The organism is Microcella sp. (genome assembly GCF_046293215.1).
Taxonomy (GTDB): domain Bacteria; phylum Actinomycetota; class Actinomycetes; order Actinomycetales; family Microbacteriaceae; genus Microcella.
In genome coordinates this window covers 1-57,386 of sequence record NZ_JBKBPI010000005.1, presented here as the reverse complement: position 1 = coordinate 57,386, position 57,386 = coordinate 1, and the positions used below count along the sequence as shown (strand labels likewise).

At 67.0% G+C, this 57,386-nt stretch carries 53 protein-coding genes (1 of these 53 running past the window's edge); 23 read left to right on the top strand and 30 right to left on the bottom strand.

The genetic code is table 11. The annotated features are described in order from the left end of the window. A protein-coding gene (locus tag ACK4SC_RS06175; RefSeq protein WP_409616060.1) for a hypothetical protein crosses the window boundary here: on the top strand, positions 1–340 show its end. 725 nt of this gene lie to the left of the window's left edge; only the last 340 of its 1,065 coding nucleotides appear in the window; its start codon lies beyond the left edge, outside the window; the stop codon is at positions 338–340. 1 nt (position 341) lies between these two features. On the opposite strand, the gene ACK4SC_RS06170 is transcribed toward ACK4SC_RS06175, so the two are convergent. Together ACK4SC_RS06170 and ACK4SC_RS06165 are read right to left on the bottom strand one after the other, a co-directional pair. Further along, on the bottom strand, positions 342–1,073 hold the full coding sequence (locus ACK4SC_RS06170; RefSeq protein ID WP_409616059.1) for an ABC transporter ATP-binding protein: 732 nt from the start codon (positions 1,071–1,073) through the stop codon (positions 342–344). 5 nt (positions 1,074–1,078) lie between these two features. Beyond that, positions 1,079–1,897, bottom strand: coding sequence for an ABC transporter permease (locus ACK4SC_RS06165; RefSeq protein ID WP_409616055.1), 819 nt, complete (start codon positions 1,895–1,897; stop codon positions 1,079–1,081). A gap of 94 nt (positions 1,898–1,991) precedes the next feature. Between ACK4SC_RS06165 and ACK4SC_RS06160 the strand changes: the two genes are divergently transcribed. Further along, positions 1,992–3,362, top strand: coding sequence for a glycosyltransferase family 4 protein (locus ACK4SC_RS06160; protein WP_409616052.1), 1,371 nt, complete (start codon positions 1,992–1,994; stop codon positions 3,360–3,362). Beyond that, entirely contained in the window at positions 3,355–4,671 is a 1,317-nt protein-coding gene (locus ACK4SC_RS06155; RefSeq protein WP_409616049.1) for a glycosyltransferase family 2 protein, read from the top strand. The genes ACK4SC_RS06160 and ACK4SC_RS06155 overlap by 8 nt, the downstream gene beginning before the upstream one ends. On the opposite strand, the gene rfbA is transcribed toward ACK4SC_RS06155, so the two are convergent. The 4 genes from rfbA to ACK4SC_RS06135 all read right to left on the bottom strand — a co-directional run bounded on the left by rfbA (position 4,644) and on the right by ACK4SC_RS06135 (position 10,706). Beyond that, the gene (gene rfbA / locus ACK4SC_RS06150; protein WP_409616047.1) at positions 4,644–5,507 is read right to left on the bottom strand and encodes a glucose-1-phosphate thymidylyltransferase RfbA; all 864 of its coding nucleotides are present in this window, start codon (positions 5,505–5,507) and stop codon (positions 4,644–4,646) included. The genes ACK4SC_RS06155 and rfbA overlap by 28 nt on opposite strands. A gap of 177 nt (positions 5,508–5,684) precedes the next feature. Then, positions 5,685–8,726 (bottom strand): glycosyltransferase, encoded by a 3,042-nt coding sequence (locus tag ACK4SC_RS06145; protein WP_409616334.1) that lies wholly within the window; start codon positions 8,724–8,726, stop codon positions 5,685–5,687. A gap of 62 nt (positions 8,727–8,788) precedes the next feature. Further along, a complete protein-coding gene (locus ACK4SC_RS06140; RefSeq protein ID WP_409616044.1) occupies positions 8,789–9,097 on the bottom strand; it encodes a hypothetical protein in 309 nt (102 codons plus the stop codon). 118 nt (positions 9,098–9,215) lie between these two features. Then, entirely contained in the window at positions 9,216–10,706 is a 1,491-nt protein-coding gene (locus ACK4SC_RS06135; RefSeq protein ID WP_409616041.1) for a hypothetical protein, read from the bottom strand. Positions 10,707–10,783: 77 nt separating this feature from the next. On the opposite strand from ACK4SC_RS06135, the gene rfbB reads away from it, so the two are divergent. Continuing rightward, a complete protein-coding gene (gene rfbB / locus ACK4SC_RS06130) occupies positions 10,784–11,779 on the top strand; it encodes a dTDP-glucose 4,6-dehydratase (RefSeq protein ID WP_409616038.1) in 996 nt (331 codons plus the stop codon). Next, a complete protein-coding gene (gene rfbD, locus ACK4SC_RS06125) occupies positions 11,776–12,636 on the top strand; it encodes a dTDP-4-dehydrorhamnose reductase (RefSeq protein ID WP_409616035.1) in 861 nt (286 codons plus the stop codon). Before rfbB ends, rfbD begins: the two co-directional genes overlap by 4 nt. Here the strand turns inward: rfbD and ACK4SC_RS06120 are convergent. Further along, positions 12,622–13,248 carry a dTDP-4-dehydrorhamnose 3,5-epimerase family protein gene (locus ACK4SC_RS06120; RefSeq protein WP_409616032.1) on the bottom strand — a complete coding sequence of 209 codons (627 nt, stop codon included), beginning with the start codon at positions 13,246–13,248 and terminating at the stop codon, positions 12,622–12,624. The genes rfbD and ACK4SC_RS06120 overlap by 15 nt on opposite strands. Positions 13,249–13,322: 74 nt before the next feature. On the opposite strand from ACK4SC_RS06120, the gene ACK4SC_RS06115 reads away from it, so the two are divergent. Next, the gene (locus ACK4SC_RS06115) at positions 13,323–14,459 is read left to right on the top strand and encodes a glycosyltransferase (protein ID WP_409616029.1); all 1,137 of its coding nucleotides are present in this window, start codon (positions 13,323–13,325) and stop codon (positions 14,457–14,459) included. A gap of 24 nt (positions 14,460–14,483) precedes the next feature. Here ACK4SC_RS06115 and ACK4SC_RS06110 read toward each other — a convergent pair whose 3' ends face one another. Genes ACK4SC_RS06110 through ACK4SC_RS06080 form a run of 7 tightly spaced genes read right to left on the bottom strand, consistent with a single transcriptional unit; the run spans position 14,484 to position 20,831 of the window. After that, a complete protein-coding gene (locus tag ACK4SC_RS06110) occupies positions 14,484–15,749 on the bottom strand; it encodes an LCP family protein (protein WP_409616027.1) in 1,266 nt (421 codons plus the stop codon). 47 nt (positions 15,750–15,796) lie between these two features. Beyond that, positions 15,797–16,315 carry a 5-(carboxyamino)imidazole ribonucleotide mutase gene (gene purE / locus ACK4SC_RS06105; protein WP_409616331.1) on the bottom strand — a complete coding sequence of 173 codons (519 nt, stop codon included), beginning with the start codon at positions 16,313–16,315 and terminating at the stop codon, positions 15,797–15,799. Positions 16,316–16,323: 8 nt separating this feature from the next. Then, the gene (locus tag ACK4SC_RS06100; RefSeq protein WP_409616024.1) at positions 16,324–17,424 is read right to left on the bottom strand and encodes a 5-(carboxyamino)imidazole ribonucleotide synthase; all 1,101 of its coding nucleotides are present in this window, start codon (positions 17,422–17,424) and stop codon (positions 16,324–16,326) included. A 34-nt stretch (positions 17,425–17,458) separates the two neighbouring features. Continuing rightward, positions 17,459–18,754: a UDP-glucose dehydrogenase family protein gene (locus ACK4SC_RS06095; RefSeq protein WP_409616021.1), complete on the bottom strand. Its 1,296-nt coding sequence runs from the start codon at positions 18,752–18,754 to the stop codon at positions 17,459–17,461. 31 nt (positions 18,755–18,785) lie between these two features. Then, positions 18,786–19,430 (bottom strand): hypothetical protein, encoded by a 645-nt coding sequence (locus ACK4SC_RS06090; RefSeq protein ID WP_409616019.1) that lies wholly within the window; start codon positions 19,428–19,430, stop codon positions 18,786–18,788. A gap of 59 nt (positions 19,431–19,489) precedes the next feature. Then, on the bottom strand, positions 19,490–20,047 hold the full coding sequence (locus ACK4SC_RS06085; protein WP_409616016.1) for a PH domain-containing protein: 558 nt from the start codon (positions 20,045–20,047) through the stop codon (positions 19,490–19,492). Between the two features lie 4 nt (positions 20,048–20,051). Next, positions 20,052–20,831 carry a biotin--[acetyl-CoA-carboxylase] ligase gene (locus tag ACK4SC_RS06080; RefSeq protein ID WP_409616013.1) on the bottom strand — a complete coding sequence of 260 codons (780 nt, stop codon included), beginning with the start codon at positions 20,829–20,831 and terminating at the stop codon, positions 20,052–20,054. A gap of 28 nt (positions 20,832–20,859) precedes the next feature. On the opposite strand from ACK4SC_RS06080, the gene ACK4SC_RS06075 reads away from it, so the two are divergent. From ACK4SC_RS06075 to ACK4SC_RS06065, 3 genes are all read left to right on the top strand, one after another. Further along, positions 20,860–21,816 carry a hypothetical protein gene (locus ACK4SC_RS06075; RefSeq protein ID WP_409616010.1) on the top strand — a complete coding sequence of 319 codons (957 nt, stop codon included), beginning with the start codon at positions 20,860–20,862 and terminating at the stop codon, positions 21,814–21,816. A 98-nt stretch (positions 21,817–21,914) separates the two neighbouring features. Beyond that, complete coding sequence (locus ACK4SC_RS06070; RefSeq protein ID WP_409616007.1) at positions 21,915–23,513, top strand: acyl-CoA carboxylase subunit beta; 1,599 nt, start codon at positions 21,915–21,917, stop codon at positions 23,511–23,513. Beyond that, positions 23,510–23,788: an acyl-CoA carboxylase epsilon subunit gene (locus ACK4SC_RS06065; RefSeq protein WP_409616004.1), complete on the top strand. Its 279-nt coding sequence runs from the start codon at positions 23,510–23,512 to the stop codon at positions 23,786–23,788. Before ACK4SC_RS06070 ends, ACK4SC_RS06065 begins: the two co-directional genes overlap by 4 nt. A gap of 496 nt (positions 23,789–24,284) precedes the next feature. Here the strand turns inward: ACK4SC_RS06065 and ACK4SC_RS06060 are convergent, their stop codons facing one another. From ACK4SC_RS06060 to ACK4SC_RS06045, 4 genes are all read right to left on the bottom strand, one after another. Then, positions 24,285–25,322, bottom strand: a complete 1,038-nt coding sequence (locus ACK4SC_RS06060) for a hypothetical protein (RefSeq protein WP_409616001.1) — start codon at positions 25,320–25,322, stop codon at positions 24,285–24,287. After that, positions 25,319–26,608 (bottom strand): sensor histidine kinase, encoded by a 1,290-nt coding sequence (locus ACK4SC_RS06055; protein ID WP_409615998.1) that lies wholly within the window; start codon positions 26,606–26,608, stop codon positions 25,319–25,321. The genes ACK4SC_RS06060 and ACK4SC_RS06055 overlap by 4 nt, the downstream gene beginning before the upstream one ends. Further along, positions 26,589–27,266 (bottom strand): response regulator, encoded by a 678-nt coding sequence (locus ACK4SC_RS06050; protein ID WP_409615995.1) that lies wholly within the window; start codon positions 27,264–27,266, stop codon positions 26,589–26,591. The genes ACK4SC_RS06055 and ACK4SC_RS06050 overlap by 20 nt, the downstream gene beginning before the upstream one ends. A 113-nt stretch (positions 27,267–27,379) precedes the next feature. Beyond that, on the bottom strand, positions 27,380–28,636 hold the full coding sequence (locus ACK4SC_RS06045) for a class I SAM-dependent RNA methyltransferase (RefSeq protein WP_409615992.1): 1,257 nt from the start codon (positions 28,634–28,636) through the stop codon (positions 27,380–27,382). A gap of 59 nt (positions 28,637–28,695) precedes the next feature. Here ACK4SC_RS06045 and ACK4SC_RS06040 point away from each other — a divergent pair, with 59 nt between their 5' ends. Continuing rightward, on the top strand, positions 28,696–29,337 hold the full coding sequence (locus ACK4SC_RS06040; protein WP_409615990.1) for a Maf family protein: 642 nt from the start codon (positions 28,696–28,698) through the stop codon (positions 29,335–29,337). A gap of 168 nt (positions 29,338–29,505) precedes the next feature. Then, complete coding sequence (locus tag ACK4SC_RS06035) at positions 29,506–31,308, top strand: acetyl/propionyl/methylcrotonyl-CoA carboxylase subunit alpha (protein ID WP_409615987.1); 1,803 nt, start codon at positions 29,506–29,508, stop codon at positions 31,306–31,308. A gap of 122 nt (positions 31,309–31,430) precedes the next feature. Here ACK4SC_RS06035 and ACK4SC_RS06030 read toward each other — a convergent pair whose 3' ends face one another. Together ACK4SC_RS06030 and ACK4SC_RS06025 are read right to left on the bottom strand one after the other, a co-directional pair. Further along, positions 31,431–32,426, bottom strand: coding sequence for a hypothetical protein (locus ACK4SC_RS06030; protein ID WP_409615985.1), 996 nt, complete (start codon positions 32,424–32,426; stop codon positions 31,431–31,433). Between the two features lie 222 nt (positions 32,427–32,648). Beyond that, positions 32,649–34,088, bottom strand: a complete 1,440-nt coding sequence (locus tag ACK4SC_RS06025) for an NAD(P)H-quinone dehydrogenase (protein ID WP_409615982.1) — start codon at positions 34,086–34,088, stop codon at positions 32,649–32,651. A gap of 144 nt (positions 34,089–34,232) precedes the next feature. Here ACK4SC_RS06025 and ACK4SC_RS06020 point away from each other — a divergent pair, with 144 nt between their 5' ends. The 4 genes from ACK4SC_RS06020 (at position 34,233) to ACK4SC_RS06005 (ending at position 38,787) form a co-directional block, all read left to right on the top strand. Next, positions 34,233–35,063, top strand: coding sequence for a purine-nucleoside phosphorylase (locus tag ACK4SC_RS06020; protein ID WP_409615979.1), 831 nt, complete (start codon positions 34,233–34,235; stop codon positions 35,061–35,063). Positions 35,064–35,132: 69 nt separating this feature from the next. After that, positions 35,133–36,821 (top strand): phospho-sugar mutase, encoded by a 1,689-nt coding sequence (locus tag ACK4SC_RS06015; protein WP_409615976.1) that lies wholly within the window; start codon positions 35,133–35,135, stop codon positions 36,819–36,821. Between the two features lie 126 nt (positions 36,822–36,947). Then, positions 36,948–38,198 (top strand): hypothetical protein, encoded by a 1,251-nt coding sequence (locus tag ACK4SC_RS06010; protein ID WP_409615973.1) that lies wholly within the window; start codon positions 36,948–36,950, stop codon positions 38,196–38,198. A 10-nt stretch (positions 38,199–38,208) separates the two neighbouring features. Further along, entirely contained in the window at positions 38,209–38,787 is a 579-nt protein-coding gene (locus tag ACK4SC_RS06005; protein WP_409615970.1) for a hypothetical protein, read from the top strand. 66 nt (positions 38,788–38,853) lie between these two features. Here the strand turns inward: ACK4SC_RS06005 and ACK4SC_RS06000 are convergent, their stop codons facing one another. Genes ACK4SC_RS06000 through ACK4SC_RS05990 form a run of 3 tightly spaced genes read right to left on the bottom strand, consistent with a single transcriptional unit; the run spans position 38,854 to position 40,720 of the window. Continuing rightward, positions 38,854–39,126, bottom strand: coding sequence for a PTS sugar transporter subunit IIB (locus ACK4SC_RS06000; protein WP_409615968.1), 273 nt, complete (start codon positions 39,124–39,126; stop codon positions 38,854–38,856). Then, entirely contained in the window at positions 39,123–39,605 is a 483-nt protein-coding gene (locus tag ACK4SC_RS05995; RefSeq protein WP_409615965.1) for a PTS sugar transporter subunit IIA, read from the bottom strand. Before ACK4SC_RS05995 ends, ACK4SC_RS06000 begins: the two co-directional genes overlap by 4 nt. Beyond that, positions 39,602–40,720, bottom strand: a complete 1,119-nt coding sequence (locus tag ACK4SC_RS05990) for an adenosine deaminase (RefSeq protein ID WP_409615962.1) — start codon at positions 40,718–40,720, stop codon at positions 39,602–39,604. The genes ACK4SC_RS05995 and ACK4SC_RS05990 overlap by 4 nt, the downstream gene beginning before the upstream one ends. Positions 40,721–40,761: 41 nt before the next feature. Here ACK4SC_RS05990 and ACK4SC_RS05985 point away from each other — a divergent pair, with 41 nt between their 5' ends. Next, entirely contained in the window at positions 40,762–41,709 is a 948-nt protein-coding gene (locus tag ACK4SC_RS05985) for a nucleoside hydrolase (RefSeq protein ID WP_409615958.1), read from the top strand. Between the two features lie 29 nt (positions 41,710–41,738). On the opposite strand, the gene ACK4SC_RS05980 is transcribed toward ACK4SC_RS05985, so the two are convergent. The 7 genes from ACK4SC_RS05980 to ACK4SC_RS05950 form a co-directional block, all read right to left on the bottom strand. Continuing rightward, on the bottom strand, positions 41,739–43,037 hold the full coding sequence (locus ACK4SC_RS05980) for a thymidine phosphorylase (protein WP_409615955.1): 1,299 nt from the start codon (positions 43,035–43,037) through the stop codon (positions 41,739–41,741). Next, positions 43,034–43,441: a cytidine deaminase gene (locus tag ACK4SC_RS05975; RefSeq protein WP_409615952.1), complete on the bottom strand. Its 408-nt coding sequence runs from the start codon at positions 43,439–43,441 to the stop codon at positions 43,034–43,036. Before ACK4SC_RS05975 ends, ACK4SC_RS05980 begins: the two co-directional genes overlap by 4 nt. 25 nt (positions 43,442–43,466) lie before the next feature. Further along, complete coding sequence (locus ACK4SC_RS05970; protein ID WP_409615949.1) at positions 43,467–44,753, bottom strand: ABC transporter permease; 1,287 nt, start codon at positions 44,751–44,753, stop codon at positions 43,467–43,469. Beyond that, positions 44,750–46,099, bottom strand: coding sequence for an ABC transporter permease (locus ACK4SC_RS05965; RefSeq protein ID WP_409615947.1), 1,350 nt, complete (start codon positions 46,097–46,099; stop codon positions 44,750–44,752). The genes ACK4SC_RS05970 and ACK4SC_RS05965 overlap by 4 nt, the downstream gene beginning before the upstream one ends. Further along, a complete protein-coding gene (locus tag ACK4SC_RS05960; protein WP_409615944.1) occupies positions 46,096–47,610 on the bottom strand; it encodes an ABC transporter ATP-binding protein in 1,515 nt (504 codons plus the stop codon). Before ACK4SC_RS05960 ends, ACK4SC_RS05965 begins: the two co-directional genes overlap by 4 nt. 230 nt (positions 47,611–47,840) lie before the next feature. Then, positions 47,841–48,944 carry a BMP family protein gene (locus tag ACK4SC_RS05955; protein ID WP_409616329.1) on the bottom strand — a complete coding sequence of 368 codons (1,104 nt, stop codon included), beginning with the start codon at positions 48,942–48,944 and terminating at the stop codon, positions 47,841–47,843. Positions 48,945–49,184: 240 nt separating this feature from the next. Beyond that, the gene (locus ACK4SC_RS05950) at positions 49,185–50,306 is read right to left on the bottom strand and encodes a mannose-1-phosphate guanylyltransferase (protein WP_409615941.1); all 1,122 of its coding nucleotides are present in this window, start codon (positions 50,304–50,306) and stop codon (positions 49,185–49,187) included. A 99-nt stretch (positions 50,307–50,405) separates the two neighbouring features. Here ACK4SC_RS05950 and ACK4SC_RS05945 point away from each other — a divergent pair, with 99 nt between their 5' ends. The 7 genes from ACK4SC_RS05945 (at position 50,406) to ACK4SC_RS05915 (ending at position 57,219) form a co-directional block, all read left to right on the top strand. Then, on the top strand, positions 50,406–51,557 hold the full coding sequence (locus ACK4SC_RS05945) for a glycosyltransferase family 4 protein (RefSeq protein ID WP_409615938.1): 1,152 nt from the start codon (positions 50,406–50,408) through the stop codon (positions 51,555–51,557). 198 nt (positions 51,558–51,755) lie between these two features. Then, positions 51,756–52,148 carry a succinate dehydrogenase, cytochrome b556 subunit gene (sdhC, locus tag ACK4SC_RS05940; RefSeq protein WP_409616328.1) on the top strand — a complete coding sequence of 131 codons (393 nt, stop codon included), beginning with the start codon at positions 51,756–51,758 and terminating at the stop codon, positions 52,146–52,148. Between the two features lie 2 nt (positions 52,149–52,150). Continuing rightward, entirely contained in the window at positions 52,151–52,597 is a 447-nt protein-coding gene (locus ACK4SC_RS05935) for a succinate dehydrogenase hydrophobic membrane anchor subunit (protein ID WP_409615935.1), read from the top strand. Between the two features lie 3 nt (positions 52,598–52,600). Then, positions 52,601–54,406: a succinate dehydrogenase flavoprotein subunit gene (sdhA, locus tag ACK4SC_RS05930; RefSeq protein WP_409615933.1), complete on the top strand. Its 1,806-nt coding sequence runs from the start codon at positions 52,601–52,603 to the stop codon at positions 54,404–54,406. Next, positions 54,406–55,161: a succinate dehydrogenase iron-sulfur subunit gene (locus tag ACK4SC_RS05925; RefSeq protein ID WP_409615929.1), complete on the top strand. Its 756-nt coding sequence runs from the start codon at positions 54,406–54,408 to the stop codon at positions 55,159–55,161. Before sdhA ends, ACK4SC_RS05925 begins: the two co-directional genes overlap by 1 nt. Positions 55,162–55,229: 68 nt before the next feature. After that, a complete protein-coding gene (locus tag ACK4SC_RS05920; protein WP_409615926.1) occupies positions 55,230–56,306 on the top strand; it encodes a YihY/virulence factor BrkB family protein in 1,077 nt (358 codons plus the stop codon). A gap of 64 nt (positions 56,307–56,370) precedes the next feature. Then, positions 56,371–57,219, top strand: coding sequence for an exodeoxyribonuclease III (locus ACK4SC_RS05915; protein WP_409615923.1), 849 nt, complete (start codon positions 56,371–56,373; stop codon positions 57,217–57,219). Positions 57,220–57,386: the final 167 nt, after the last annotated feature.

Sequence of the window (57,386 nt, the reverse complement as noted above, 5' to 3'; positions counted from 1 at the left end):
TCGCAGCGCGGGAACGCTGAATTGGGACGATTACTTCGACCTCCTCGCCGGAAGTAGCGTTGCGGTTAGCCTGCAGGCGAGCCCTCACCCCAGTCACCCCCCACTCGAGGCGGCCGCGCGTGGAGTGTTTACCGTCACAAACGAGATCGACGATACGCGGAACGGGCTCCACCCCATGCTGATCGCTGTGCCAGCGGACCCGGAGGCTATCGGCGCAGCGATTCTCGATGGTTTGGAACGTACGGCTGACGGCTCCAGCGGTCAACGCTCCCCGTCCGGGCTCGGAAGACCGCTCACCGAATGCATTCAGGAATTAGCTGACAGTTTGGCATCTGCCTGAGCTACCCCGCCGATTCGAGGTGTTTCTGGTACTTGCTCGTCACATCGGAGGCTGGGCCCACGGCCCGCAATGCACCCTGGTGTAGCCAAGCAACCTGATCGCACATCTCCCGCACCTGAGACAGGCTGTGAGACACCAAGATGACCGTGCGCCCGGACTTGGTGAATTCCTTAAACTTTTCTGACGACTTCTTTCGGAAGGCGCCGTCACCCACGGAAAGCACTTCGTCGACGACCAGGATGTCCGGCTGCACGTGAATGGCTACGGAAAAACCGAGCCTGACATACATGCCTGATGAGTAGTTCTTCACTGGTTGATCGATGAACTTCTCGACACCAGAGAAGTCAACAATCTCGTCGAAGCGCGCGGCGACCTCCTTGCGCGACAGTCCCAAAATGGAGCCGTTTAGGAAGATGTTCTCGCGACCACTCAGTTCAGGGTGGAACCCCGAGCCGACTTCGAGCAGCGACGCTGCGCGCCCGTGCATGGTGATGGCTCCAGTGTCGGGGTGCAAGATGCGGGCGAGACACTTCAGGAGCGTCGACTTGCCTGAGCCGTTCTGGCCGATAAGCCCGAAGGTTGCACCCGCGGGCACGTCAAACGAAACGTTGCGCACTGCCCAGAACTCTTCGGCGACGGTTTTTCGTCGACGCATCACCGCCGACTTGAGGGTCTGATTCCGCTCCTTGAATAGCCGAAATCGCTTCGAGACGTCATCGACGACGACGGCCACTTCACTCACAACAGTTCCGCCAATCGCTTCTCGTTACGGGAAAAGATGAGGTACCCAAGGGTGAAGAAGCTCAGGGCAAAGCCGAGGCAGAACAGAGTGTCCGCAAGATCGGGTAGGCGGTTGTCGTACAGCAGGTTGCGAAATACGGCAATGAACCTCTCCATCGGGTTCAACCGATACAGGAACAGCACCCACTCACCCACCGCCTCGGCCCGGTTCTCAACAAAGCTAATCGGGTAGATGATCGGGGTGAGGAACATCCACATTTGAAGCACGATGCCGACGAAGTGCTGCGTGTCTCGGAAGTGCACGTTCACAATGGCAAGCATCATCGCCATACCAACCGCGAACAGTGCGAGGAGAACCATGAAGAAGAAGATCACGGGGATGAACGGCAAGGGCATCGCGCCGAAGAACATAAGCACCACCGCCAAGACGGTCATCTCGAGCGACCACGTGATGCCAACCGAACACATCACCGCCAGTGGCAGGTGCATTCGAGGGAAATAGACCTTCTTAATCAGCCCCGCGTTGGAAACGACGCTCGACAGCCCACCGTTGACCACGCGCATGAAGTACGACCACGGCAAGAGAGCACACATGAGCCACAATGGGTAGCCCTCGACCCCACTCGGATCACCCGGCGGCGGCTCGAATCGAAGAAGAAAGAGGAAGACGACCGTGTAGACGAGCATGGTCGCCAGAGGGTTGATGAGCGACCAGAGTTGGCCGAGGAAAGTTCGTCGGTACTGGCCCTTCACCTCACGCATCGTGAGGTTGATGAGCAGCTCACGTGTGGTGAGGAGCTCCTTGAAATAGGTCATGCTCTGCTTCCCGCGGATGGTCGGTCGATTTAGTGTAGGGCTCCGCCACCTATGCGCGCGCCGGGTTCGGGCATGCCGAGTAAAGTCGTGCCTCGTGCGCGTGCTCTTCGTCAACCACAGTTCCGCGCCCGATCACCTGGGCGGGTCAGAACGATCGCTGTTCCGCCTGATTGACGAGTGGCTCGAGCGCAACCCCGCACTGGAACCCCAATTTGTCACGAAGGCGCCGAAAGGCCTGGTTGTCGCCGAATTAGAACAGCGCGGCTGGCCTTACCGCATGGTGCCCTTCACGGGGTGGGCAGTTCCCCCGCACGACGCGCATCCTGATCAGGTGGCGTACTTCGCCCAACGCAACAACGCGGCAACACTCGAGATCGCCGAATTGATTGACGACTTTCAGCCGGACCTCGTGGTGACAAACACCGTGGTGGCGCCGTGGGGAGCGTTTGCCGCGGCGATCTGCGGCGTGCCCCATGCGTGGATGGTTCGAGAGTATGGCGACCTCGATCACGGCCTCGTCTACACCCAGGGCCGCGAAGCGACGCTGACCGATATCGGAGTGCTGTCGGTCGCCGTGTTCGCGAATTCGGAAGCCGTACGTGATCACCTCGCCCCGTTCATCCCAACCGAGAAGCTCTCGATCGTCTATCCAGTGGTCGACCGCGATGCTCTGGATCGCGCGAGCACCGAGTTCGCACCCGACATTCCGGCAGCGCCTCCCAGGACCTTGCTCGTGACCGTCGTAGGGCGGCTCGCCCCATCCAAGGGCCAATGGCGCGTGATCGATGCACTCGGCGTGCTCGCCGATCGCGACATTCGGCCGATGGTCATCTTCGTCGGGGCGCTCATGCAGCCCGAATATGACGCCGAGTTAGTGGCACGCGCGAAAGCCCTCGGTGTAGACCGCCAGGTGAGGTTCGTGGGTGAACAGGCGAATCCGTTCCCGTACGTCGCCGCGGCCGACGTGTGCATCACGCCGTCGGGCATGGAGGCGTTCGGCCGCACCACCCTCGAATACCTCACGCTGGGTAAGCCCGTGATCGCAATGAACGCCGGCGGCAGCGCCGAACTCATCGTCGACGACGAGACTGGGTTCCTCGTCGATACCGACGACATCGATGCCCTGGCCGACCGCCTCGCTCACTACAGCGCCCACCGCGACGACATTGCCCGGCACGGTGAGAGGGCCCGCCAGCGAGCGCACGATCTGGTCAGCGGCCCCTACTCCAACCGCGCAGCGATCGAACGGCTCGAGTCGCTAGTCGGTATGACCATCCCCCGCCTGCCGAACGCTGCTCGCGGCTGGCTCAGTGCGCCCATCGCGGTCGGCAAGCGACGCCGCCCCATCGGCGTGACGGTCAAGTATCTCGGCCGGGTGGTCGTGATCCGCGCGCGCAACTTCGCGAAAGATCCAGTCGGATCTGCCCGGCGCAATATCGCAGCACTGAGGACTCGCCATGAGTGAGCCGCATCCGATCACGATCGTCGTTCCCGTTTACGGTGATCTATCCAGCCTGCTTCGGTGCGTGGATTCTCTCATCGCGACCGTGGATACGTCGCGTGATCGCGTCCTCCTCGTCAATGACAGCGGCCCCGAAGCCGACCTTATTGAACGAGAACTGCAGTCTCGCATCTCGGGTCGCGACGGCTTCCGGTACGCGCGAAATGAACACAATCTCGGCTTTGTGGGCACCTGCAATCGCGCAGCGCTCGAACTCGACGACTCAGGCAACGACATTTTGCTCCTGAACAGCGACACCGAACCGCTCGACGGGTGGATTGATGAGCTAAGGGCCGTCTTGCACGATGACGATCGCCACGGAATCGTGTGCGCACGGAGCACGAATGCCACGATTGCGAGTCTGCCGTTTCGACTGAGGGATCCGGGCGGCGAACGCACTCGCAAACGAAGCGAGGAGGTCTCGATTGCGTTGCGAGAGCACCTCCCCCGCTATTCGTACCCGCCCGTCGCGATGGGTTTCTGCTTCCTCGTACGACGGGCACTCATCGACCGCTTCGGACTCTTCGATGAAATCTTCGCTCCCGGTTATGGGGAAGAGAATGACTTCTGCCTGCGCATGGCGGACGAAGGATTCCGGTCGGTCATGGCCCACCGCGCTCTGGTCGTGCACGAGGGTGCGCGAAGCTTCCTGTCGGCGCGTCGGGCACGCCTGCGTCATGAGCACGAGCGCATCTTGACGAAGCGCCATCCCGACTACAGCGCTCGGGTACGGCGATACCTGTGGTGCGACATCGACGCTGCCGATGCCTTCTCCGATGTGCTGGTGGGCGAGCCAATGCGGCCAGCCACGCTATTCGTGGTTGATGACACGCAGCAACTCGACCACATCGCGCTCGAGTCGGCCGCCGTGTGGTCTGACGTCACACTGCTGGCGCCCGCAGGACTGCGGAAAGACCTTGTGCGCCGGGCTCTTGCCGCGGGGGTCTTGGCCTTCGGGGAGGAAGAGGGGCGCGTCTGGGATCTGGCGGTGACCGCGCCTGCAGCCGGCCGCGAGTCGCGGCTTCGCGCGCAACACGCCGCGCCACGGGTTCGCACGTGCACGGCTGGCACCGAACTTTCGCCGAGCGCTGTTGCGCCGGTTGACATCGGGGCGCTGCAGCGTTCGTGGGTGCTGGCCGCCGATGACATGCGTGCAAATGGTGTTCCGTCGCCGCTTACGCCGTTTCTTCGGCAGCGCGTACGCGGCTGGGCGGAGCGGCGGGCGCCGCGACTTTTACGGTTGCGTCAGCTGCTAATGAGTCGCATCAGGTAGTCGCCGTATCCGCTCTTTTGGAGCGGCTGCGCCAACTGCCGCAGCTGTTCCGCCGTGATCCAGCCGGCGCGCCAGGCGATCTCTTCGATGCAGCCGATCTTCAGACCTTGCCGGTGCTCGATGACACGCACATACTCTGAGGCCTCCATCATCGAGTCGATAGTGCCCGTGTCGAGCCAGGCCGTGCCACGATCGAGTGGTCGTACCTGTAGCGCACCCGCCCGCAAGTAGTGCTCGTTGATCGATGAGATTTCCAGTTCTCCGCGCTCACTCGGAGTGATTCTCCTCGCGACGTCGACGACAGAGTTGTCGTAAAAGTAGAGACCGGGAACCGCGTACGAACTCTTTGGGGTGGCAGGCTTTTCTTCGATGGACAGCGCCCGCATCTCGTCGTCGAACTCGACGACGCCGTAGGCGGTGGGGTCGGCGACCTGGTACGCGAAGATCAGCCCACCATTGATGCCGTCGAGCGCCCGGAGGGAAGACCCCAACCCGGTGCCGTGGAAAATGTTGTCGCCAAGGACAAGCGCGATATTGTCCGATCCGATGAAGTTTTCGCCGATGATGAACGCCTGAGCCAGTCCGTCTGGACTCGGCTGGACGGCGTACTCGATCGACATGCCTAGGTGTGATCCATCACCGAAGAGGGCCCGGAACTGTTCGTTGTGTTCGGGGGTCGTGATGATCAATACATCACGAATGTCGGCCATCATGAGCGTCGACAAGGGGTAGTAGATCATCGGCTTGTCGTAAATGGGCATCAGCTGTTTCGAAATACCCTTGGTGATCGGCCACAAACGTGTTCCGGAACCACCAGCCAAGATAATTCCTCGCATAGAAACCTCCTCTAGTTTACTTGCGACCCTTGCAAGGGGAAATCAGTAGGTCTTGTGCCTCCAGCTTCTCGACGGGAAGAAAGCTTGGCCACGGAAGGGACCGGCCGCGCCGCCCACCTCCTCGTCGTCATTGGTCACTCATTCGAGTCACGTTGCGTTGGACGCGACCCCGGTAGTTCACTGCCCAAGCACGAGACTGAGCCAACGCCGCGTCTCGGACTCGTCAGTCACAAGCCTTCCGTCAAGCGCTTCGTCGACACGCTGAATCGCTGGACTGCCAATACGCAAAATAGCTCTAGCCCAATCGGCCTCATTATTGTCAACAACCTGAACTACATCGTCGTATTTTCCAGACCATGCCGCATACGGGCCGACGTTGCTCGCTACAATTGGGATACCTAGGGCTAGTGACTCAAGGACCTTGATATCACTCTTGCTGCGGTTAAAGACCGACGATTCCAATGGTGCAATCGCACCGTTCCAACCGCGCTCGACCTTCATCTGAGCCATCCAACGAGCGAACAGTTCGTAGCGATGGAACTCTTCCGGCACAATCAGCCTGTTGAACCAGGTGCCATCGGCATCAGCAACTCCAACCACATCCAACTCGATCTTGGTTTCAGGCGCGGAGCGGCGCGCCCACTCAAGGGAATCCCGAAACATCTCAAGGTCTGGTAGGTGGGAGCGGGTACCCCAATACACGAGACGAGTCGCCTGGCCCGTCGGCTGCGCCGCAGGAGTTCCCGTAGAAGCCCGCCACGCGTGATGATCGACTAAGTTTGGCACCACGCTTGCGGCAATGCCGTACCGACCCAGTCGAGCTGCAAGAGCCTCAGTGCTGACAACCACTGCATCGGCGACGCGTGCAATCTTCAACAAGGGATGGCGAACGGCCTGATCCCGTAGTTCTCTGCTGTCGGCTTCACTTGGCAGAAGGTCATCATCGAGTTCGAAAACAAGCCGCGTATTGCTTTTTTGGACTCGATCCAAAAATGCGTCGGTCAATGCGGGATCAAGAGCATCACGCTGCACCAGGATGCAATCAAGTTCTGAATTTTCAGATCCGGACACGTAGTCGGCGGGAACGATTTCCTTGAATTGACAGGTGCCAGCATCGACACGTGCCATCCGCGACGACAATCGGACGTACCTGGCACCTCGCCCGGCCGACGGCACATATCCGACGACGGGTGCCCGGTGTGGAATGTGCACCGCCTCGTACATAAGACGATAGCCCTCGGCCATCGTCTTGGCACTGCGACGGAAGGATGGCTTCGGCACTGGCCGGTCCAGTGGAGAGCGGCGCAGCGGCTTACGAGCCTCCTCGATCAGGAACCGCACCAACTCATCCGGCTTTGCGTGATCAAAGTACCGGCCCCCGCCGTGCATACGAATTCGATCCGCAATCGCTCCGAGGTCAGTAGCGAGCACCGGCACTCCCAGCGACCATGCCTCGGTCAATGTATGTGAATAGGTTTCGGGCCAGATCGAGAAAAGGCCCACGTAGTCCGGGTCAATGGCTCGGACGAGCTCTCCGAACATTTCCCGCTTGTATGGGCCGTGCTGAACAGCCCGATCGTCGATTAAGTCGGACCGCCCACCCAGAATGTGCCATTCAACGAGAGGATGTGTCTCGGCGATCAAGGCGTTGACAAGTCCCACTCCCTTGTGCGGGGCCCAGTTCGCCGGACACACTACTCGAATAGGGCCGTCGCCCCGCGATTCTGCCGGGCGTCGCGCAGTCCCACCGGGACTTGCAATGTCCCTTCCATGCTCGATCTTTACGACTTTGCTCGTATAGCTCGGGTAGTTTCGGGCATAAACACCCTCAGCCGAATCAGTAGTGACGACCACCTTGGCCGCTATATCAAGAACTTCGGATGCCCTCTCCCTCCACACATTGATCCATTGGTGCTTGAGGTTCACCGCACCCGCCACAAAAGCATTAGGGAGAAAGCATCTCGTCGACCCCGGTGTGCAGACGCCGCCACAATACTGCAGATCGCCGTCTAGAAGATTGACGGTGGGGCAGATATAATAAAAATCGTGTGTAGATAATATTACCGGCACCCCAAGTCGCTTGCAAACGATCGGCAAGGTTGTTAGAGGTTGATTAATCAGATGTCGGATGTGAACAAGTTCGATTCCATATTGCCAAATCACCCTAAAGACAAATTCAGCATAATCTGAACGCCACGCATCCTGAATAGCAAAAATTGGGTCTGGCGCCCAAGTCAGTAACCTTCGCATCCCGGACGAATCAAACTGGTAAAGCGCGACTTCACTCTCTTTGGCCAGCAGGACGTAGCTGTCTTGCCTCGCGGCGAGCTGCGTCATCAGATCTCGATTTGTCTCCGGAGTTCCGCCGCCTGCAAAGTGCAAAACGTACATGACGCGGGGTTTCGCGAGGCGCTGCCGGCTCTGGTCCAATAGCTCAGCCGCCCTGTCGCGCAAATCACTCATCATCGATGAATTCATCCAACTCCGAACAGATTCCGAGTACCCAGGGTGAAGCTCGTTGACCGTCGCTCGCGCACTTGCAATTAACTCTGCGCGCCCCTCGCCAAAACTGGCCCCTTGGGCATGATGAACCATCACCCTCGTCGCCAACCTGCATTCCCACCCCGCATGAATAGCGCGCATAGACCAGTCGTTTTCTTCGCCATATCCACGAGGAAAACTCACCTCATCGAAAAGACCAACTTCTTCTATGGCCTCCCTGCGCAAGTACATGCAGAAGCCATGTGCGGTCGGAATTCGACCCCAGAAAGGAAGGGGGCTATGAAGGAATTCTCGAGCGACTCGATCCCAGTCACTAGGATCGCCCCAATCATTGAAGACCCCCTTCTCGGGGATGGACATCGCACCCGCATTGTCTGAGATCGCCGATACCGCCGCTACTTTTTCACCGGAATACGCAACGGCACGCAAGTCTCCCAGCCATCTGGGCCCAACTACCGTATCGGAGTTCAGCAAGACGACATCGCTGTGAACATCAATCCCTAAACCCTGATTCACGTTTTTTGTATAGCCGACGTTGTGCTCGTTATGAATCACGTGCACTCTTCCTTGTGCAGCCAACTCATCGAGAACTTTGATTGTGAGAGAATCCGTGGAACAGTCATCCAATACGTAAATCTTCACCGATGGATCCGTGTGACGTATGACTGATCGAATACATTTTTCTACGACCGTTCCGCCATTAAATACTGGAATCACCACGACGGTTGGTCGAGCGCTCTCGAGTCGCCTGATTGTCGCCGCATAATCGATATTTTCAGTCAACGATCGACGCCTTTTGCGATTCGCATTCTTGTTTTTATTGAGCGCAGTTGTGGCTTTATCTTGCGGTAGGTTTTCTCAAATGGAGAAACGGCGCGTAGAGTGAACTTGACGATTCTTCTATTGGCGATCGCTTCCGCTTCAGTCCGAGGCTGGGTTTGAAGTCGACTCTTCATGAGTTCAGTTATTTGAGAAGCGCGTCGACGCGCGACGGCGTCGTACGCCTTCACAAGAGCGACGAGCTCTTCTCGGGAAAGTTGATCGAGCGGAGTACCATCGCCCGAACGGCCTGCTTCGATTGTCATCACTACTTCCAGTCACTTGCGCCAGGGGACCGAGCACCTCCGACGAGGCTAACATCGCCGTAGCGCTCGAGGTCCCGGTGGTGGAGTCAGCAACTGTATTACCGGGACTCTGTATCGGCATTCACCCGCGCCTAATCCGCCTGATCCTGCGCAGGGGCGCTGTCAGTCGCCAGCTGACGGTGCGCCGCATCGCCTCAAGTTCATCGGACAAGATCACACTCCCCGCGTGAGCTAGCTGCAACTGTTTCTGGAGTTCCTCACGTTCCCGGACGATCGTGACAAGCTGTTGATCTTTGAGTGCGAGTTTCTCTTGCTCATGCTTGAGCTGGGCGAGAGTGTCCTGCCATCGCCTTTTCATGTGGCGGCTCTTTCGCTCAGCGACCACCAACGCGTCATGCTCGCGCGCCGCGGTTCGTGTCGCACTGGCCCAGTCGCTTGACAGCCGAGATGCGAGTTCTTGTAGTCTTATGTGCTGCGTAACCTGGTTTTCATCTAGTTCGTGTTTCGAATTCCGCGTTTCCGTCACTGCTTCGGCAATGGAATTTAAGTGCCAAGTCAGCCGGTAGTCCTTGCGAGCAGTGTTCACGTAATTGGCCGCAAACTCCCGAGCCGGGCGAAAACCGTTGATCAATTGATCGCGGATTTCACTTGGATCCATCTTCGCAAATCCACGGCCAGAGAAATTTCTTTTTGACGCCTGCCTGACGTTATCCTCTCCAAGCCAGCCCGGCCCGCCAAAATGGTCATAGCAGTACACAGGCTTTGCGCGAAGCATGGCATACTGGACGGACTTGCCTATCGTGATTACCGCATCAAATTTATCCAACAGTTCAGCTGTAACGCGCTCACTAATGGAGTCTTTCGATCCCTGCCGCCCGACTCGGGTAATTCGAACATCATCGGGAAGCATGGAAATGGCCTCGTTTAGCTCCGCAGGTGGGTGGTTGGAAATGAGGCAAATATCCCACGTTGCGCCCGGTTCCTTTTCTGACAGAGGAGCATGAAATTGCTCTGGGGCCGGGTTGGGAAAAACGCCAACGATTTTTTCGTCGATCCCTCCTAAGCTTCCCTTCTCACGCATCTTCGTAAAGGCAACAGACGTAGTAAATTGCACCGAGCGCGCGAGCGCGATTTCGATCGAATCGAGGAGAGGGTATTCAAGAGGGTGTATCGCCGATAGATGTGCGAATACCACGGGCGGCGTGGGGTCAAGCTCAAATATCGCAGGGGGAATAACGTGATGCTGGATCCACACCAGGTATATATCTGCTGCTTTAATCAACTCGTCAAGTTCAGGACTTGACCATTCGAAAACACGAATTCGAGGCTTGTCGACTATTTCGCGCATCAATGGTGGGCCCGAGACCCTAGTTGCTACAAGTACTGTCGCGCCAAGAGATTCGAAGTGTTCAGCAATTTCCAAGGCGACTATTTCTGAGCCAGCAAAGCGTTCGAAGTAGGCCTGACCGACGATGACCGTTTTCCCTGCGAGTGAAAATGGCGCGTCCTGTTCGCTTTCAATGTTGCCCTGCCGCTCCACCTTGCGCCTCCACTCCGAGTCGTGCGCGCAGTTCTCCCGCGTTGGCTCCGCGAATGTCTGGCCGTTGCGCATCTCAGAGACTATGGTCAGGCGGTCTAAGAACTCCAGTCTGAAGCGGCCTTCTTCACCCGACGCATAGGCTTGTGCGTATGAAATTCCTCGTCACCGGCGGAGCCGGCTTCATCGGCTCGAACTTCGTGCACCACGTCATCGAGCACACCGATCACCACGTGACCGTGCTCGACAAGCTCACGTATGCCGGCAACCTCTCCTCGCTCGACGGCCTGCCCGACGACCGATTCACGTTTGTGAAGGGCGACATCTGCGACGCGGCGCTTGTTGATGAGCTGGTCGCCGGCGCCGACGCGGTCGTGCACTACGCCGCCGAGAGCCACAACGACAATTCGCTCGACGACCCGCGCCCCTTCCTCGACACGAACATCATCGGCACCTACACACTGCTGGAGTCGGTCCGCCGCCACGACAAGCGGTTCCACCACATCTCGACCGACGAGGTCTACGGCGACCTCGAACTCGACGACCCGAACCGCTTCACCGAAGCCACCCCGTACAACCCGTCGAGCCCCTACTCGTCGACAAAGGCGGGCAGCGATCTCTTGGTGCGCGCCTGGGTGCGATCGTTCGGCGTTCAGGCGACGATCTCGAACTGCTCGAACAACTACGGCCCGTATCAACACGTCGAGAAGTTCATCCCACGTCAGATCACCAACGTGCTGCGCGGCGAGCGCCCCAAGCTCTACGGGGCGGGGCTCAACGTGCGCGACTGGATCCACGCCGACGACCACTCCTCCGCCGTGCTCACGATTCTCGAGAAGGGCGTCATCGGCGAGACGTACCTCATCGGCGCCGACGGCGAGAAGAACAACAAGGAGGTCGTCGAGCTGATTCTCACGCAGCTCGGCCAGCCCGCCGACGCCTACGACCACGTCACCGACCGCCCCGGGCACGACCTGCGCTACGCGATCGACTCGAGCAAGCTGCGCGACGAGCTCGGCTGGCAGCCCCGCTACACCGACTTCACCACCGGGCTCGCCGCAACCATCGACTGGTACCGCGACAACGAGGCCTGGTGGGGCCCGCAAAAAGTCGCGACCGAGGCGCGCTACGCGGCGCAGGGCCAGTGATGCGCATCCTAATTACCGGCGCGGGCGGGATGCTCGGCCGCGACCTGCAGATCGCGCTCGCTGACCGCCCGGTCACCGCCGCGACCCGCTCCGAGCTCGACATCACCGACGCTGAAGCCGCCGCCGACGCCGTCGCGGGCCACGACGTCGTCGTGAACTGCGCCGCGTACACGGCGGTGGACGCCGCCGAAAGCGACGAGGAAGCGGCGCACCTCATCAATGCGTCGGGCGCCGAGAACCTGGCGCGCGCGTCCGCCCGCCACGGCGCGCGCCTGATTCAACTGTCGACCGACTACGTCTTCGCCGGCGACGCGACGACCCCCTACGCCGAAGACGCGCCGCTCGCGCCGGTGTCGGCGTACGGCCGAACGAAGGCCGACGGCGAGCGCCTTACCCGCGCCGCTCACCCCGACGGCACGATCATCGTGCGCACGGCCTGGCTCTACGGCGAGCACGGGCCGAACTTCGCCGCCACCATGCTGAAGCTTGCCGCTGACCGCGAGACGCTGACCGTCGTCGATGACCAGCGCGGGCAGCCCACGTGGACAGCCGACCTCGCCGCGCAGCTCGTCAGATTAATTGACTCTCCCGTCACGTCTGGGGTGTTTCACGGCACGGCGTCGGGCGAGACGACGTGGTTCGGTTTCGCGCGGGCGGTGTTCGAGGAAGCCGGGCTCGAACCGGCGCGTGTTCAACCGACCGATTCGGCAAGCTTCGTGAGGCCCGCGCCACGTCCTGCGTACTCCGTGCTGGCCCACTCGGCATGGGCAGAGAACGAACTCGCGCCACCGCGCGACTGGCGTGCCGCACTCCACGACGCCTGGCGGTGTGGCGCCTTCTCGTCAGTCGCGAGCTGAGGCGGCCCACCGCTTCGACAGCGATCGCGTGAACGCACGCGCCGCGTCGTGCGACGGCAGAAGGCCGTCTCGCTCTGCCTCCCGGAGCGTTGGCGCGTCGGTGTCCTTCGGCGAGAGCAGAATTTCGCCGATGTCGGTCGGGAAAGTGAGCCCGATCGTCGAATCGATGGGGGTAATGCCGTGCTCGCGCGTCGGAGAGTAGGTCTCAGACACCAGATACGTCACGGTGGTGTTGTCCTCTAACGCAACGAATGCGTGCCCGAGACCCTCAGAGATGTAGAGCGCCCGACGATCGACGGTATCAAGGCGAACCGCCTCCCACTCACCAAACGTGGGCGAACCGACCCGGATATCGACCACGTAGTCGATGATCGCGCCGGAGAGAACCTGCACGTACTTCGCCTGGCTCGGCGGAACGTCAGCGAAGTGGATGCCGCGGACGACGCCCTTCCTGGAGACGGAGCCGTTGCCCTGCTTGAGATTGATCGGGTGGCCGACCGCCTCGGCGAGCGCGTCGAACCGGTACCACTCCCAAAAGACTCCGCGGTCGTCGGGGAATTGACGAGGAGTGACCTCAAACGCGCCGGCAATCGAAAGCTCGCGAATGTTCATGTTCACAAGCCTACGGTGGGTGTGGTCAGCGCTGGCTATTCTTGTGCGGTGACCCCGAGCATCCTTGTCGCCGCATGATCGCGCTGCGCGTCGTCCTCGACGGTGTCAGCGCCGAACCGGCAACCGGGGTCGGTCTGCACGCTCTCGAACTCACCCGCGGCCTCATCGAGACTGCGCCGCGCGGGTGCGAGGTGCGCGGCTTCACGCCGTCGCTGCCCGACAGCGAGTACGGCCTGATCGCCGAGCGGCTGCCCGGCCTCAGCAGCCTCGACAAAAGCGCCCTCGACCGGCGTCAGCTCGCGGCAGCCTGGCAGCACGGGTTCAGCCGCCTGCCCGGGTCGGGGCCGATGCATGCGCCGAGTCTGTTGGCTCCGCTCTACCGGCACGATCGGCTTGACGACCCCAACGAACAGATCATCGTCACGATTCACGACACCGCGGCCTGGTCTCACCCGGAAGTGCTCACCAGTCGCGGGGTCGCCTGGCACCGCTCCATGGTGCGCCGCGCCCACAAGTACGCCGACGCAGTGGTCGTGCCGAGCCACTCAGTTGCCGACGAGCTCGCCGACATTCTGAGCTTCGGCGATCGCATCCGCGTCATCCCCGGCGCCGTGGGTCGCGCCTTCCAGGTACCCGACGACGCTGATGCCGTCGCGCGGCGCCTCAACCTGCCGTCGACGTTCATCGCGCTGACGGGAACCCTCGACCGCCGCAGTGGGCTGGGTTCGATCATTGACGCACTCAGCCTCCCCGACGCCCCCGACCTGCCGCTCGTCGTCTTCACCGATTCCGCGTCAGCTGGAGCACTGGATGCGGCGATCGCTGGCTCCCCCGCCCGACGCAATCGCCTCCTCGTTCTCGACGGCCTCGAGGCACATGAGCGCGCCGTCGTGCTCGAGCGCGCCCTCATCGCCATCGCTCCGCTGCTCGCCGACAGCTTCGTGACCGCCGCACTGGAGGCGATGACACTCGCGACACCCCTCGTGCACACTGACCAGCCCGCCCTGCGCGAAACCGTGGGCGATGCCGGTCTGCTGGTCGAGTCGAACACCATTGCCGACCTCGCCGAAGGGTTGGCGGCGCGCCTCAGCGAACTCGCCTCCGACAGCGAAGCGATGACGGTGCTCGGTCTCGCCGGGCAAGACCGCGCCCGGGCGTTCACCTGGCGCGATGCGGCCGAGAAGACCTGGCAGCTGCACGCCGACCTGTAGGGCGCGCTCCGGGCATCCCCGTCGTCAGTCGGGCGGAGGAGCCAGCGTGGCCGCAATCAGCTCGCGAATCGCCGGGTAGTCGGGGTTGACGTTGTCGACGGCCGGGGGCACGAGCTCAATGTCGGTGATCGGCACCTCGCGCGACTTCGCAGCGAGGTCGGCGAGCGTGCCGAGCATCGAGCGCGGGATGTCGGTGCTCACCGTATCTTCGCTCGCATCGGCGATCGCCTCGAAGCGCGTGAACACTGTGAACGGGTCGAACTGCTGCAGCATCGCCTCTTGAATCTGGCGCTGGTGAGCCATGCGGTCAAAGTCGGTGAGGTTGTACCGGTTGCGGGCGTACCAGAGCGCTGTGAAGCCGTTCATGCGCTGCTCGCCCGCCGCGATCTCTCCCACGACCGGGCCACCGTTGATTCCGAGGGTCATCGGCTCGGCGTCAACGACGACTCCCCCCATTGCGTCGATGATCGACTCGAAGCCGTTCAGGTCGATCAGCACGACGAACTGCACCTCGAGGCCGGTGACGCCCTCGACGGCATCGCGCGTCGCTTCGATCCCGGGGGTCGACCCGTTGAGGCGGGCCTGCGGGTACAACTCGGGGCGCTCCTCGGCATAGGGGTAGAGGTAACTGATCAGACAGTTGTCGCCACAGTTGAAGCCATTGGGCCAGTCATCCCACAGAGGCGAGTCATCGGCGAACGGTGCGTTGTAGAGATTGCGAGGGATGCCGATCATCGTGACTTCGCCCGTGTCGGCGTCGACGCTGGCGAGCGTTATCGAGTCGGGACGCAGGCCGAGGCGGTCGGGTCCGGCATCACCGCCGAGCAACAGCACCGTGTAGCGACCGTCGATCGGCTGCACGAAACCGCCGCCGGCAAAGACCGAGCCGAGGGTGTCACGCCCTACCCCAGTGAGATAGGCGGCGTAGCTCGTGCCCCCCACGCTGATGGCGAGCGTAAGCGCGGTGAACACGAGCAGTCCGCCTCGCGTACGCGCTGGGGTCTTCACGAGCCGAACCAACACGAGCGCGTTCAGGGTTGTGACCAACCACAGACCGGCAAAAAACAGCAGGGCGATCTGCAACAGCCACAGCACCCACACGTTCGTGATCAGAGTAAGAGCGGCGGCACGATTGATAAAGTACAACGCCGCTGCCGCCGCCATCGACGCCCAGAGGACGAGTGTCGCACCGAGGGCGAAGCGACCCCATCGGCGATTGCCCGCCAGCAACTGCGCCGAGCCGGGTAGCAACACGTTCAGCCCGACCAGCCACCAGCCGCGACGAGCCATCAGTTCCGGCTGCCGGGTATCCGGGTGCCGAATGGGCGACGTGAGACTCACCGCTCGCGCTTCGCGGCCGTCGCCTTCACAGCCGCGTTCTTGGTGGCGACCATGTCTTCGAGAGAGCGAGCGAACGCATCCAATTTGGCTGCAATATCCGGGTCGCTCGCGCCGATCATGCGCGCGGCGAGGAGCCCTGCATTGCGTGCGCCGCCGATCGACACGGTCGCGACGGGGATGCCCGCGGGCATCTGCACAATGCTGAGCAGCGAGTCCATGCCATCGAGGTACTTCAGTGGCACCGGGACTCCGATAACCGGGAGCGTCGTGACCGAGGCGATCATGCCGGGCAGGTGAGCTGCGCCCCCGGCGCCGGCGATGATTGCGCGGACACCACGGCCGGCGGCCTCGCGACCATAGGCGATCATGCGGTCGGGCGTGCGGTGGGCGCTGAGTACCTCGACCTCGCACGCGATGCCAAACTCGTCGAGGGCCGCGACGGCGTCACCCATCACCGACCAGTCGGAGTCGGAACCCATGACGACGGAGACGAGAGGGGCGGTCACGGCGCCCAGGCTACCCGTCACGCGTCGAAGTGAGCGGCTGCGGCACGCGCGCGGTACACGACATCGTCGAGATCATCACCGATCGCGGTAACGTGGCCGGCTTTGCGGCCCGGGCGCGGCGACTTGCCGTAGGTGTGCACCTTGGCGGCCGGCTGGTGGCCGAGCGCCTGCGCAATCTGGTCGTCGGTGAGCCCACCAAAAACGTTGATCATGACGGCGTGCGGAGCCACGAGCTCAGTGTCGCCGAGCGGCCAGTCGAGCACCGCACGCAGGTGCTGCTCGAACTGGCTCGTCACGGCGGCGTCGATCGAGAAGTGGCCGCTGTTGTGAGGCCGCATCGCGAGCTCGTTCACGAGCACGTGGCCGTCCATCGTCTCGAACAGCTCGACGGCGAGAACGCCGGTCACACCCAGCCCGTGGGCAACGGTCGCGGCGATCTCGGCGGCGCTTCGCTCGACAGCATCGGATGCGCGGGGCGCGGGAGCGAGCACCTCGGCGCACACGCCCCCCTTCTGCACCGTCTCGACAAGAGGCCACGCACGGAGGTCACCCGAAGGACGACGAGCAACCAGCTGTGCCAGCTCGCGGCGGAAGTCGACGAGCTGCTCAGCAAGCACCGGGCCAGCTGCGAGCCAGTCGTCGGCCGCATGAGCGCTGTCGACGACGCGCACGCCCTTGCCGTCGTACCCACCACGCGGGGTCTTCACGACCGCACGGCCGCCGTTGTCGGCCAAGAACTGGGCGAGCTCATCGCCTGTCGTGATGCGCGCCCACGTCGGCACGGGAACTCCCAGCGCGGTGAGCCGCTCCCGCATGTGCAGCTTGTCTTGCGCCGCGGCGAGCGCATCGGGACCCGGTTGCACGCTCACGCCTTCCGCGACGAGCGCGCGCAGCACGTCCTGCGGCACGTGCTCGTGGTCGAAGGTGATGACGTCGCAGCCGGCGGCGAACGCACGCACCGTATCGACATCGCGGTAGTCACCAACCTGGGTTGCCGCTATGCGGGCCGATGAGTCTTCGTGTTCAGCCAACACGCGAATCTCGATGCCGAGCGCCACGGCGGGTGGCACCATCATGCGAGCGAGCTGGCCACCTCCGACCACTCCAACGACGGGCATGGGGAAACCTCCGGGTCAGGCGAACGGGGTCAGTTCAGGGGCGGCCAAGGCCGTGATACGTCCAGCCTGCGGCGCGCCAGGCTCCTGCATCGAGGCAGTTGCGACCGTCGATGATTGTGCGGGCGTCCGTCCAGGTTGAGACCTCGCGGGGGTCGAGTTCGCGGAATTCGCGCCACTCCGTCAGAACGGTGATCACCTCCGCTCCGGCAACAGCGTCGCGGACGGACTCGTGGTAGTCGAGTGACGGCACCTTTGCGCGCGCCGTCTCGATACCCTCCGGGTCGGTGGCTCTGACCGTCACGCCGCGTAGAGCGAGACGGCTCGCGATGTCGAGAGCCGGCGAGTCGCGCACGTCGTCCGAGTCCGGCTTGAACGTCACTCCGAGCACGGCGACCGTGCGTCCGGCAAGTTCGGTGCCGAGCGCGTCAGTGATCAAATCAAGAACGCGCTGGCGGCGGCGCAGGTTTACCTGGTCAACGTCATCGAGGAAGGCGAGGGCGTGCCCGACACCCAGTTCCTCGGCGCGGGCCTGAAAGGCGCGGATGTCTTTCGGCAGGCAACCCCCGCCGAACCCGACGCCCGCGTTCAGGAAGCGGCGACCAATGCGGGCGTCGTGACCGATCGCATCCGCCAGGGTGGTGACGTCTGCGCCCGTGACCTCGGCAATCTCGGCCATCGCGTTGATGAATGAGATCTTGGTCGCGAGGAAGGCGTTCGCGCTGACCTTCACCAGCTCGGCGGTCGCGTAATCGGTGATGATGCGCGGGGTGCCGGTCGACAGCGGTCGACGGTAGACCTCGTCAAGCACATCGGAGGCCCGGTCATCCCCGTGACGCACGCCGTACACCAGGCGGTCGGGGGTGAGCGTGTCACTGACGGCGAAACCTTCACGCAGGAACTCGGGATTCCACGCTAACTCGGCGCCCGTCGCCTCCACCTTGTCGGCAAGGCGCGCGGCCGTGCCCACTGGCACGGTCGACTTGCCGACGACGAGGTGCCCAGGGCCGATGTGCGGCAGCAGGGCGTCGACGGCGGCATCGACAAAACGCAGGTCGGCGGCGTTGCTGCCCTCGAGCTGGGGGGTGCCGACCGCGACGAAGTGCACGCGGGCGTGGCTCACTTCTGCAATGTCGGTCGTAAAGCGGAGACGGCCATGCTCAGCTTTCAGGAGCTCGGGTAGCCCTGGCTCGAAGAATGGTGCGCGACCGTCGCTGAGCGCGTCGATCTTGGCTTGGTCGACATCGACGCCGACAACGTCGTGGCCGAGTTCGGCCATACACGCAGCGTGGACGGCGCCCAAGTATCCGCATCCGATGACAGAAATTCGCACGGACTCGACTCTATCGCTGGCGAGTGAGCCCTCAGCGCTCGATGGGCGCGATGGCACGGTGCACCTGATGGCGAAGCCACCAGGCGGGTCGCCGTGGCCGGAAACGACGAGCGGGCTCGATGGCCACGAGTTCCATGTCGTCCTCTTCCGCAAGGTAGTCGTAGCCGATCGCCTGGTACACCCGGTCGGGGTCCAGACGGTTGTAGAGATCGCGCCGCGCCCGACGCGCTCGAGCGGACATCATCTTCAAGTGAAACAGGTCAACATCCAGCATGATTCGACGAAAGTCAGGGTCAAGCGGGTACGGCTCCCCATGCACCGGCTTGTCGGTCATGGTGACCGGCCCTGTCACGGGAAAAAGCCCCCAACGACGCTTGTGCCCCCACACCCCGTCTACTCGAAAATGCGTGGCAGACCACAGCTCGCGGACGCGAAAACCGCCGATCACGCGCTCACCCTGATGAGCCCGCATAAACGCGCGAATCTGGTCCCCCGCGGTTGGCTCTAGGCGCTCATCCGGATCGATGACCAAGACCCAGTCGGCCCCCTGCGCGCGGGCATCGGCAATCAGGCGTCGGCGCACGTCCCCCTCAGAAAACCACTCAGCCGGGTTCTGACGATCGTCGTTCGCGACGTATCCATCGACGAAATCGATATTGCGCAGAAGGTCAGGCACGAGGTGTGCGTCGAACCGGTAACTGAACACGGCGTACAGGGTGTCGGAACTCATCGACATCAGCTCTCGCGGTCGCGCCGAAGGCTTCCCGTGGGCGGCTCGGCCGCGTCCCGCCGACGCTGCGCCGCGACCGACGACGTCGACGCCTCCATGAGGTCGCTCAGCGCCTGCTGCACGAGCCGCGCGCTCGGCACATCGCGCAGCATGACGGGTCGGTCAAGCCCCGTGTTGACGAGCACGTCGCCGCTACGGAAGAGCAATTGCAGTCCGGCCTGGCGCACCGCAACGTCGTAGCCACGGCTGTGCAGCATCTCGTGTCGGTGGCGCGCGAGAATGCCGCGCTGAATGATGAGCCGGCGCGTGGTGAGGGTGTACCGCGTGTTGAGCCAGCGCACCATCGGCACGGCCCAGAACAGCAAGATGAGGCCGACCGCCGCCGCGAGCACGGCGAAGACCTGCCACAGCTCGTCGACCGTGAAGGCGCCCCAGCTGGCGGCCCCCACGATCACGGGCAACAGCAGGTTCGGCATGAAGACGCGGCGCGCGTGCGGGCGCAAGCGAACGATGACCTGCTCGGGGACACGCGTCGCTCCCGTCGTGTCCACCGACCCCGTCATGTCGTCATTCATACCGCAGGTGGGTGACGTCGCCCGCGGCAATCGCCGTGAGAACTGAGTCCCGGTCACGCACGAGCAGCAAACCCGCGTCGTCCAGCCCCTCGGCCGTGCCGAGCAGCGGCGCAAGGCCCGGTCGGTCAACCTTCACGGCGCGGCCGCGGGTGTGCAGCACGTCCTCGATGTCGGGCTTCAGCACCGACGGGTCGCGCGCCTCGCGCCACCGGGCGACCAGCGGCAGCCACTCGGCCAGCCACGCCGCTAGCGCGCGGTCGGCGATGTCGGCGCTGCGAGCATCCGGAACGTTCTCGAGCGCCAGCGACGTCGCCGTGGCGACGGGCAACTCATCGGCCGACTGGGTGAGATTGAGCCCACTGCCGACCACGACACCGTGCGGGGTGAGCTCGGCGAGGATGCCGCTCAGCTTGCGCCCGCCCACCAGCACGTCGTTCGGCCACTTGAGGCCCGCCCCCGGCACGCCCAGCGCGCGAACGGCGCGGGTCATCGCGAGGCCCGCCACGAGCGGCAGCCAGCCGAGGTGGGTCTCCGACGGCACGGGATGCCCGGGGCCGACCCCCACAAACACGCTCACGGCGAGCGCCTGGCCGGGCCGCGTCGACCAGCTGCGGCCGAGGCGGCCACGCCCCACCGTCTGGGTGTCGGTTGCCAGCAGGTGCCCGTCCTGGAGCTCCGCCGCGCGCGCCACGAGGGCCGAGTTGGTGCTCGGAATCTCGTCGACCCACTCGAGGTGCGGGGCGAGGGCGCGGCTCAGCGGCAGGTCGGTCACAACTCCAGGCTACGTGCACACTGGTCGTATGCCCGGGCTCGCCTTTCTCGCTCTCGCGTCGAGCGTGCTGCTCGGCATCAGCGACTTCCTCGGCGGGGCCCTCTCACGCCGCGTGCCCCTCATCATCGTGCTGCTCGGCTCGCAGGTCGTGGCGTCGATCGCCATCGCCGCGCGGCTGCTGGTCGACCCGTTTCGGGGCGACCTCGCCGACGCGGTGATGTGGGGGTCGATCGCGGGTATCGCGCAGGCGGTGGGTGTGGCGGCGCTGTTCCGCGGACTCGCGATCGGCACGATGGGCGTCGTCGCCCCGGTCTCGGCCCTGTCGGTGCTCGTCCCCGTCTCGGTCGGGCTGGCCACAGGCGACACGATCGGCCCGCTGCTCGGCGTCGGCCTCGCCGTCGCGGTCGTCGGCAGCGTGCTCGCCACCGGCCCCGAGGTGGGGCGGCCCCGCCCGCCGGCGTCGGGTGACTACGGGTACGTCGCGGGGGTGCGCAGTCGTCGCGCCCTGCAGTCGATCGCGCTGGCCCTCGTCGCGGCGGCCGGCTTCGGCACCTCTCAGGTCGGCCTCGCCCGCGGCGCCGCCGCCGACCTCACCACCACGCTCGTCATGACCGCGGTCGTCGTGCTCGGCATCTACATCGTCGCCTTCTCCACGTGGATTCACGTGCGTCTGCGGGGCGCCGCCGCGAGGCTGCACCGCGGCCGACCGGCCATGCCCGCGCTCGTGCCCACGCGCATCCGGGGCCGCGATGTCGTCGCGATCGCCTCGATCGGGATACTCGTCTACCTCGCCAACGCCGCATACGGAACCGCCGCGCAAGCGGGTGCCCTGAGTGTCGTCGCGGTGCTGGCCTCGCTCTACCCGGCCGTCGTGGCGCTGCTCAGCTGGCGGCTGCTCGGCGAGCGCCTGCGCCCCGTGCAGACCGCGGGTGTGGTGCTCGTACTCGCCGGGGTCGCGGCAATCGCGGCGAGCGCCGCCGCCTAAGCAGCGGAGACGCCGCACCGCGCCCCACAGCGCAGACCTGCGTTTTTGTGCGGAACCACCAACGGCACGCGGGGCACCGCGGTGGATAGGCTGACACGGTGACCGACGAGACCCCCGCTCCCGACCTGTCGACCACGGCCGGCAAGATCGCCGACCTGAAGCGTCGCTACCACGAGGCCGTGACCGCCGCCGGCGAGGCCGCGATCGAAAAGCAGCACGCGAAGGGCAAGCTGACCGCCCGCGAGCGCATCGACCAGCTCCTCGACCACGGCAGCTTCGTCGAGCTCGACGAGTTTGTGCGCCACCGCACCCACGCTTTCGGCATGGACGCGAAGCGGCCGTACGGCGACAGCGTTGTCACCGGCACGGGAACGATCCACGGTCGCCAGGTCGCCGTCTACAGCCAAGACTTCACGATCTTCGGCGGCTCGCTTGGCGAGGTCGCCGGCGAAAAGATCATCAAGGTCATGGAGCTCGCGATCAAGACGGGCGTGCCGATCATCGGCATCCTCGACTCGGGTGGGGCGCGCATCCAGGAGGGTGTCGTCGCGCTCGGAAAGTACGGTGAGATCTTCCGCCGCAACACGGCGGCCTCGGGCGTGATCCCGCAGATTTCGATCATCTGCGGCCCGGCCGCGGGTGGCGCGGTGTACTCGCCCGCCCTCACCGACTTCGTGATCATGGTCGACAAGACCAGCCAGATGTTCGTCACGGGCCCCGACGTGATCAAGACCGTCACGGGCGAGGACGTCGGTATGGAGGAGCTCGGCGGCGCGCTCACCCACAACCGCACCTCGGGCGTCAGCCACTACCTCGCCGAGGACGAGCACGACGCGTTCGACTTTGCCCGGGCCCTGCTGAGCTACCTTCCCGACAACAACCTGGCTGAGCTGCCGCAGTACGAGTCGCACGCCGAACTCGAGATCACCGACGCCGACCGGCGCCTGAACACCATGGTGCCCGACAGCCCCAACCAGCCGTACGACGTGCTCGACATCATCGACCACGTGGTCGACGAGGGCTCGTTCCTCGAAGTGCAGCCGCTGTTCGCGCCGAACATCGTCATCGGCTTTGCCCGGGTGGAGGGCCGCAGCGTCGGCGTGATCGCCAACCAGCCGAACTCGATGGCGGGCACCTTGAACATTGACGCGGGCGAGAAGGCCGCGCGCTTCGTGCGCTTCTGCGACGCGTTCTCGATCCCGATTGTGACCCTCGTCGACGTGCCCGGCTATCTGCCCGGCACCGACCAGGAGTGGACGGGCGTCATCCGCCGCGGCGCGAAGCTGCTGTACGCCTACGCCGAGGCGACCGTGCCGCTCGTCACCGTCATCACCCGCAAGGCCTACGGCGGCGCGTACATCGTCATGGGCTCGAAGCAGCTCGGCGCCGACATGAACCTCGCCTGGCCGACCGCCGAAATCGCGGTCATGGGCGGACAGGGCGCCGTGAACATCCTCTACCGCAACGAGATCAAGGCGGCCGAGGCGAACGGCGAGGACGTCGCCGCCGTGCGCACGCGGCTGGCGAACGAGTACACCTACAACGTCGCGAGCCCCTTCCTCGCGGCCGAGCGCGGCGAGATCGACGGCATCATCGAGCCGGCGGCCACCCGCGCGGCGATCATCAAGGCGCTGCGGGCCCTGAAGGGCAAGCGCGCGAGCCTGCCGCCGAAGAAGCACGGAAACATTCCGCTGTGACCGACGCCGCCGACACCGCTCGGGATGCTCAGGGCGCGTCAGACGACGACGCCCCCGTCACCCCCGCCCTCCGCTTCGTCTCGGGACACCCGACCGACGAGGAGGTGGCTGCCGTGCAGGTGGTCATCGCTGCGGTCGCGGCCGAGCGCGCCGCACTCGGCGCGGAGCGGGTCGTGCCACCGGTCGACCTGTGGGAGCGCAGTACGCGAGCGATGCGCGCGCCGCTCATGGCCGGGCCGGGGCGCTGGCGCGAGTCGCGCGGCCTGCGCGGCTGACTGCGGTTTCCGTCGCCCGAATATCGCCCCGCGACCGGGATTTTTCGGGCCCAAACGACGAATTCCGTAGCACTTTGCTTCGGAATCAGTCGTCTGCCGTGGGAGCGCGCACAGTTTTGCGCCCTGTGGAGAACTTTGTCCCCCGAAATGCGCGGTTCTGGGCCGGAAACGCCCCCTAATGGGGGGTTCTTGTCCCCCAATCGGCGTCAAAATGTCCCCCACATGTCCCCCCAAATGCCGACTTTCCACAGGGTTGCGGGGTTGCCACACTAGAGGCACTCGATGGTGCATATCACGCACATCGCCCGTCTCGACCCACTGGGTATGAGGTCGACGATTGGGGGGCGAGTAAGCGACGCATTCGGGTTGCGTCACTCACTCGATAATGAGGGGCCGGAGATGGGTACTCCGGCCCCTCAATCTTTGTCCCGGCGGCGGCCCCGGGCGATCCATCACCCGTCGTAGGTTGCCCGCTCAGGTTCGGGCGCGCGGCCGCCTATTCAGGCTTGGCGATCTCCAGCCACAGGTCGACCTCATCGTCGTCGTCGTCCTCGTCGTCGCGACCGAGCTCGCTCGCGCTCGACTCCCCCGCCGGCGTCAACCCGACCACGGTGATCGCCGTCGGCGAATCCGCGGGCGCCGTGCGCGCAATGATGCGCATGGCGCGCGTGTCAGCGATCGCCTCGGCGAGTTCCGTCAGCGCGCCGTCCATGGCCGCCTCGTCGACGTCGTCGAGGCCGCCCTCGTCGAACAGGGTCACAACGGCGCCACGGCGACGAGCATCCAGCACGGCCTGGCGCACGCGGTCATTCAGCAGGCGACGACCACGAATCTCGTCACGGATGCCGGCCTCGAGGTACTGACACTCGCGGCGTTCCTCGTCGCTGAGAGCGCCATCTCGTTCAGCGATGAGCTGCAGCATCGGCAGCGCCCGATCGGTCGTGGTGCCCAGGCGTAGCTGGCGTTCGGTCAGGTGAGCTTCCTGGGCGGCCTGCCAGTTCGTCGCCTCGCGCTCCGCCTCAGTGAACTGCAGGGCGTCACGGCTGGCGGAGGCCAGAGCGCGCGACAGGATGTGGGAGATGGCTACCCACACGATGCTGCCGATCACGCCGATGCCGAGCACCGCGCCGAACCCGCCCCAGACAATGGTGTGAATCACCAGAATCGCGATGCCCGCCCACGCGAACAGATGCCGACGCCGGGTCGAGGTGATCGTCATCAGGGTACCCACGGCCGCCACGTACCAGGTTGCGTACCCCAGGCCACCGGGGCGCTCCAGATCGAGAGTGGGCGCGATCAAGAGCGGCATCGCCGCGCAGACGACCACGTTGATGCTGGCCAGCCAGGTCGGCATGCGCTCCGGTTGCCCGGGCGACAGGCTGACCGCCGTCGCCGCGACGTACACGACCATGGCCGCGATCACGGGCAAAGGGTTCGAGGGAACGTCGATCGTGTACAGGCCGAGGATGACGTGGTACCCCGAGAACACGGCAGCGAGGGTCACGATCAACGAGCGGGGAACGCCGATTCTCATGCGTCGTCTCCCGGCTCGGACTCGCCCTCAGCCTCGCCCGGCTCGGGCATCTCGACCGCAGGCCACCGCAGCGTGACCACCGTGCCCTTCCCCGGCACGCTGGCTACCGCAACCTCGCCGCCGCCGCTCGCTGTGCGCTCGATAATCGAGCGTCGCACCCCGAGCCGTTCCTGCGGCACCTCCGCGAGCTCGAACCCGACGCCCGAGTCTCCGACCACGATCTCGATGACGCCCGTGTGCAATCCAGAGATGTGGAGCCAGCGGCGCACCTCCGGGCCGCCGGCATGCTGGGCGCTGTTAACCATGGCTTGCACGGCGGCCGAATACAGGGACTCGGCGGTTCCTGCCGGGATGACCCGCGCATCCAAGCTGCGCAGTCGGGTCGAGAAGGGAACCGGCATTGTGCGCGCCGCCTGGCCGATGCGATCGGCCAGCTGCCGGAACCGTACCGTCGACCCGTCGTCGGGTGTGACGAGCGCCGCGTCCTCGAGGTGGCGAATTGCGTCGGCGGCCATGCGACCCGCGAGCAACTGTTCCTGCTCGCTAGACGCGCGGGCGGCGGTCAGCAACGTCGTCAAAACACTGTCGTGCACGATCGCGTCGACCTGCACCCGCTCGGCCTCGGTCGCGTGCTGGCGTACCGCGCGCGCGTAGCGCTGGAGCGCCGTCTGCTGGGCCGCGTCAACATTCGATGCCGCGACCCGCAGCATCGTGACGATCACCAGAACGGCGGCCCCCAGGATGATCGCGTAGACCGCGTTGAAAAAGCCCAGCTCGGCCGGCCCGGTGCCGCCCTGAGGAAAGGCGCGAATGACGCCGTACATGAGCGGCACGATCACGAGGTACGCGGTGGCGATGCGGGTGCGGAACCCGATTGCTGCGGCCGCGGTCGCCACCGTCGTCAACTGATATAGCCAGTGGTCACCCGACTGCACATTCTCGACGTCGGCGACGAACATCGGCCACGTCACGAGGGCAACGACGTACACGAAGGCGACGACCCGGGCGGCGCCCACGACGAAACGTCGAGCGAGCGCGCAGATGAGTGAAAAAACCAGGGCTGCATAGACCAGCGGAATGGCCGTCGCCGCCCACACGGGCTCGGCGAAGCCGTACTGGGCGAGCATCGCCGGAATCGCCTGCGCGCCGAAGACGATGCCGAACCCGGCCACGGCGCGCGACAGGATCGTGTCGACTCGACGACGACTGAGCGGCGCCAGAGGAGCCTTCATGTCCGGGAGGGCCGGCCCGGCCGGCGACACCGGGTTAGTCGGTGTCGTCGTCATCCGTGTCGAGCCCTGGCAGGATTCCGTCTTCGACGGCGCGACGCAGCAGGTCGACCTTCGTCGGCGCAGGGCGACCCACCTCGACATACTTCTGCCGGATACGGTCGAGATACTCGCGCGCGGTCGCGTAGCCGATGCCCAGCTGCTGGGCCGCCAACTTCAGCGGCAAGCCGCTGGCGTAGAGGTGCAAGATCTCGCGCTCACGCCGACCGAGCTGCGCCTTCGCGAAGTCGCGGTCGGCGTCGATTGCGCTCGCCCACTCGAGGTTGTTGAGCACCTCGCCGCGCGCGACCGTCTCGGCGGCCTGGATGACCGTGCGCGTGCTCGACGCTTTCGGGATAACCCCGGCGGCACCCGCGGCGAGCGCCTCGCGCACCAGCGCGACCCGGTCGGCAATGGAATGGACGAGCACCGCGGCACCGAGGGTCTGCACGTTCTTGACGTTCTCGGTCACGCTGGAACCGTCACCGAGGCTCAAGTCGAGCACGACGACGTCGACCTCCCGCCCGGCGAGGCCCTCGACGAGCTCGGCCACCGTTGCGGCCGCCACCACAAACTCGAAGCCAGCGTTCGTAAACGCCGCCTGCAAGCCGAGCCGCACCGACTCGTGGTCGTCGACGACCGCGACTCGATACTGCCTGCCCTGCGAAGTGGTCACGCCCAAAACCTGACTGTCAAATCTCATCAACCGCGCGAACGAACACGTGCGTACCCGGCGCGGTCGTTCGGGTCCGACGCGGCCATGCTATCGCCGCGACGCTCAGGCGCCGTTCAGGCGCGCACGAGCGTGGCGACCGCTTCCAGGTGATGCGTGTGCGGAAACAGGTCGAACGCTTCCAGCCGGGTCAGCGAGTACCCGTGCTCGGCGGCCAGCGCGACATCGCGCGCAAGCGCCACCGGATCGCAGGCCACGTACACCAGCTGGGCGGGGGCGAGGCGACCGAGAGCATCCATGACGTCGCGACCGGCGCCCGAGCGCGGCGGGTCGAGCACGACCGTCGCCGCGCGCAGCCGCGCCCGCTCCGCCGCCGACGAGCTCTGCTCGAGGCTGCGCAGCCAGCGGTCGACGCGCCCCGTCTCGGCCTGGGCGCCCAACCACTCGGCCAGGTTCTCGGCGGCATGGTCGGTTGCCCGCGCGTCCGACTCAACGCTGGTGATGACCGTGTCGGTGCCCGCGGCGTCGGCAAACGCGGCGGCGAGCAACCCGACGCCGCCGTAGAGGTCAAGGTTCAGAGCCCTCGGGTCGACCAGCTCGGGCACGATCGCCCGCTGAACCGCCCGCGTCAGCGCCGCCGGCGCCTCACGGTGCACCTGCCAGAACCCCGAATCGTCGAGCCGAAACTCGCGCTCGCCCACCCGCTCACGAATCAGTGACGGCGCCTGCTCGCCAACGATCAGGCGAGGCTCGCCCACCGTCGGCGCGAGCACGTCCACGGTCGGAACGCCCGAAAAGGTCTCACCGAAGGGGGTCGCGGCCTGAACCGCCGACGACGCAAGCGGAACCTCGTCGACGGGCACGACGCGGTGCGAGCGCGCCGCCATCGGGCCGAGAGCGCCGTTCGGTGCCACGTGCATCCGAATGCGGGTACGCCAGCCCAGCCCGTTCGCCGCGTCGTCACCCGGCAGCGACTGCACCGTGACGCCGGCGGCGGGATGCTCGGAGCCCGCCTCGACATCAACACCCGCCATGCGCGCCATCGCCTCCACCAGCACCCGACGCTTCAGCTCGCGCTGATGCTCGAGGGCGATGTGCCCAAACTCGGCACCGCCCGCGCGCTCGGCCGGATCACGCTCGACGCTCGCCGCCGACCACACGTGCGGCCGACGGTGCTCGCTCGGATTCAGCACCTCGACCGTCTCCGCCCGCCAGAAACTCTTCTTGCGCGTGTCGCTCAGCCGCGCCCGCACCGTCTCGCCCGGGATCGCGTCCGACACGAACACCACGCGCCCCTCGTGCCGCGCCACCGCCACCCCGCCGTGCGCGATGCGGTCAACCAGCAGCTCGATCTCAGTGCCCGGGGACGTCATGCGAACCAGCCTACGGGCGGGCCATACCGGCGCAGAGCCCAGGCCCGTACGATCGACGCGTGCGCCTCTACCTCGCCTCCACGTCGCCCGCCCGGCTCACGACCCTGCGCAACGTCGGCATCGAGCCGACCGCCATCGCGCCCGGAGTCGACGAAGAAGCCGTCGTCGCCGAACGCGAAGCCGAACTCGGGCACGCGCTCGCCGCCGCCGACATGGTGCAGCTCCTCGCGCGCGCCAAAGCCGAAGCGATCGTCAGCACCCAACCCGGCGGGGAGGTGCTCGACGGGTTCATCCTCGGCGGCGACAGCGCCTTCGAACTCGACGGCGTCATCTACGGCAAGCCGCATCGGCCCGAGGTCGCGCTCGAGCGCTGGCAGGTACAGCGCGGGCGCAGCGGCGTGCTGCACTCCGGGCACTGGGTCATCGACCACCGCGGAGGCCAGGTGCGCGGTGCGGTCGGGCGCGCCAGCAGCGCCGTCGTGCACTTCGCCGGCGACATCGAAGACGACGAAATCGACGCCTACATCGCCACCGGAGAGCCGCTCAGCGTTGCCGGAGCATTCACCATCGACTCCAAAGGTGCCGCCTTCATCGACCGCATCGAAGGAGACCCGCACACCGTCGTCGGACTCAGCGTGCCGCTCCTGCGCGTGCTCGTCCACGAGCTCGGCGGGCGCTTCACCGACCTCTGGAACCGGTAGCGCGCATCCCGGAGCGCGGTTGCGGGGCGCGTGCGCGCATCCCGGTGAGCGGTTGCGGGCCGGATGCGCGCATCCCGGTCGCGTTGTCGGCTCGCGCAACGCCTCGGGCCCCCTTTTGTGGATGCGCGCCAACCGCCGGGGGGCACGGCGGCCCTAGGGTAGAGAACCATGGCCCGAATTTCGAAGGTGCTCATCGCCAACCGCGGTGAGATCGCCGTCCGCGTCATCCGCGCAGCACGTGACTCCGGGATCGGCACCGTCGCCGTCTACGCCGACCAAGACCGTGACGCGCGGCACGTGGTGCTCGCCGACGAGGCGTATGCGCTCGGCGGCACCACCAGCGCCGAGACGTACCTCGTCATCGACAAGCTGCTGTCGGTCGCGCGTCGCTCCGGAGCCAACGCTGTGCACCCCGGCTACGGCTTCCTCGCCGAAAACGCCGACTTCGCTCGCGCCGTCATCGACGCCGGCCTCATCTGGATCGGCCCCTCGCCCGAGGCGATCGACGCCCTCGGCGACAAGGTGCGCGCCCGGCACATCGCCGAAAAGGTCGGCGCCCCGCTCGCCCCCGGAACCCTCAACCCCGTCGCCACCGCCGACGAGGTGCTCGACTTCGTCGACCAGCACGGCCTGCCGGTCGCCATCAAGGCCGCCTACGGCGGCGGCGGCCGCGGCCTCAAAGTCGCCCGCACCCGCGACGAAGTGCCCGAGCTGTTCGAATCGGCCACCCGCGAGGCGATCGCCGCCTTCGGCCGCGGAGAATGCTTCGTCGAGAAGTACCTCGACAAGCCGCGCCACGTCGAAACCCAGTGCCTCGCCGACGCCCACGGCAACGTCGTCGTCATCTCCACCCGCGACTGCTCGCTGCAGCGCCGCCACCAGAAGCTCGTCGAAGAGGCGCCCGCCCCGTTCCTGACGGACGCGCAGATCGAGCAGCTGTACTCGGCGTCCAAGGCGATCCTGCGCGAGGCGAACTACCTCGGGGCCGGCACCTGCGAGTTCCTCATCGGGGCCGACGGAACCGTCTCGTTCCTCGAGGTGAATACGCGGCTGCAGGTCGAGCATCCCGTCTCAGAAGAGGTGACCGGCATCGACCTCGTGCGCGAGCAGTTCCGCCTCGCCGAGGGCGAGCCGATCGGCTACGACGACCCGGTCGCGCACGGGCACTCGATCGAGTTCCGCATCAACGGCGAAGACCCCGGGCTCAACTTCATGCCCATGCCCGGCCCGGTGCACGCGCTGCGGTTCCCCGGCGGCCCCGGCGTGCGCGTCGACTCGGGCGTCACCACCGGGGACGTCATCTCGGGCGCCTTTGACTCGCTGCTCGCGAAGCTCATCGTGACCGGCAAGACCCGCGAGGATGCTCTCGAGCGCTCCCGCCGCGCCCTCGCCGAATTCGAGGTGGCCGGCCTTCCCACGGTCCTGCCCTTCCACCGCGCCGTCGTCGACGACCCCGCGTTCGCACCGTCGAACGGCGAGCCGTTCAGCGTCTACACCCGATGGATCGAAACCGAGTTCGCCGGGGAGCTCGAACCCTGGAGCGGCACCCTCACCGGTGCCGAGGTGACCGGACCCGCAGCGCGCTCGACCGTCGTCGTCGAAGTCAACGGCAAGCGCATGGAGGTGTCCCTGCCCGAGTCGCTCGTCGGCGTGGGTGGCGGCAGCTCTGGCGCGGCCGGGTCGAGCGGCGGCGGTGCCGCCGCCCCCGCACCGCGGCGACGCGGCGGCGGCGCGGCCGCCGCCGGCGGGTCGGGCGACAGCGTGTCGAGCCCCATGCAGGCCACCGTCGTGAAGATCGCCGTGGCCGAGGGTGACACGGTGGTCGCGGGTGATCTCGTCGTCGTGCTCGAAGCCATGAAGATGGAGCAGCCGATGACCGCCCACAAGGACGGCGTCGTGGCGTCGATTGGTGCGTCGGTCGGCGAGACCGTCGCCGCGGGCCACGTGCTGCTCACGATCGCCGACGCGTAGCCGCGCGTTCCCGCGCGGCCGCGCGCACCCGACCTCCTAAGTTCGAGCCTGTATGCGCAGGTCGCGCAGCCTCGGTCGAGCACGAGTTGCGCAAACCCGCTCGAGTTCGGGGCGCTGCGTCGTCAGTCCGGCTCCCTCCAGCCCCGCGGGAAGATGAAGCCGGCCCGGCGCAGGCGGTCCGCCAGACGTGTCCTCGAGCGACCGATCGTCCAGTCAGCTCGAGCGAAACCTCTCACGCCCGCACGGATCTCGTCCTCCCGCAGCTTCTCATCGAACAGCACCTCCTCGGCCGACCGGCCGTTCCGCATGCTGGGGTCGGTCAGCTTGGCCCTCCCGTCGAACTCCAACACGAAGTCCTGATCGGGCCAGTAGAAGTCCGCAAAGTACTGAGCTCCCGAATCGCCGCGAAACTCGACCTGCAGTTCGGGCGGAGGAACTCCCAGTCGATGAAGCGTGACCCTCACCAGCGACTCGCCCGCACTACCGGCGCGAGCATCCGCGAATTCGGCCACGCGCAGCGCACGACTTCGCCCGCGTCTGACGGGGCGGGCCGCGCAACAGTCGATCAGAGCGTCGCGGTCGAGAGCCGGGCGCTCGAAACCCGTGGTGAGCCCGCGCAGGGCCGCGTCGGCCACCATGACGGATGCGGCCATCGAGGTGGTGGCGGCCGCGTCGGCGACAGTGCGGGCGAGCGACGTCACAGGGAGCCGGTCGATACGAGCACCGTCGTCGCGTTGCCCAGCGGTGTGGCGCACGAGCCCGCCCGGCCGTCTGCTCGACGAATGACGCCCGCCAGTGACATCCGTGCGCAGCAGGTGAACAGTCTCCGGCCACGCATCGAGCCACGGCAGCCGCCAGAGCGCGGCTGCGCTCGGCCCGGCGACCAGATCGTGCGGGTGCAGTCGCCCCACGGCCGCCGCGTGGATGCGCGCCCGATACTTGGCGTGTCGGTCGAGGCCTGCCCAGGCGGTTGCGCTGATGCAGGCACCGCGGGCCAGCCGGACGTATTCACCCCGATCAACGGCACGGTCGAGGCTGCGCCGAAAGCCGGGATCGTCAAGTGCGCCGACGCGCACCAGCCCGTCGCGGTCGGAAAAAGTGGAGAGATCGACGTGCATGCCGTGAGGCTCACCCGCTGACCGCGCGCGTTGAGGTGCTTTCGACCGATGGGTGGAAGACGCGCGGCAGAGCCTCGTGGGGAGGACGTGGCGGCGCCGGCCCGGGGTGTCACCGTGCCACTGTGCGCAATTCGTGCGGGTTTGCGACTGCGCGGGTTGCGCAAACCCGCTCGATCTCGGCGCGGGCGGGCCCGGCGGGGGCGCGCGGCCGCAGGCGCCCGTCTACTCGCGGCGGACGTGCATCGCGCGCGCGGCGTCGGTGATGCCGCCCGACAGCGACGGGTAGACGCTCATCGCGGAGGCGAGCTGGTCGACGGTGAGGCGGTGCTCGACGGCGAGCGCGATCGGCAGGATCAGTTCGGAGGCTCGAGGGGCGACGACGACTCCGCCGATGACGGTGCCCGACGTGCGCGAGGCAAAGAGCTTGATGAAGCCCTCCTTGATGCCCTGCATTTTGGCGCGCGGGTTGGAGGCGAGGGGCAGCTTGTAGACCGTGCCGCGCGCGACCCCGGTTTCGACGTCGCGCTGCGAGAAGCCAACGGTCGCGATCTCGGGGTGGGTGAAGATGTTCGAGGTGATGTTGCGCTTCTCGATCGGGTCGACGGCGTCGCCCATGGCGTGGAACACCGCCGTGCGCCCCTGCATCGACGCGACGGAGGCGAGCGGCAGGTAGTCGCTGCAGTCGCCGACCGCGTAGATCGACGGGATGGAGGTGCGCGCGACCCGGTTCACGCGAATGTGGCCCGACTCGGTGAGCTGCACGCCCGCCTCTTCGAGGCCGATCCCGTCGGTGTTGGGCACCGCGCCGACGGCCATGAGGCAGTGCGACCCCTCGATGACGCGCCCGTCGGAGAGGGTGACGCGCACGCCGTCGCCGACGTTCTCAACCGTGGATGCTCGCGAGGCCGACAGCACGTCGATTCCGTTCGCGACGAACACCTTTTCGATGAGCGCGGCGGCGTCGACGTCTTCTCCGGGCAGCACTTGGTCGCGCGACGACACGAGGGTGACGCGGGCGCCGAGCGAGCGGTAGGCGGAGGCGAATTCGGCGCCGGTGACGCCTGAGCCGACGACGATGAGGTGCTCGGGCACGTCGTCGAGGCCGTACAACTGCTTCCACGTCAGCACCCGCTCGCCGTCGGGCTGGGCGCTCGGCAGTTCGCGCGGCGAGGCACCGACGGCGAGGATGATGGTGTCGGCCTCGCACTCATCGAAGTCGACGCGCTTCTTGCCGTGCCCCGTCGAGACGACGACGCGATTCGGGCCATCGAGCCGTGCATCCCCGTTGAGGATGCGCACGCCGGCCTTTTCGAGCTGCTCGTGCATGTCTTGCGACTGTTGGGCGGCGAGCCGCAGCAGTCGCTGGTTGATCGCGGTGAGGTTGACGGCGATTTCGGGCTTCACCGCGCGACCGGCCTCGGTGCGCGAGTAGAACTGCACGCCGACTTCGGCGGCTTCGGTGATCGCCTCGGCGGCTTCGGCGGTGGCGATGAGCGTCTTCGACGGCACGACGTCGGTGAGCACGGCTGACCCGCCGACGCCGCTACGTTCGATGAGGGTCACCTCGGCCCCGAGCTGCGCTCCGGCGAGCGCCGCCTCGTAGCCGCCGGGCCCTCCGCCAAGGATCGCGATCTGGTGTTTGCGTTCGAATTGGGTCGCCACGCGCCCATTCTTCCACCCGGCGCGGATGCACGGGCGAGGCCCCAGCCCACACGCCGGCTGGCGGGCGGATCGCGACCGCACGGCCGCCGCGTGCGCGCAGATGAGCGTGAGCCCGCGCATCCGCGCGACTCTACGATTGTGTCTATGTCTCACGCGCAGAACCCGCTCGACGACCCGACCGCCGACCCCTTCGCGATTGCGCAGCAGGCGGCAGCCCAGCTGGCCGAGGCCACGGGTGTCAACCGCCACGACATCGCTCTGACTCTCGGCTCGGGGTGGGCGAAGGCCGCCGACCTCATCGGCGAGACGACGCACACGATCCCGGCGCCCGAGATCGTCGGCTTCTCGAAGCCGGCGCTCGAGGGCCATGTGGGCACCCTGCGCTCCGTCCTGCTGCCGAGCGGCAAGCGAGCGCTCGTGATCGGCGCCCGCACGCACTACTACGAGGGTCACGGCGTGCGCCGCGTCGTGCACTCGGTGCGCACGGCGGCCGCCGCGGGCGCGACGACGATGGTGCTGACGAACGGTGCCGGGGGCATCAAGCCCGAGTGGCAGCCCGGTACCCCCGTGCTGATCAGCGACCACATCAACCTGACCGCCGACAGCCCGCTCGAGGGCGCGACGTTCATCGACCTCACCGACCTGTACTCGGCGCGGCTGCGCGAGGTCGCCCGCTCGATCGATCCGACGCTCGACGACGGCGTGTACGTGCAGAACCGCGGCCCGCACTACGAGACGCCCGCCGAGGTGCAGATGGCGAAGGCCATCGGCGGCCACATCGTCGGCATGTCGACGGCGCTCGAGGCGATCGCGGCCCGCCAGGCCGGCATGGAGATCCTGGGCCTGTCGCTCATCACGAACCTCGCCGCGGGCATCAGCCCCGAGCCGCTCAGCCACCAGGAGGTCATCGACGCCGGCCGCGCCGCCGAGCCAGTGATCAGCGCCCTGCTGGCGAAGATCGTCGCCGCGATCTAGGCGAGTACCGCCCGCGACGCGCATCCCGAGACACTGACGCGCATCCCGAATCAGCGAAGGAGACGCCTGATGACGCACCTCGACTCTGCGAAGGCCTGGCGCGAGCAAGACCCTGACCCGGTTACGCGCGCCGAATTGGATGCTCTCATCACCGCCGCAGAAGACGGCGACGTCGCCGCCACTGCCGAACTCGCCGACCGCTTCGGTTCGCGCCTCGCGTTCGGTACGGCCGGCCTGCGCGGCGAGCTCGGAGCGGGGTCGAACCGGATGAACCGCGTGCTGGTGACGCAGGCCGCCGCCGGCTTCGCGCGCTTCCTGCTGGGTCGCGAATCCCACCCGAGCGTGGTGATCGGCTACGACGGGCGAGTGAATTCCGACGTGTTCGCGCGCGACACGGCTGAGATCATGGCGGGCGCCGGAGTGCGCGCGATCCTCTTGCCGCGACTGCTGCCGACCCCGGTCTTGGCGTTCGCCGTGCGCCACCTCGGCGTGAGCGCCGGCGTCATGGTCACCGCGAGCCACAACCCGCCGCGCGACAACGGGTACAAGGTGTACCTCGGCGGCGCCGACGAGGGGTCGCAGATCGTCGCGCCCGTCGACGCCGAGATCCACGCGGCCATTTTCGACGTGGCGACCTCCACGACCGTCGACCTGATCCCGCGCTCGACCCACTACGAGACGGCGGAAGACGACATCGTCGAGGCGTACATCGACGCGACGGCGGCGATTGCGGGCGATGGGTCCGCGCCGGGCGCGACCGCGCGCATCCCGGTGCCGTTTACGTACACGGCCATGCACGGTGTCGGTTTCGAGACCAGTCAGAAGGTGTTCGCACGCGCCGGCTTTGCCGAGCCCACCGTGGTCGCGGAGCAACGCGACCCCGACGGCGCGTTCCCGACCGTGGCCTTCCCGAACCCGGAGGAGCCCGGCGCCATGGATCTCGCCGAGGCGACGGCGAGCGCCGCCGGCTCGCAGCTGATCATCGCGCACGACCCCGACGCCGACCGGCTCGCGGTGGCGATTCCCGACGCCACGGCGGCGACGGGCTGGCGCAGGCTCACGGGCAACGAGGTGGGCACGCTGCTCGGCTGGCGCGCCGCCGAGCGGGAGGTCGCCCGCGGCGGCTCGGGCACTCTCGCGGCGTCGATCGTGTCGAGCCCGGCCCTCGCGACCATCGCCGACCACTTCGGTCTGCCCTACCGCGACACGCTCACCGGGTTCAAGTGGGTGAGCCGCGTCGAGAACCTCGCCTTCGGCTACGAGGAGGCGCTCGGCTACCTCGTGAACCCGCAGTCGATCCGCGACAAAGACGGCATCTCGGCGTCGACCGAGTTCCTCGCCATGGCGGGCGAGCTCGCCGCGCAGGGTCGCACGGTCGCCGACCGGCTGCGCGAGGCCGACGAGGTGTTCGGCGCCTTCGCCTCCAGCCAGGTCTCGGTGCGCGTGACCGAGCTGGCCGCGATCGGCCGCATCATGGCCCGCATCCGGGATGCTCGCCCCACCGCGATCGGCGCAATCTCCGTCACGCAGACCGACGACTTCGCGAACGGCTTCGGCGACTTCGGGCCGAGCGACATCCTCCGGTTCTGGATGGACGGCGGCTCGCGCGTCATCGTGCGCCCGAGCGGCACCGAACCGAAGGTGAAGGTGTACATCGACGCCGTGTCGCACGACGGCACCGCCGATCAGCGGCGCGCCGCCGCGCTCGCGACGGTCGCGGCCCTGACCGCCGGCGCACAGGAGTTGCTCGCCGAGTAGAGCGCCGCGCGCCAGCCGCCGCGCGCCGCGCGGGCCGAACTCGTGCGGGTTTGCGCAGGTCGTGCCGCCGCACCGCCGCACGATGTGCGCAAACCCGCACGACCTGAGCGCGCCTAGGCTGGTGAGGTGACCGCCGCACCCGCCGACCCCGCACCTCGGGCCGGCCGATCCTCCAGCGCGCACCCCGACCCGCTGCTACCGCGGCCCGTCGCGGTGGTCTGGTTCCTCGCGCTCCTGCTGTTCGCCGCGGGCCTCGTCGTCGGCGGGGTGCTCGGCGGCGACGCCGCCACGACGGGCACCAGCACTCTGTCGCTCGGCGCCGTGCTGCTCGGGGTGACGGGCCAGGGGATGCTGTACGCGCGCCGGGGCTACGACGCCCTCGACCGCCTGCAGCGCGTCGCGACGACGTCCATCGCCCTCGCCTCAGCGCTCGCGACCGGCGGCATCGTCGCCCTGATCGTGTTCGGTCCCGACCGGCCCATCGGCCCCATCACCGCAGTGGCGGCGATTGCCGTCATGGCCGCGGCCGCGTCGGCGGCCGCCGCGACGAGCGTGTTGATTCGCCCGCACGTGGAGGCGATGCCGGCGCACATCTGGGCGGGCATCGGAGGCTCGGGCCTCGCGGTGCCCTTCATGGTCGCCGGGGTCGATCCCGCCCTGATCGTCGCGGCGACGGTCGGCCTCGCCACCTACGACCGCGTCCGCGGACGACGGATCCACCGCGACCTGGAGCGTCGCCGCGCCCTGTCGGCTTCGATCGACGAGCGCGGCATTCCCGTGCGCGGACTACCCGGCTCACCCGTGGTCGAGCGCACGCGCCCGCGAGCCCCGTGGAGCCGCCGTGAGCGCCGCCTCAGCCTCGGCCTCGGCATCGCCGCCCTGCTCACCGTCGTCGGAGCCTGGGCGGGCGGAGTCCTCATCGCCGACTCCGCGCCTGGGCTCGTCTCGGCCGGGCAGGGGCTCGCTGTCGTCACGCTCGGCGCGATTCCCCTCCTCGTCCAGGTCGCTCTCCTCCTGCGCCTCGCCGCTCGGGCCCGGCGCGTCATCGCGACGACCGGCGCGGTCATCATCGCCGCGTCCGCCGCCGTGCTGATCACCCCGTCCGAGTCGGTGGCGCTCGTCGCCTGGGCTCTGCAGAGCATCGCGGCCGGTGCCGCCGTCGCCGTACTCACGAGGATGCTCGTGCCCGGTACCGCACTCGGCGCCGCCGCGATCGTGGTCGCCTCCGCCACCGCGTGGTGGGTGATCGTCGTCACCTCGGGCGGCATCGCGCTGGCGTTCGCCGCCGTGCTGACCACGCTGCTCGCGCTGCGCCGTCGCACCACCGACGACGACCTCACGCCGACGGGGGGCGCATCGCCCGGGTCACCGGCCTAGGCTGGATCGCATGAGCATCGTTGACCGCCTCGCCGCCCCTCCCACCACACGCATGTCGGGAGTGGCATGGGCGTCGGCCGCGGCCGTCGGCTTCGTCCTCGCCGCGTTCGGGCCGGCGCTGTTCTCGACGCCCACCGACTCTCCCGAGACGCTTCTGCTCATCTCCAATCTGACCGGTGCCCTCGGAGTTCTCGCCTTCCTGGCCCTGCTGCGCGCCGTCCACGCCGCGGTGGGGCGCCGCGCCGTACCCGCCTGGCTGATCGCTTTGGCCTACGTGCTGCTCGCGCTGCGTCTCCTCGTGCTCGTGCCGTTCTTCTTCGGGTCGTTGGACACGTTCGCCGCCGCGGTCATCCCGATCACGTTCTTCGCACTCGCCGGGGCCGCAGCCGCGTGCGCCGCCATCGGCTGGATGCCCGCCACGCCCGAGTCGCGCACGCCGCTGCGCATCGCCGTGGTCGGCCTCACGATCGGCATCGTGGTGACGCTCATGCTGCTGACCGGCACGGGGCTCGTGCTGATCGTCGTGTCGCTCGCGCTCGCGGTGATGAACGCGTTCCGGAAGCCCCCGGCGGCCATCGACGAGGAGTAGCGCGAGCGCTCGGCGCGGCACACGCCTCAGCGTGCTCACCATCCGGCGCGGTCGCGCGCGAGGGGGTCAGCCGATCGCGGCCTCGATCTTGCGGCTCAATTCATCGGTGTCGAAGTAGTTTTCGACCACGACGACGTCCGCACGCGTGGGGCCGATCGCCTCGACGAACTCCTGGCTCGTGAGGATGACCTGCGCGTCGGCGGCCACCCGCTGCACCGAAGCGATGTCGGCGGCGACGACGGTGGCGGTGAGCCCGAGCCGCTGCAACACCCGCTCGGCGTTGACCTTCAGGATTCCGGACGAGCCGATGCCCGCGCCGCAGATCGCAACGATTTTCACGGGGCTGGCCTCCGAGCATCCAGAATGTTGCGCACCTGGTCGCGGGTCGTCGCGTCCGCGATCGCGTGGATGGCGGAGGCATCGTTGAACACGTTCGCGAGCGCCGCGACGGAGGTGAGGTGGGCATCCGGCGCGTGCACAGCGAGACCGATGACCACCCGCACCGGGTCGTTGTGCGCGTGGCCAAACGCAACGGGTGTGGCGAGCGTCACGACCGACAGCCCGTCGCGGCGCACCTCGGGGCCGGGGCGCGCGTGCGCAAGCGCGAGACCGGGCGCGATCACGATGTACGGGCCGTGGTCGTCGACCATGCGCACCATGGCGTCGGTGTACTCGCTCGTGGCACACCCGCAGTCGACGAGCGCGTCGCCAGCGAGCCGCACGGCATCACGCCAGTCGTCAGCGCGCGCGTGCAGCACGATGGCGCGGTCGGCAAGAGGGGGCAGTTGCGCCTCAGCCGGGTCGAAAGAGTCGGTCATCGGGCGTCGTCGAACCCTTCGATGATGGCGTCGGCGAGTGCCTCGCGGTCTTCCACGGGCAAGAATGCGGCCTCGGCGGCGTTCAGCTGGAAAGCGAGAAGGTCGTCGAGGTCGTAGGCGAACTCGTCGGCCACGAGCGCGAGTTCGCGGCTGAGGGTCGTGCCGCTCATGAGGCGGTTGTCGGTGTTCACGGTGACCCGGAAGCCCAGCTGGTACAGCAGGTCGAGCGGGTGGTCAGCGAGCGAGTCTCCCCACTGCGCGATCGCACCGGTCTGCAGGTTCGAGCTCGGGCTCGTCTCGAGCGCGATGCCGCGATCTTTCACCCACTCGGCGAGGCGGCCAAGCCGCGCATACTGCTGGTCAGCCTCGCGCGTGATCTCGATGTCTTCGGCGAGGCGCACTCCGTGACCGAGGCGCAGAGCGTGGCCGTCGTTCAGGGCGCTGCGAATGCTGTCGAGCCCGTCTGCCTCGCCCGCGTGAATCGTCGCCGGGAAGAATTCGGCGGCGAGCAGGTCGAAGGCGTCGCGCATGCGGCTCGGCGGGAAGCCCGCCTCGGCGCCCGCGATGTCGAAGCCGACGACGCCCGAGTCGCGATGACGGAGGGCAAGCTGTGCGATCTCGAGCCCGCGGTCGGCGTGCCGCATGGCGCTGACCAGCTGACCGACGCGGATGCGGTGCCCGGCTGCGCGCGCGGCCTCGACTCCCTGATCGAGCCCCTCCTGAACGGCCTCGACCGTCTCGTCGAGGCTGAGGCCCCGCGTCAGGTGCTGTTCGGGCGCCCAGCGCACCTCTCCCCAGATGACGCCATCGGCCACGAGGTCGTCGACGAACTCGCGGGCGACCCGAGTGAGCCCCTCGCGGGTCTGCATGACCGCGGTCGTGATGTCGAACGTCTTCAGGTATTCGACCAGCGAGCCAGAGTTCGACTTCTCGGCGAACCACGCGCCCAGTTCGTCGGCGTCGGTCGTGGGCAGCTCGACGCCAGCGTCAGCAGCGAGCTCGACGATCGTGGCCGGGCGCAGGCCGCCGTCGAGGTGGTCGTGCAGCGACACCTTCGGAAGCTGCTCGAGCGCGATGTCGGTGCCGGGCAGGTGGTGCGGTGTCGCCGTCGTCATACCGTCAAATCTAGTGGTCGCGCGAGCCCTACGCTGAGGGGATGCCCGAGAAGATCATCCTCGACTGCGACCCTGGCCACGACGACGCCATCGCCATGCTGCTCGCCCACGGCAGCCCCGACATCGAGTTGCTGGCCGTCACCACCGTGATGGGCAACCAGACGATCGAGAAGGTGACCAGAAACGCCCTCGCCGTGGCGCGAGTGGCCGGCATCACGAGCATCCCGTTTGCGCGCGGAGCGCACCGCCCGCTCGTGCGCGACATCGAAACGGCGCCCGACATTCACGGCGAATCGGGGCTCGACGGGCCCGTGCTGCCCGAGCCGACGATCGAACTCGACGACCGCCGCGCCGTGCAGCTCATCGTCGACACGATCATGCGGGAGGAACCGGGCACGGTCACCCTCGTGCCGACCGGCGCCCTCACCAACATCGCACTCGCGGCCCGGCTCGAGCCGCGGATCGTCGAGCGCGTGAAGAAGGTCGTGCTGATGGGCGGCGGCGTGCACGTCGGCAACTGGAACGCGGTCGCCGAGTTCAACATCGTCATCGACCCCGAGGCCGCCCACATTGTCATGAACGAGTCGTGGCCGCTCGTCATGGTCGGGCTCGACGTCACCCACCAGGCGCTTGCGACTCCCGAGGTCGCCGCCGCGATCGCCGCCGTCGGAACGCCCGCGGCCCGCTTCGTGGGCGAACTGCTCGACTTCTTCGGCCACACGTACAAAGACGCGCAGGGCTTCGACCACCCGCCCGTGCACGACCCGGTCGCGGTCGCCGCGGTGATCGACCCGACGATCGTGCGCACGATCGCCGCGCCGCTGACCGTCGAGCTGACGGGCACGTCGACGCTCGGCATGACAGTCGCCGATCTGCGCGCGCCCGCACCGGCAGGATGCACGACGCACGTCGCCATGGATCTCGACGTCGACCGGTTCTGGTCTCTCGTCGTCGACGCGCTCACGCGCATCGGCCACACCGAGTTCTAGCGCGGCGGCCGTAGCCGCCGCGCGCCGGCCTACGGCTCGACGACGCCCGCGATGAGCGGGCCGCCCGTGACGACCTCCTCGGACGCGTCGCCGATGCGGTACCCGCCCTCGAGCGCTTCGAGCGCACGGTCGAAGCGTGCTGCCTCGTTCGTGTGCATCGTGAACAGCGGCTGCCCCTTGGTGACGGTGTCACCCGGCTTCGCGTGCAGGTCGATTCCGGCGGCGTGGTCGACCGGGTCCTCCTTGCGGGCGCGTCCGGCCCCGAGGCGCCAGGCGGCAATACCGAAGGGCAGCGCCTGCTGCTCGACGAGCACACCGTCGCGGTCGGCCGTGACGACGTGCTGTTCACGAGCAACCGGGAGCGGGGCATCCGGGTCGCCGCCCTGGGCGCTGATCATGGCGCGCCAGGCGTCCATCGCCTTACCCGTCGTCAGCGCACCCTCGACGTCGGCGTCGGTGACGCCGGCGAGCTCGAGCATGTGGCGGGCAAGCGTCACGGTCAGTTCGACGATGTCGGCCGGGCCGCCGCCGGCGAGCACCTCGACCGATTCGCGCACCTCGTTGGCGTTACCGATCGCGAGGCCGAGCGGCACGTTCATGTTGGTGAGCACGGCGCGGGTGGCGACGCCAGCGTCTTCACCGAGGCGAACCATGACCTTGGCGAGTTCGCGCGACATCTCGATGTCTTTCAGGAACGCGCCCGAGCCGAACTTCACGTCGAGCACGAGCGCGGCCGTGCCCTCGGCGATCTTCTTCGACATGATCGACGACGCGATCAGCGGGATGCACTCCACCGTGCCCGTCGTGTCGCGCAGCGCGTACAGCTTGCCGTCGGCGGGGGCGAGCCCCGACCCGGCGGCGCACACCACGGCGCCCGCGCTCTCGAGCTGCGCCATCATGTCGTCGACCGAGACGTTGGCCCGCCAGCCGGGGATCGACTCGAGCTTGTCGAGTGTGCCGCCCGTGTGGCCGAGCCCCCGGCCCGACAACTGCGGCACGGCGACACCGAACGAGGCGACGAGCGGCGCAAGGGGCAGGGTGATCTTGTCGCCCACTCCCCCGGTCGAGTGCTTGTCGGTGGTCTTCTTCGACAGGCCTGAGAAGTCGAGACGCGTACCGCTCGCAACCATCGCGAGCGTCATGTCGCGCACCTCGTCGCGCTCCATGCCGTTCAAAAAGATGGCCATCGCCATCGCCGACATCTGCTCGTCGGCGATGTAGCCGCGCGTGTACGCGTCGACCATCCACTGAATCTGCTCGGTACTCAGGGCGCCGCGGTCACGCTTCGTGCGAATGAGGTCGACGACGTCGAACGGTTCAATGCTCATGAGCGGTACTCCTCCAGGGTGCGCGGCCCGAACGCGTCAGGCAGCACCTCGTCGATCGTTCTGATGCCCGACACGGTCTCGAGCAGCATGCCCTCGGCCGAGTGTTCGTACAGCAGCTGGCGGCAGCGGCCGCACGGCATCAGCGCGCCGCCATTGCCATCGACGCACGTGAAGGCAACGAGCTGCCCTCCGCCGGTCATGATGAGCGTCGATACGAGGGTGCACTCGGCGCACAGCGTCAATCCGTACGACGCGTTCTCGACGTTGCACCCCGAGATGACGCGACCGTCGTCGACGATCGCGGCCACCCCGACGGGGAACTTCGAGTACGGCACGTACGCCTTGCGCATGGCGTCCATCGCGACGGAACGCAGGGCATCCCAGTCGATGTCGGTCGTCGTCATCGCGTACTCCGGATGCTCGTGACGGTCACGATGTTATGTACGGTTTGCCGGTCGCGGCGGGCGGCCGCGAGTAGCCAACGAGGCCAGCCACCGCGAAGATCGTCACGATGTAGGGCAGCATCAGCATGAACTCGCTCGGCACCGGGGATCCGACGATCGACAGGGTCGACTGCAGGTTGGTCGCGAAACCGAATAGCAGGGCGGCAAGAGTGGCGCGGATCGGGTCCCAGCGACCGAAGATCACGGCGGCGAGCGCGATGAAGCCCGCACCGTTGGTCATCTCTTTCTGGAAGGATCCGACCGCGGCCAGCGAGAAGAAGGCGCCGCCGCCGCCGACGATCGCGCCGGCGAGCAGCACGTTCCAGAAGCGGGTCGCCCGCACCTTGATGCCGACGGTGTCGGCCGCCGTCGGGTGCTCGCCGACCGCGCGCAGGCGCAGGCCCCAGCGGGTCTTGAACAGCGCGAACCAGACCGCGACGACCGCGATGTACATGAGGTACACGATGATCGACTGACGGAACAGGATCGGCCCGAGGATGGGGATCTCGCTGAGCAGCGGAATCGCGATGCGCTCGAAGCGGGCCGGCGAGTTGAAGGCTGCCGAGTTGCCCGACATCAGGGTCGAGAACAGGAAGCTGGTCAGGCCGATCACGAGCACGTTCAACACAACGCCGACGATGATTTGGTCGACGAAGTACTTGATCGAGAACGAGGCGAGGATCGTCGACACGAGCGCACCGGCGAGCATCGCCCCGGCCAGACCCGCGAACGGGTTGCCGGTGATGCTCGCGACCAGCGCGGCCACGAAGGCGCCAGAGAGCAGCTGACCCTCGATGGCGATGTTCACGACGCCGACGCGCTCGCTGATGACGCCGCCGAGCGATCCGAAGATCAGCGGGGTCGACACCGTGAGCGCTCCGGCCAGCAAGCCGATCATCGGCAGCGTGGCGCCGGCGGCGGCCCAGGTCAAGAACGCCGTGAGGAAGATGACCGCGAACAGCGTGGTCACCCACAGCGGGATCTTCTTCGCCTCACGCGCACGGAGGAAGGCGTAGACCGTGATGGTCGCCATCGCGGCGGTCGCCACGATTCCGGTGGCGAGCGCGGGCAGCGGAATCTCGGGCAGCTGAATGAGGTCGCTGTTCGTGCTCAGGCGAAAGTTCGTCACACCGTCTCGGCCGAACCCGATGAAGAGCACGGCAGAGAGCACGACGAAGGCAGAGAAGCCGATGGGGGCCTTCCAGCTGCGCACGGCAATGGTGGCCGGGGCGGTGCCGCCCGCCGGAACCGGGGTGGTCTTCACATCGATCACTTCGCTACCTCCGCCTTGCGGTCGAGCTTCGGCTTACGCCAGTGGAAGCTGGGGTCGGGTGTCGGCAGTCGGAAGATCGAGCGCACGAGCGGCGGTGCCGCAATGAACAGCACGATGAACGACTGCACGACCAGCACGATGTCGACGGGGATGCCCTCGGCGGCCTGCATCGTGACGGCGCCGGCTTTCAGCGCACCGAAGAGGATGCCGGCGAAGAACACCCCGATGGGCTTCGAGCGGCCGAGCAGTGCGACCGTGATGGCATCGAAGCCGATGCCGGCGTCGAGGCCAGCCGCGATGCCACCGGTGAAGTTGCCCAGTGCCTGCTGCACACCGGCAAGACCGACGAGTGCCCCGGCGATGACCATCACCTTCACGTAGGTGCGCTCGACGTTGATGCCGGCAACGCGTGCCGCGTGCGGGTTCTCACCCACCGCGCGGAACTGGAAGCCCATCGCCGAGCGATTGAGCAGGTACCAGACGTAGATCGTCGCGACGATCACGAGGATGAAGCCGAGGTTCAGGTCGTACGCCTCGCCCGCGATCTTCGGGAACTGCGCGGTCTCGAGCATGGGGCCCGAGCGAGGGTTCGACTGGCCAGGCGCCTGAAGCGCACCCGGGGTGCGCAGCAGGAACGAGATCAGGTAGAACGCGATGTAGTTCAACATGATCGTCACGATGACCTCGTGAGCACCGGTGCGCGCCTTGAGCAGGCCCACGATTCCGCCCCAGATCGCCCCCCCGATCAGGCCGACGACGAGAGCGACGACGAGGTGGATGACCGGGGGAAGGGGCACATAGGCGCCCACGTAGCCGGCCGCTGCGGCGGCGATGAGGATCTGGCCGCGGCCACCGATGTTGAACAGGCCGACCCGGAACGCCAGCGCGACGCCCAGACCCGCGGCGATCAGCGGGGTGGCGTTGGCGAGCGTGGCCGTCAACGGCCGGATCGCCGCGGCGAAGTCGTCGGCGCGCAGGTAGTTGAAGACCGACCCGCGGAACAGCGCAGCGTATGCGCCTCCGACGGCCTCGGCGATGGCCACGAAGGTGTCGCCAGGGCGTGCGAAGAAGTACGCGGATGTCTGCTGCACGACGGGGTCGGTCAGGGCGATGAGGAGCCCGCCGAAGACAAGCGCGAGCACGACGGCCAGCAGCGAGATCATCGCGGAACCGCCGAAGATCTCTTTCAAGATCTGGTTTTGGCGAGGAGCGTCGGGAACCTCCGTGGCCGCACCCGTCGCGGTGTCGGTCTGCGTCGGCGTTGCCGCGGCCTCCGGGCCGGTTCCGGCCGCCGAAAGCTGGTCGGGCTTGCCGGGCGTCGCCTTGTTGTCGTTCGTGTCGCTCACGCCGCCACCTCCGCGGGGGTTTCTCCAGCCATCATGAGTCCGAGTACGTCGCGCGGGGTGTCGCCCGGAACGATGCCGATGATGCGCCCGCGGTACATGACCGCGATGCGATCAGCGAGCGCGGCAACCTCGTCGAGCTCGGTCGACACCACGATGACGGGGACCCCCGAGTCGCGGGTCTCGACGATGCGCTTGTGCACGAACTCGATCGAGCCCACGTCGAGTCCACGCGTCGGCTGGGCCGCGATGAACAGCCGCAGTTCGCGGCTGAGCTCGCGGGCGAGCACGACCTTCTGCTGGTTACCACCCGACAGTCGACCCACCTTGGTCGCAATGCCCTGGGCCCGCACGTCGAACTCTCTGACCTTTTCTGTCGCGAAGGTGGCGAGCGCGTCCAACTGCAGCGCGCCCCGCTTGACGAACGGCTCTCCGGTGTAGCGGTCGAGCATGAGGTTCTCGGCGATCGTGAATTCGCCGACGAGGCCGTCTTCCTTGCGGTCTTCGGGCACGAAGCCCACGCCGGCGTCAAGCACGCCCCGCGGGCTCTTGCCGACGAGCTCGGTGCCATCGAGCACGATCGAGCCGAGCACGCGGTGCTGCAGGCCCATGATCGCTTCGGTCAGCTCGGTCTGACCGTTGCCCTGCACGCCAGCGACACAGAGAATCTCGCCGCGCTTGAGCGTGAATGAGACGTTGTCGACGAGCACCTGACCGATGGGGTCGGTGACCGTGAGACCGTCGACAACGAGCGCGTCGTCGCCCGGCGCAGCCGGCGCCTTGTCGACCGTGAGCGACACGGCGCGGCCGACCATGAGCGAGGCCAGTTCGGCGTTCGACGCCGTCGGCTCAGCCTCACCAACAACCTTTCCGAGCCGGATGACCGTGATGCGGTCGGCGACTTCGCGCACCTCGCGCAGCTTGTGGGTGATGAACACGATCGCAGTGCCCTCGGCCTTGAGCTGGCGCATGATGTCCATGAGCTCGTCGGTCTCTTGCGGAGTCAGCACGGCGGTCGGTTCGTCGAAGACGAGCACCTTCGCGTCGCGCGACAGCGCCTTGATGATCTCGACGCGCTGCTGCACGCCAACCGGCAGGTCTTCGATCTTCGCGTCCGGGTCGATGTCGAAGCCGAAGCGGGCGCCGATCTCGCGCACCTTCGCCCGGGCGGTTTCGAGGTCGAGCACGCCGGCAGCTTTGGTGCTCTCGTTTCCGAGCATGACGTTCTCGGCGACCGTGAACACAGGAATGAGCATGAAGTGCTGGTGCACCATGCCGATGCCGGCGTTCATCGCGTCGCCCGGCCCCTCGAACTTCTGCACGACATCGTTGAGCAGAATCTCGCCCTCGTCGGCGCGATACAGGCCGTAGAGCACGTTCATGAGGGTGGACTTGCCGGCACCGTTCTCACCGAGCAGACAGTGGATCTCGCCGGGTTCGACGGTCAGGTCAATGTGGTCATTCGCCGTCAGCGCACCAAAGCGCTTGGTGATGCCACGAAGCTCGAGCTTCATGATCTGGGCCTTCCTGCGCCGTCGGGGTCGCGGCGCTGCTTCCGGATTCACTGTACTGGGGGCATGATGCCGGATTTTGAGCACGATAGCGCTCATCTGAGCAGATGGGGGTGGGATGCGCGGGATGGGCAGTCAGGGACGCACCCGTCCCGCGCATCCCACCCCCGAAACGGACTGAGGGGGAGGCCGACTCGCGTCGACCTCCCCCTCAGCGAGGTGCTATTTGGTCGTTACTGACCGGGCGTTGCCGGCGACTCGACCACGAGCTCGCCCGAGATGATCGCGGCGATCAGCTCGTCGATCTGCGCCTGCAGCTCGGGGTCAACCGAGGCCTCGTAGTCGTGGAACGGGGCCAGGCCCACACCCTCGTTCTCGAGGGTGCCGACGTAGAGGCTGTTGTCGAAGTTGCCCTCGGCGGCAGCGGTCACGACGTCGTAGACGGCGTTGCCGATGTTCTTCAGCACCGAGGTGAGGACGAGGTCGCCCAGGTCGGGGTCGGAGACGAAGATGTCCTTGTCGACACCGATCAGGGTGATGTCTTCACCCGAGTCGCGGATCGCCTCGGCGGCGCTGAAGTAGATCGGGCCACCAACGGGCATGATCACGTCGGCGCCCTGGTCGATCAGGTTCTGCGCGGCGGTCAGGGCCTCGGTGCCGGGGGCGAAGCCACCGGTGAAGGCACCGTCCTGAGCGTCGAAGTCCCAGCCGAGCGTGCGCACCGAGGTGCCGTTCTGCTCGTTGTAGTACTCAACACCCTGCACAAAGCCGTCCATGAAGATGGTGACCGGCGGGATCGGGATACCACCGAAGGTGCCGACGATGCCCGACTCGCTGTAGCTCGCGGCCGCGTAGCCGGCGAGGAACGCCGCCTGGACGGTGTCGAACAGCAGCGGCTTGACGTTGTCAGCCTCGACGAAGTCGTCGATGATGGCGAAGTTGACGTCGGGGTTCGCGGCCGACGCGGTCGACGTCGCCTCGTTGAGGAGGAAGCCGACGGTGACGATCAGGTCGCAGCCCTGGTCGACGAGAGCCTGCACGTTGGGGGCGTAGGCGTTCTCGTCAGCCGACTCGACGGCGACGAACTCGACGCCGAGGTCGTTCGCAGCCGACTCGATGCCGTCGTAGGCGGCCTCGTTGAACGAGCGGTCGTCCCAGCCACCGGCGTCGGAAACGATGCAGGGCAGGAAGTCGAGCGCGGGCTCGGTGGGCGTGGTGGGGTCGGGGGCCGTCGTGGGCTCGGCGTCCGGAGCCGCGGCGCAGCCCGTGAGCACGAGGGCGCTGGCCCCGAGCAGGGCGAGACCGGCGAGGCCGGACTTGCGGGAGATGATCGTCAAGGTGTCCTCCAGAAAAGGGGTTCCCACGCGGGGGCGCGTGAGCGAATTGGCTCCACGTTAGCGCCCGAATGGGCCGCGTTCACCCGGTCTTTAGTCCCGGAGACCGAAGCGTTACGAATCCGGAACGCGCGCGGAATCCCGCGGAAATTCGCCGAACCAGCCGAGCCCCGCGCATCCACCTGCTCAAATGAGCAGACTCTGCTCACGCGAGAGACACCCACTTCGGGATGCGCGACTGTCCTACAGCAGGTCGCTACGACCCGCCTGCTTGATCGCGTCGACGACGGCCTTCACCCGCTGTGCGTTCTCACGAGTGGTGACGAGCAGCGCGTCTGGGGTGTCCACCACGACGATGTCGGTCACGCCGATGAGTGAGATGAGGCGCGGCGACTGCGACACGACCACGCCGCTGGCCGAGTCGGCCAACACCCGCGCGCCCTCCCCCAGGATGGCAAGGTCACCCACGCGGCCGCCCGACAGCAGCTTGGCGAGCGACGAGAAGTCGCCCACGTCATCCCACGGAAAGTCGCCCCGCACGACGGCCAGGCGCCCCCGCTCGGCGGCAGGCTCCGCCACGGAATAGTCGATGGCGATCTTTTCCAGCAGCGGCCAGGTCGCGTCAACGACATCGTCGCGCTCGTCGGTGTCCCAGGCCTCGGCGATGCGCATCAGCCCGTGGTGCAGAGCAGGGCGTGTCTCGGCGAGCTGAGCCAGCAGCACGTCTGCTCGGGCGATGAACATGCCGGCGTTCCAGAAGTGGTCGCCCGACCGCAGATAGTCGGTCGCCGTGGCAAGGTCGGGCTTTTCGACGAAACGGTCGACCAGCTGCGCATGCGGAGCGCCCGCAACGGCAAGAGACGCCCCCGCCTTGATGTAGCCGAACCCGGTGGCCGCCTCGGTCGGCGTGATGCCGATTGTGGTGATGTAGCCCTCCCGGGCGACGGCCACCGCCTCGGTGACGACGGCGCGAAAGCGCTGCGCATCCCCAATCACGTGGTCGGCCGCGAACGAACCGATCACCACCTCAGGGTCGCGTGCGCACAAGATCGCGGCGGCGAGGCCGATCGCGGCGGAGGAATCTTTCGGCTCGCTCTCGAGCACGATGTTCGCCTCAGCCAGCTCGGGAAGCTGCTCGATGACCGCCACCCGGTGCGCCCGACCCGTCACCACCATGATCGCGTCGTCGCCGGTCAACGGCTTCAGCCGATTCCACGTGTCGCGCAGCAGCGTGTGACCGCTCCCCGTCAGGTCGTGCAAGAACTTCGGCGTCTCGGCCCGCGACAACGGCCAGAGCCGCGAACCGACCCCTCCGGCGGGGATGATCGCGTGGAAGTGCGGCAGCGTCTCGTCAGGCGCGGTCATGCGCGTCACCCTATCGCCCGACCGTGTCCACCGAGGGTTCACCGTCACGTCACGCCCGCTTCCTACCGTGGGCCTCAGCCGAGCCCGATAGGAGCGCCCATGCGCGTCGCGATCGTGACCGAAAGCTTCCTGCCGACCGTCAACGGCGTCACCACCTCGGTCGCTCGCGTTCTCGAGCACCTCGAGCGTCGCGGCCACGAGGCGCTTGTCATCGCGCCGGCTGCCGGTGCGCCGCGCGAGTACGCCGGGGCCCGCGTGATCGACGTGCCGAGCGCTCCGTACCGCGACTTCCCCGTCGGTCTTCCGACCCCCACGGTGCACCGCGCTCTCGCTCGCTTTGCGCCCGACGTACTGCACGCGGCGAGTCCTTTTCTGCTCGGGGCGGCCGCAATCGGAGCGGCGCACCGCCTGCGGATCCCGAGTGTCGCGATCTTTCAAACCGACCTCGCCGGGTACGCGGCGCGCAACAATCTCGCGGCGGCCAGCTCGTTCGCGTGGAAGGTCGTGACCTGGGTACACGACAAAGCCGATCTGACGTTGGCGCCGTCGAGTGCCGCGCTGGCTGACCTGCAGGCGGCCGGCGTGCAGCGCCTGGCACGCTGGGGGCGCGGCGTCGACCTCGACGGGTACCACCCGCGTAACCGCGACCGGGCGAGCGCGCGAACGCTGCGGTCGCAACTGTCGCCGAATGGCGAAGTCGTCGTGGGCTACGTCGGTCGACTCGCGCCCGAAAAGCACGTCGAACGTCTCGCCGCCCTTGCCGGGATCCCCGGAATCCGTGTCGCCGTCGTCGGCGACGGCCCGAGCATGGCGAGCGTTCGCCGTGCCCTCGCGGGGCTCGACGCGACCTTTCTCGGCGCCTTGCACGGCACCGAACTCGCCGACGCGTATGCGGCGTTCGACATCTTTACCCACACGGGAACGGAAGAAACGTTCGGCCAAACCATTCAAGAGGCGCAGGCGACGGGGCTCCCCGTCATTGCGCCTCGCGCGGGTGGGCCCATCGATCTCATCGCGCACGACGAGACGGGTCTGCTGACCGACCCCGAGGATCCCCTCGCGATTCGGGATGCGGTGCTCACCCTCGCCACGGACCCTGCCGCACGCGCTCGGCGCGGCGAAGCCGGCCGGCGCGCTGTACGCGGGCGCACCTGGGAGGCGCTCGGGGATCAGCTGATCGCTCACTACGGGCGCGTGATCGACGTCGCGCGGGGCCGCGTCGCGGAGCAATCCGCTCTCACCGCGGTCTAGGGGGCGAATCCCACCGCGCCCGGGCGTAGCACTCAGAAAAGTGCGCCTACACTGAACACAGATCGGCGGCCACCAGTCGAGAACAGCAATCACCGGAGCCGGCGCTTCGCGCGCCGACCATTCCGCCCCTGAGGAGGGTTTCTCGTGCCAGCGAAGGTTACGGGAGCCGAGGGCACATCAGCCTCGGCGACCACGTCCATACCCGAACCCCGCCGATCGGTCTTATCGACCGGCACCCTGTACCGCGGCCGTGAAGGCATGTGGTCGTGGGTCCTGCACCGCATTACCGGTGTCGCGATCTACTTCTTCTTGCTCGTTCACATTCTCGATACCGCGCTGATTCGGGTCAGCCCCGAGGCGTACAACGCGGTCATGGGCGTCTACAAGAACCCCGTCATGGGCCTCGGAGAACTTGCCCTCGTGGGCGCCGTCGGGTTCCACGCCCTGAACGGCCTGCGCATCATCCTGGTCGACTTCTGGAAGATCGGCACCCGTTACCACCGCGCCATGTTCTACGGCGTGCTCGGCGTGTGGGCCGTGCTGATGATCGGCTTCACCCCCCGCCACCTGATGAACGTGTTCGGAGGCTAGAGATGACCGCGACCATCGACGCACCCCGCAGCCCCTACGCCCGCACGAAGCGCGGCGTCAACTGGGAGAAGTGGGGCTGGATCTACATGCGGGCCTCGGGCATCATGCTCGTCGTTCTGATCTTCGGCCACCTGTTCGTGAACCTCATGACCGGCACGGGCATCAACCAGATCGACTTCGGCTTCGTCGCCGGCAAGTTGGCCGACCCGTTCTGGCAGATCTGGGACACGCTGTTGCTGTGGCTCGCCCTCATTCACGGCGCCAACGGCATGCGCACGCTCGTCAACGACTACGTGTCGCGCCCGGGCACCCGCCGCCTGATGCAGGGAGCACTCTTCGGCTCGACCGTCGTGTTGCTCGTGCTCGGCACCCTCGTCATCTACACCTTCGACCCCTGCCCGGCCGGCGCCGATCCGTCGCTGGTCGCATCCTTCTGTGAGGGCCTGTAAACCATGAGCACCACGAACACGGCTCCGGCAACGCCGGAGGTCATTACGCATCACCACCAGTTCGACGTCGTCATCGTCGGCGCCGGTGGCGCCGGCATGCGCGCCGCCATCGAAGCTGGCCCCAACGCCAAGACCGCCGTCATCTCGAAGCTGTACCCGACGCGCTCGCACACGGGCGCGGCGCAGGGCGGCATGGCCGCCGCCCTGGCGAATGTCGAGGAGGACAGCTGGGAGTGGCACACCTTCGACACCGTCAAGGGTGGCGACTACCTCGTTGACCAGGACGCGGCCGAAATCCTCGCGAAAGAGGCGATTGACGCGATCATCGACCTCGAGAACATGGGCCTGCCCTTCAACCGCACGCCCGACGGCAAGATCGACCAGCGGCGCTTCGGCGGCCACACGCGTGACCACGGTAAGGCGCCGGTGCGCCGCGCCTGCTACGCGGCTGACCGCACGGGTCACATGATCCTGCAGACGCTCTTCCAGAACTGCGTCAAGCTCGGCATCGAGTTCTACAACGAGTTCTACGTGCTCGACCTGGTCATGAGCGAGGTCGGCGGCGAACGCGTCGCCTCGGGCGTCGTCGCCTACGAGCTCGCTACCGGCGACCTGCACGTCTTCCACGCGAAGAGCGTCGTCTTCGCCACGGGCGGCTTCGGCAAGATCTACAAGACGACATCGAACGCCCACACTCTCACCGGTGACGGCGTCGGCATCATCTGGCGCAAGGGCATCCCGCTGGAAGACATGGAGTTCTTCCAGTTCCACCCGACCGGCCTCGCGGGCCTCGGCATCCTCCTCACCGAGGGTGCTCGCGGTGAGGGTGCGATCTTGCGCAACGCCAGCGGCGAGCGCTTCATGGAGCGTTACGCCCCGACCATCAAAGACCTGGCGCCGCGCGACATCATCTCGCGCTGCATGGTGCAGGAGGTCGCGGAAGGTCGCGGCGCCGGCCCCAACAAGGACTACGTGCTGCTCGACTGCACGCACCTGGGCGCCGAGGTGCTCGAGACGAAGCTGCCCGACATCACCGAGTTCGCCCGCACCTACCTCGGCGTCGACCCCGTGCACGAGCCCGTGCCGGTCATGCCGACCGCGCACTACGCGATGGGCGGCATCCCGACCAACATCAAGGCCGAGGTGCTGAGCGACAACGAGACGGTCGTGAAGGGCCTGTACGCAGCCGGTGAGTGCGCCTGTGTGTCGGTGCACGGCTCGAACCGCCTCGGCACGAACTCGCTGCTCGACATCAACGTGTTCGGCAAGCGTGCTGGCAAGTACGCCGTCGAGTACGCCAACTCGGCCGAGTTCGCTCCCCTGCCCGACGACCCGGCCAAGGAGGTGCGCGAGATGGTCGAGCGTCTGCGCGCCGCCAACGGCCCCGAGCGCCTCGCCGAACTGCGCAAGACGCTGCAGGAGGAGATGGACAAGAACGCCCAGGTGTTCCGCACGGAGGAAAGCCTCGCGAGCGTCACGCAGACCATCCAGGAGCTGCGCGACCGCTACCTCAACGTCGGGATCCAAGACCGCGGCAAGCGGTTCAACACCGACCTGCTCGAGGCGATCGAGCTCGGCTTCCTCCTCGACATCGCCGAGGTCGTCGTGTTCTCGGCGCGTAATCGCAAGGAAAGCCGCGGCGGCCACATGCGCGACGACTATCCCGACCGCAACGACGCCGACTACATGCAGCACACGATGGCCTACCTCGTCGGTGACCTGCACTCGGCGAACCCGGAGGACCACATCCGCATGGATTGGAAGCCCGTCACGATCACGCACTACCAGCCCATGGAGAGGAAGTACTGATGGCGACTGCAACCGCAGAGGCCCCCTCGCAGGAAGTCGGCGCCGTTCAGGCCTTCACCGTCACGCTCATCGTCCGCCGGTTCGACCCGGAGAAAGACGCCGAGCCGTACTGGCAAGACTTCGACGTCGAGATGTACTCGACCGACCGTGTGCTCGACGCCCTGCACAAGATCAAGTGGGACCAGGACGGCACGCTGTCGTTCCGCCGCTCGTGTGCGCACGGCATCTGCGGCTCCGACGCCATGCGCATCAACGGCCGCAACCGGCTCGCCTGCAAGACCCTCATCAAGGACCTCGACGTGACGAAGCCGATCTACGTCGAGGCCATCAAGGGTCTGCCGCTCGAGAAGGACCTCATCGTCGACATGGAGCCCTTCTTCGAGTCGTACCGGGCCGTGCAGCCGTTCCTCATCGCGAGCGACAAGCCCGAGAAGGAGCGCATCCAGTCGATCGAAGACCGGGCGCGCTTTGACGACACGACCAAGTGCATCCTGTGCGCCGCGTGCACCTCGTCGTGCCCGGTGTTCTGGACCGACGGGCAGTACTTCGGCCCCGCGGCCATCGTCAACGCCCACCGGTTCATCTTCGACAGCCGCGACGAGGCCGCCCAGGTGCGTCTCGACATCCTCAACGACAAGGAGGGCGTGTGGCGCTGCCGCACGACCTTCAACTGCTCGGAGGCGTGCCCCCGCGGCATCGAGGTGACGAAGGCCATCGCCGAGGTCAAGCAGGCGATCCTGTCGGGCAAGCCGTAACCTTCGCTCACGCTGAGCATCAAGCGCCCCCGGGTCATGCCCGGGGGCGCTTTCGTTAGGGTCGAGGGATGCGCGACGAACGAAACGACGCCGCTCACGACAGCGAACCCGACGGCCAGGACGACGGCGGACTGAAGGCGAAAGTGATGCCGGTCGTCGAGACGGTGAAGAGTTCGCGACCGGTGCGGGCGTTCCAGCGCTACCTCGGGGCCTCCGGGCCGATCCTGGCGTCCGGGCTGGCCTTTCAGGCGTTGTTTGCCGTGTTCGCCGGCCTGTGGGTCGGGTTCGCGATCTTCGGCACGGTGATCTCGGCGAACAGCGAGCTGCGCGACAGCGTGTTCGCGATCATCTCCGAGTCGGTGCCCGGGCTCATCGACGACGGCAGCGGGAATGGCGCGATCGACCCCGACGTGTTGCTCAGCGCCCAAGTCTTCGGGCTCACGGGGGCGATCGCCCTGGTGGGCTTGCTCGTCACGGCGCTGGGGTTCCTCAACGCCGCACGCGGCGCGACCCGCCAGCTGTTCGACCTGCCGCCCGCCCCCGAGAACTTCCTCAAGGCACGGCTGCGCGACCTCGGCCTCACCGTCGGATTCGGCGTGCTCATCATCGTCTCGGCAGCGCTGAGCGTCATCGGCACGCAGGCGACCGACTTCCTGCTCGACCTCGTGGGCATCGACGACTCCACGCTCGCGCGAGTGCTCGGGCGGATCCTGACGCTGAGCATCATGTTCGCCGTCGACGCGGTCGCGCTGGCAGCCCTGTTCCGCATCCTGAGCGAGGTGCGCATCCCGTGGCGGCACCTGCGCGAAGGGGTGCTGATCGGGGCGGCCGGCCTTGGCGGTCTCAAGATCGCCGGTGGTCTGCTGCTCGGCGGGGCGTCGTCGAACCCCCTCATCGCGTCGTTCGCCGTGATCGTCGGTCTGCTGATCTGGTTCAACTTCGTGTGTCAGGTGATCCTGATCACCGGCGCCTGGATCGCCACCAGCGTCAAAGACGACGACATCATTCTCGACGAGGCGGTCTTCGCCGCGCGCCTCGAGGCGGCCCGCGCCCTCGTACGCGAGCACGGCATGGGAGACGAGGACGAGGCGGATGCTCGCGGCGGCATATTCGCGCGCCTCAAGCGCCGCCTCTCGCGCCGCTAGGCCCCTGCGCCCGCGCCTCACACCGCGCGGCGGCCTGTCAGTGGGCGCTCCTAGGATGGCGGGTATGCCCCGCATTCGCATCGCCAGCGTCAACGTCAACGGAGTCCGCGCCGCCTACCGCAAGGGCATGGGTGACTGGCTCGCCGGCGCCGATGTCGACGTGCTCGCCCTGCAAGAGGTGCGTGCCGAGACCACCGACCTCGTGCCGCTGCTCGGTGACGGGTGGCACGTGCTGCACGACGCCGCCACGGCGAAGGGTCGGGCGGGTGTTGCGATCGCGACGCGTGAGCCCGTCGACGTGCATCGCATCGAACTCGGCCCGCCCGACTTCGACTCGGCGGGGCGCTGGCTCGAGGCTGACGTCACTGTGGGCGGAGCATCGCTGACGGTGGTCAGCTGCTACGTGCACTCGGGCGAGGCCGACACCCCGAAGCAGGAAGAAAAGTGGCGCTTCCTCGACGCGATGGAAGAGCGCCTGCCGCAGCTCGCCGCGCACGCCGAGTACGCCGTCGTCGTCGGCGACCTGAACGTCGGGCACCGCGAGCTCGACATCAAGAACTGGCGCGGCAATCGCAAGAAGGCGGGCTTCCTCCCCCGAGAGCGCAGCTACTTCGATCGGTTCCTCGCGCCCGCCGGCGAGCCGGTCGAGTGCGTCGACGGCACGACCGGCACCGGCCTCGGCTGGGTCGACGTGGGGCGCCAGTGGGCCGGCGAAGTCGACGGGCCGTACACCTGGTGGTCGAACCGCGGCCAGGCGTTCGACAACGACACCGGGTGGCGCATCGACTACCACCTCGCGACGCCGGCGCTTGCCGCCACGGTCAGCGCCTACCGCGTCGACCGAGCGCCCTCATACGACACGCGGTGGAGCGACCACGCTCCCGTCGTCGTCGACTACGCGGGCTGGAGCTGAGGGGATCGCATCGCGATCCCGCGACGCCGGCGCGGGGGGGGGGTTGGGGTGGGGGGGGGGGGTTGGCCCCCGGCGCGGGGGGGGGCCCCCCCGGCTGGGAGTCGGGATGAGCATCCTCGCCCGGATGGAGGCGATCGGGGGCGAAGCGCAGGTGTGGTCGCGCACCG

Excerpts from the sequence above, each read along its gene's own strand:
- ACK4SC_RS05920 (WP_409615926.1), top strand. The coding sequence starts at position 55,230 with ATGCGCGACGAACGAAACGACGCCGCTCACGACAGCGAACCCGACGGC.
- ACK4SC_RS06015 (WP_409615976.1), top strand. The coding sequence starts at position 35,133 with ATGACGCACCTCGACTCTGCGAAGGCCTGGCGCGAGCAAGACCCTGAC.
- ACK4SC_RS06110 (WP_409616027.1), bottom strand. The coding sequence starts at position 15,749 with ATGGCTCGTCGCGGCTGGTGGCTGGTCGGGCTGAACGTGTTGCTACCC.
- ACK4SC_RS06085 (WP_409616016.1), bottom strand. The coding sequence starts at position 20,047 with ATGACGGGGTCGGTGGACACGACGGGAGCGACGCGTGTCCCCGAGCAG.
- ACK4SC_RS05950 (WP_409615941.1), bottom strand. The coding sequence starts at position 50,306 with ATGACCGCGCCTGACGAGACGCTGCCGCACTTCCACGCGATCATCCCC.
- sdhA (WP_409615933.1), top strand. The coding sequence starts at position 52,601 with ATGAGCACCACGAACACGGCTCCGGCAACGCCGGAGGTCATTACGCAT.
- rfbA (WP_409616047.1), bottom strand. The coding sequence starts at position 5,507 with ATGCGAGGAATTATCTTGGCTGGTGGTTCCGGAACACGTTTGTGGCCG.
- ACK4SC_RS06075 (WP_409616010.1), top strand. The coding sequence starts at position 20,860 with ATGCCCGGGCTCGCCTTTCTCGCTCTCGCGTCGAGCGTGCTGCTCGGC.
- ACK4SC_RS06035 (WP_409615987.1), top strand. The coding sequence starts at position 29,506 with ATGGCCCGAATTTCGAAGGTGCTCATCGCCAACCGCGGTGAGATCGCC.
- ACK4SC_RS06120 (WP_409616032.1), bottom strand. The coding sequence starts at position 13,248 with ATGAACATTCGCGAGCTTTCGATTGCCGGCGCGTTTGAGGTCACTCCT.
- ACK4SC_RS05990 (WP_409615962.1), bottom strand. The coding sequence starts at position 40,720 with ATGACGACGGCGACACCGCACCACCTGCCCGGCACCGACATCGCGCTC.
- ACK4SC_RS06165 (WP_409616055.1), bottom strand. The coding sequence starts at position 1,897 with ATGACCTATTTCAAGGAGCTCCTCACCACACGTGAGCTGCTCATCAAC.
- ACK4SC_RS05945 (WP_409615938.1), top strand. The coding sequence starts at position 50,406 with ATGCGCGTCGCGATCGTGACCGAAAGCTTCCTGCCGACCGTCAACGGC.
- rfbB (WP_409616038.1), top strand. The coding sequence starts at position 10,784 with ATGAAATTCCTCGTCACCGGCGGAGCCGGCTTCATCGGCTCGAACTTC.
- ACK4SC_RS06135 (WP_409616041.1), bottom strand. The coding sequence starts at position 10,706 with ATGCGCAACGGCCAGACATTCGCGGAGCCAACGCGGGAGAACTGCGCG.
- ACK4SC_RS05985 (WP_409615958.1), top strand. The coding sequence starts at position 40,762 with ATGCCCGAGAAGATCATCCTCGACTGCGACCCTGGCCACGACGACGCC.
- ACK4SC_RS06020 (WP_409615979.1), top strand. The coding sequence starts at position 34,233 with ATGTCTCACGCGCAGAACCCGCTCGACGACCCGACCGCCGACCCCTTC.
- ACK4SC_RS05975 (WP_409615952.1), bottom strand. The coding sequence starts at position 43,441 with ATGACGACGACCGACATCGACTGGGATGCCCTGCGTTCCGTCGCGATG.
- ACK4SC_RS06115 (WP_409616029.1), top strand. The coding sequence starts at position 13,323 with ATGATCGCGCTGCGCGTCGTCCTCGACGGTGTCAGCGCCGAACCGGCA.
- ACK4SC_RS06005 (WP_409615970.1), top strand. The coding sequence starts at position 38,209 with ATGAGCATCGTTGACCGCCTCGCCGCCCCTCCCACCACACGCATGTCG.
- ACK4SC_RS05960 (WP_409615944.1), bottom strand. The coding sequence starts at position 47,610 with ATGAAGCTCGAGCTTCGTGGCATCACCAAGCGCTTTGGTGCGCTGACG.
- ACK4SC_RS06030 (WP_409615985.1), bottom strand. The coding sequence starts at position 32,426 with ATGCACGTCGATCTCTCCACTTTTTCCGACCGCGACGGGCTGGTGCGC.
- ACK4SC_RS05915 (WP_409615923.1), top strand. The coding sequence starts at position 56,371 with ATGCCCCGCATTCGCATCGCCAGCGTCAACGTCAACGGAGTCCGCGCC.
- ACK4SC_RS06045 (WP_409615992.1), bottom strand. The coding sequence starts at position 28,636 with ATGACGTCCCCGGGCACTGAGATCGAGCTGCTGGTTGACCGCATCGCG.
- ACK4SC_RS06060 (WP_409616001.1), bottom strand. The coding sequence starts at position 25,322 with ATGAGAATCGGCGTTCCCCGCTCGTTGATCGTGACCCTCGCTGCCGTG.
- ACK4SC_RS05935 (WP_409615935.1), top strand. The coding sequence starts at position 52,151 with ATGACCGCGACCATCGACGCACCCCGCAGCCCCTACGCCCGCACGAAG.
- ACK4SC_RS06055 (WP_409615998.1), bottom strand. The coding sequence starts at position 26,608 with ATGACGACGACACCGACTAACCCGGTGTCGCCGGCCGGGCCGGCCCTC.
- ACK4SC_RS05925 (WP_409615929.1), top strand. The coding sequence starts at position 54,406 with ATGGCGACTGCAACCGCAGAGGCCCCCTCGCAGGAAGTCGGCGCCGTT.
- ACK4SC_RS06100 (WP_409616024.1), bottom strand. The coding sequence starts at position 17,424 with ATGCCCGTCGTTGGAGTGGTCGGAGGTGGCCAGCTCGCTCGCATGATG.
- ACK4SC_RS05980 (WP_409615955.1), bottom strand. The coding sequence starts at position 43,037 with ATGAGCATTGAACCGTTCGACGTCGTCGACCTCATTCGCACGAAGCGT.
- ACK4SC_RS05995 (WP_409615965.1), bottom strand. The coding sequence starts at position 39,605 with ATGACCGACTCTTTCGACCCGGCTGAGGCGCAACTGCCCCCTCTTGCC.
- ACK4SC_RS06155 (WP_409616049.1), top strand. The coding sequence starts at position 3,355 with ATGAGTGAGCCGCATCCGATCACGATCGTCGTTCCCGTTTACGGTGAT.